Here is a 56492-nt window from a genome sequence, read left to right as displayed (position 1 = left end):
GGTGACGCTGCCCGCAATTCGAGGCGCAGATGCTCCGGCCAGCCAGGCAGTTGCGGTGTCGCATTGATGACCAGGCGCTCGCTCTGCAGGCTGGCCTGTTCGGGGAGATACAGACCCTTCAGTGCGTGCTTCAAGACGCTTTCGTCTTGCCGGGCAGTCTGACCGGCGCGCCGCAGACGCTGGCTGCCGTCTTCGAGGGTGATGGGTTCGAGGCTCTCCAGCAACGGGCTGCTGGCCAGGTGTGATAAGGCTTTGCCAGCCAGGTGCAAGCTGCCAATCAACGCCAGGTTCAGGCCCACCGACTTTAGGTGGGCCATGGCCTGTTCGCGGTCACCGACCTGCCAGTTTTCATAGCCCAGGTAGGCTTCGTCCAGGATCTGGTAGGCAATTACCGCGGTCATGAGCGTTCCCAGTGCGGGTACGAACATCCCGGCGATCATCAGCATGTCCAGGCCGGCACTGTCCCAGAGGGCCTTGCGCGCCCTGAGCGCCTGTTCGTCGGCCTGCTCGGTGGGCACGGCCAGTTGCCGGGCTTCCTGTTTCAGGCGCGCCAGGTGGTCGTCGTAAAGGAAGTCGTACAGGTTTGCCTTGATCGGAAGGGGATGCAAGCGCAGGTCGCCTCCGGCGTTCTGACGCAGCCGGTTGGCGAACTCGCCCAGTTGCTCACGTTGTACATAAGCCTTGAAATCTTGGCGAAACGGCTCTTGCTGCAAATCGATCCTCAACTGCCGATGCACGGCTTCGATATTGTCGAAGGCGCGCAGGCTGCCTGCCGGTCCCGGCAGGTAGAGCACGATGCCCGCAGTGGCGGTGTCGATCAGGGTCACCTCGTGCAGAGTGATGCCGAAGAGGCTCAGCTGGCTGCAGGGCAGCGCTTTACCATCGCCGAGCAAGGTCTGCAGCGCATCCCATCCTGCGCCACTGAGCTGGTTGCGCAGCCGAGCCAGATCGGCCGCCAGGCGCAGGCTTTCCTGGTGAACGCGCAGCGCAGCAGGGCGCACGCCAGACGCGGCGAAAGCGCTATCGAGGTGGTTCTGGTAAGCCTGGCCGACGTCCAGCTCCCGGCAGGTGCTGGCGAAAGCGTCTGGCGACAGTGCCAGGGCCTTGATCTGGATCTGCTCCGAGGGCAGGTCGATGTCGATTTCCGTTTCGCTGTCGCCCAGCGTCGTCCTGCCGGTGACCACGATCTTGCTGGCCTGCCAGTCACTGTCCAGGGCGAGGGCGCTGTCGCGGCTGAAGGTGACGGTGTCGCTGAAATTCTGCAGGGCAGCCTCGAGCAAGCTGTGGTGCTCGTGGTGAGTGACATAGGCCTGGAAGCTGTAGAGGTGCTTCACCCTGACCAGCGACGTGCTGCGCAACGGTGCGCTGAACGCGTGCTGCGTGCGCAGGCGATCGGCGAGCAAGGGCTCGGCGAATTCGTTGATGCTCTTCAGCCCGCGCAGGCGTTTTGCCAATGCACGCTGCGCTTGCATCAGGCGCGCCTGGCTGGCCTCGACTGCCTCGCGCAGGTGAGGCGCGGCATTGGCGAACCAGGCCGCCTCGGCGTCGGGCAGGCCTTGCGCCGGCAGGATAGCATCGCTCAGTCGCTGCCAGTGCTCGGCACTGGCGTCCCGCGCCCAGGCGGGTAGTTGGCGCTCCAGGAGCGCTTGGTGGGTCTCTGTCATCTGTGGCTCCTTGCAAAGCGCACATCAGAGCAGCCGTGACGGGGCTGTCGGTGGTACATGCTTGTATCGGCAAAACAAACCTCAATATTGACCGTGCAGCGCCGATAACTGCGTAATTGCCTGACATCGCTTGCCTATGATCACTCCCCAGCTCCCACAAGACCTCACGCCTGTCCCAGCCGGGACCTTGCGTCAATCGCTCAATCGCTTGCTACCGCTCGGTCTTGCCCTGGTGGGCATCGGTCTGTCGATCGCCCTGGGGCACCTGGATGCGCAGCGCGAGCGCAGTGAGCAGCTGGGCAACCTCGCGGCTCGCCTGGCGGGTGTACGGGGTGCGCTGGAGGCCCAGCTGGGCGCGGCGTTCGGCGAGGCCGAGGGCATTGCGCAGCTGATCAGCGCCGACGGCGGCATCAGTGAGGCGCACTTCCACGGCATGGCCCGCGCTGCCCTGCAGTCTGTGCCCTACATGCGCCATATCGCCCTGGCCCCGGGGGATGTCATCCGCGACGTCTACCCGATGGCGGGCAATGAGCGGCTGGTTGGGCTGGACTACCGCCAGTTGCCGGACCAGTTCTCGCTGGTGCGATCGGCCCGCGACCGGGCCCAGCCGGTGCTGGCCGGTCCCCTGCAGCTGTACCAGGGCGGCCGGGCGCTGATCTACCGGCGCCCGGTGTTCGTCACCGGCAAGCGCGGCGTGCGGTTCTATTGGGGCAATGTGTCGATCGTCGCCGATATCGACCGCCTGCTGCTCACTGCGGGGCTGCGCCCGGACACCGAGTTCGAGCTGGCCGTGCGTGGCGGCGACGGCAAGGGCGCCGAAGGCACGGTGATCTGGGGCGACCCACGGCTGTTCGATGCGCCGCAGGTGACGATGACCGTGGTGGTGCCGGGCGGCGCCTGGCAACTGGTGGCCGTGCCACGGGGCGGCTGGTCGGGGCTGGACCTGTACGGTTCGCCGCTGTTCCTGTTCGCCCTGAGCTGCACGGGGCTGTTCAGCCTGTTCGTCGCCCAGCTCAACCGCAAGCAGCGCCTGCTCGAGCAGCGCAACCGCGAGCTGCAGCGCTACCAGGCGCAGCTCGAGCGCCTGGCTCACTACGACACCATCACCGGGCTGCCCAACCGGATCCTGTTCCAGCAACAGCTGGGCGCGGCGATCCTGCAAGGGCATGGCCTGGCGGTGCTGATGCTCGACATCGACGGCTTCAAGCAGGTCAACGACAGCCTTGGGCATCCAATGGGCGACCTGTTGCTGCAACAGGCGACCGCGCGCTTTTTGCAGGAGCTGGACAGCCAGGACCGTCTGTGCCGCCTGGGCGGCGACGAGTTCGTGTTCATGCTGCAAGGCGCCCAGGGCCAGGTGAACCATCAGGTCCGCGCCTTGCTGCGCTGCCTGCAGCGGCCGTTCGATCTCAATGGCAACGCCGCCCTGGTCACCGGCAGCATCGGCCTGGCCTGGTGCCCGCAGCATGGCGAGGACGCCGACAGCCTGCTGCGCCATGCCGACACCGCCATGTACGCGGCCAAGGAAGCCGGACGCGATGCCTGGCGGCCCTACCACCCGGACATGACCGAGCGTCTGCAGCAGCGCCTGGAGCTTGAGCGCAACCTGCGTCGGGCCCTGGAGCACAACGAATTCGAGCTGTGGTACCAGCCCAAGGTCGACCTGTTCAGCGGACAGCTGGAGGGCGTCGAGGCCCTGCTGCGCTGGCGTGATCCCGAGCATGGCCTGGTCTCGCCGGGAGAGTTCATTCCCCTGGCCGAGCGCACCGGGCTGATCATCCCGCTCGGCGAGCGGGTGCTGGAGCTGGCCTGCGCACAGTTGGCCGAATGGCGTGCCAGCGACGGCCTGCCCGGGCCGCTGGCGATCAACGTCGCGGCCTTGCAGATCGAGCGCAGCGACTACGTCACCAGCCTGGCCTCGGCGCTGGAACGCCATGGACTGCCGGCCAACCTGCTGGAAGTGGAGATCACCGAGAGCCTGCTGATGGAAAGCCAGCAACAGGCCTGCGCGGTGCTGGCGCAGTTGCAGGCCATGGGCGTGGCCACGGCGGTGGACGATTTCGGCACCGGCTATTCGTCGCTGGCCTATCTGCGCGCGCTGCCGATCGATCACCTGAAGATCGACCGCGCCTTCATCAAGGACCTGCCCGGGGACGACGATGCGGTGGCCATCGCCAGGGCGATCATCGACCTGGGCCACGCCCTGGGTTTTCGCATCACCGCCGAAGGCATCGAAACACAGGAACAGTACGATTTCCTGCGTCATGCCGGTTGCGACCAGGGCCAGGGCTTCCTGCTCGGACGGCCGATGCCGGCCGAGGCGCTGCGCCACTGGCTGGCCGACAACCACGAACGGCGGCATCGGCCGCCGGGGCGCTAGCTCGCTTCTTCTGCGCCCAGGCTCGCATAGCCCACACGCGGTACCTGTCCCAGGCGCTGCTCGACCAGTGCCAGCAAAGATTCGCCGCTGGCCAGGTAGGCGTCGCCGAAGTCGTGCCCGCCCAGTGCGCTGGGGTGGGCCACCAGTTCCAGCACGCCATGCTCGGGAGCCAGGCCGGCCTTGAGGTCGGCGGGCGTGCAGACGAAGTCGGCTGTGCTGCCGGCGAGCTGGCGCAGACGCCAGTTGAGCAGGGTCTTGAACGCGCGCTTGGCCGGCCCGATGTTGTGCCCCAGGTTGCGCGCCAGGCGTACCGGCACGCCCTGGGCGCGAGCGAAGCGGGCGACGACGGTGCCCACCGGCCAGATGTTGTGCACGTGCTGGTGCGAATCCAGGTGGCTGGGCATCAAGCCGTGGTCCAGGCAGTGTTTCCATTGGGCCTCAAGCTCCGCTTCCACGGCGGCTCGTTCGCGGCGTGACAGGCGCAGGGTGCGTTGCTTCAAGCGCAGGTCGAACTCGCCGTGGGGTGTGCAGAAGCGTGGTTCGGCAAGGATTGCCTGGCTCAGCGGGCGACCGTAGGTGAGGTTGAAGTGCAGCCCGATGCGCCCCTTGAGCGCCGGCTGCTGGGCCAGCATGCAGGCGGTGGCGAAGGCCGGCATGTTGGCCATGGCCGTGGCCGAGCTGATCAGCCCGGCCTGGAAGGCGTGTAGGATGACCGCGTTGGTGTGGGCACTGAGGCCGAAATCATCAGCGTTGACTATGACCTGGGATGGCATCCGGGCGCTCCTGTGGCGGGGTGGGGGCGACAACATCGGCTTCGTTGCGCGGCAAACGCTTGCGCAGGCGCGGCTTGAGCCATTGCCAGCAGCGCAGTGCAAGGCCCAGCAGTACGCCATCGGGGCGCCAGCTGTAGCTGCTCAGGCGCCACTGTTCGAGCTGGCCGGTCATGCGTTCGTGCAGCTGGTGGCTGGAGTTGTCCAGGCTGACTCGCGAGGCGTCGATCCATTTCCAGTCCGCCTCCAGGCCCCAGTGGATCCACTCCTCCAGCAGCACGCGGCCGCTGCCCAGGTCTCGGTGCTCCGGGACGAAGGCAAGGTTGTAGTCGTAGACCCGGCCGCGCTCCACCAGGCCCAGGCGGTAGCTGATGCAGCGGCCGTCCAGCTCCAGCAGCACCAGGCACACCAGCCCTTCGCCGGCCAGCGCGGTGAAGGCCTGGTACATCCACTGGCGGCGCTGGGGACCGGAGAAGATGCCGACCTCGTCGTCGCCTTTCCAGCTCACGGCCTCGACGGCGCTGATGGCGTCGAGCAGCTCGCCCATGTTCGCGGCCGTGGCCATGACCCGGCGCACGCTGGCGCCGCAGGCGTTGATCCGCTTGCGTGCGCGGCGCAACTTGTAGCGCGGGTCGCCGCTGACCTCCTGGCGATCCTGTTCGTTGATGCGGTGCACCGGCACGCGGCAGGTCAGGCGCTGCTGCCAGGTGGAACTGGCGCCGGCCCACTGGCGCAACCAGCCTTCGTGCTCGGCGTTGTCCGGCACCTCGTTCAGTTGCAGCAAGGCATGGGGCAGGTGCTTGCGGATGGCCTGCAGGACCTGGTCGGCGTACAGCGCCGGCAGGTCGATGAGCAGGGCGATGCGGTCGCTCAGCGGATAGCCCAGGTGGCGTACCACCGGCGCGAACAGCGGGCCGAAAGGCTCCCGGGCGCGGATCAGTGGCAGGCACAGGCACAGGCGTTCGTCCTGGTAGCCGAGCAGTACGCCAAGCCGCTGGCCGGGCAGCAGGGCGGTCTCGGCGGCGCGCAGCCAGCCGAGGTGGTTGAACGGCGTGCTGCCGGGCAGGCGCTTGCGCAGCGCCTCGTAGTCGGCGGCGGGGAAGTCGTCGCTGCGCAGCGACGCACACCAACTGAGCTGCAGGGCCATGGGCTCAGCCCGCCGTGGCCGAGGAGGCCGGGGCCTGCGGTTTGCGCAGTGGCTCCAGGCGCGAGGTGGTGTAGCGGCTCTCGCGGTAGAACCTCCAGCGGCCGAACAGGCAGTACACGTTCATGATCCGTCCTTGTTCCTGATAGCCCATGCGCAGGTGCAGCTTGAGCGCCGGGATGTTGTGCTGCTCGCACACGTCCACCACCTTGGTGCAGCCCTGGGCGGCCATGGCTTTCCATAGCGCAAGCTGCAGGTCCACCGACAGCTCGGTGCCCCAGTACTTGCGGATCAGCTCGCCACCGAACTCGAAGAACTCTCCCGGTCCGACCGGGAACCAGCAGCCGTAGTAATGACGGTCGTGGTAGTGGCGGCTGCTGCCCCAGATGAAGGCCACGGCGTCGTTGTCGTCGTCGAGGAACATCAACCCGGTGTGGCCCTCGGCGGCCAGCTCGCGCATGGTCTCGACGCGGTCGCCGAAGTGACGGGCGAAGGCCTGCACGTTATGCACGGTGATGGTCTCGACGCGCAGGCTGGCGTAGGGCTTGAGCCGGTGCGGCGGCACCGGGCTGACCAGGTCGCGCTCCATCCACAGCAGTTCCCAATGATAGAAGACGTAGTGCCGCAAGGCGCTACCGAGGGTGTCACGCAGTCCCTTGCGCTTGATGCGGTCCTGGATCTTGGTGAATGCAGTCATGGTGCCTCCTGGGCATGGCTGATCGAGGTGCGTCTCATGACGCGCTCCAGGTCAGGGCGAATACGGTCTGCCCTGGCAGTTGAAAACGGACCTGGCCATCGGTGCAGCTGAAGCTGGCGCGGCGGCTCTGGTTGTCGGGGCCGAACAGTTCGAGCTGGCCGGCGGGGCAATCGCCCAGGGTCAGCGCCACCTGTTGCAGGCGCTCGGCCTTGTTCACCCCCAGCAGGCTACGCTGTTGCTGGCGGGCCATGGCCAGGGCATCGACCTCGAAGGCGTCGTTGTCCAGGGCCAGCACCTGGTCCAGCCAGTGGCGCTGGATGAACTGCTGGGCCAGGCCCACCGGCTTGAGCTCGTAGCGCTGGTCGCCGGTATCGCGCAGCATGCCCTTGGGCCATTCGGGTTCGTCGGCGACATGGAACCAGTTGAGCATGTCGAGCAGGCCGTCGCCGGCGGCGTTGATCACCACCGAGGTCCACCACAGGCCGGCGTAGTGGGTGTTCTGCTCGTAGGGGCTCAGGCTCGAGCCGCTGGACAGGTTGGTCTGGTCCAGCAGCAGCGCCTTGCGCGGCCGGCCCTGGCCGTCGAGGCCCACCAGGTCGGCGGCCTGGCGCACGCTGTCGCGGTAGCTGCGGGTGGCGAGCAGGTCGCGGACCATCCATTCGTGCCAGGCCAGGGCGTCGATCTGCGCGCCCTGTTCGGCGAGCAGGCGCCGTGCCCAGTCGATGCCGCGGCGCTGCTTGCCGTCGTCGGTGAAAGGGCCGCCGAGCAGGCGTGAGGAGGCCGGCATGGCGATGCGCACGCCGGCCTCGCGGGCGCCGGGGTATTCGCGCACGCGCCTGGCCATGGACTGGAAGAAGTCGCGGTAGCTGGCGTAGTCGCGGTAGTTGAGGTTGGGCTCGTCGGCGAAGGCCAGGTAGTGGGTGCCCTTGCCACCCAGGGCCTTGGTCGCCTCGAGCCAGGCGTCGAGCCCATCGCTGCTGGTGCGGTCACTGCGCAAGTCGGCGACTCGGGCACTGCCGGCCAGCAGGGTGATGTCCTGGAGAATGCTGAAACGTTCCTGGTAGAGCTTGCGCCAGGCGTTCTCGAAGTCGGGTTGACGTTGCAGCACGTCGACGAAACTGTAGAAACCGGCGGCCTGGGGACGCAGGGCGTCGAGGGCGGCAAAGCTTGAGGCCGGTGGCAGCACGTACGGCAGGGCTACCCCCAGACGTGGCGTGGGGCCGAGTAGCTTGGTGCCGACGGTCAGGCGGACCTGGCCCGCTTGCTGGGGCAGGTCGCCGAGGTCGTCGGCGCGTTGGGCGAACAGGTTGGCGCTGCCGTCGAGCCAGAACGCCGCCTTGCCGCTGCCCTGCAGGCCCAGGCGCCAGGTCTCGTCGCGGCCGCTGACGGGCAGCGCTAGCTGGTCGAAGCGCCAGTAGGCGCGGTAGGGCTTGAGTGGCAACTGCACGCGCCGGCCATCGCTGAGACGCTCGGCGAACAGCCCGTGGACGCCGCCGTGGTGCTTGCCGGCCAACACCGCCCGTTCGCCGGCCTTGACCCGGAAGTACAGCTCGACACCCGGCCCGACCTCGGCGCTGAAGTGCACCTTGGCCGGAGCGAACAGCGCACGGGTGCTGGGATCGTGTTGGATACGGTAGTCGCGGAAGCTGTAGCCGGGCACTTCCAGGCGATAAGTGCCGCCACCAGATGCCAGGGGCCAGCGCTGCTCGCCACGCACCTGCGCAGCTTCGATGCGCCGTTCGCCGGCCAGGCGGCCCTGGCCGTCCAGCAGGTACAGGCGCTCCGGGTTGGCCTCGGCCTGCCAGGCCGGTCGCCACTGGATGCGCACTTCGTCGGCACGGGCCGGCAGCAGGTACAGGCTGCCATCGCGGATCTCGCCCCATTGCACGGGCGCGGCGAGCGCCGTCTGCGCCAGCAGCGCGGTGCACAGCAGCAGGGCTTTCATGCCGCCCTCCGTTGCAGCATCTGGCGCAGCGGCGCCAGGTCAGCGGGCAGGATGATCAGGGTCTGGCCCAGCGGCACGCCGCTGAGGCGGCAATACAGCACCAGCATGGCCACGGTGACCGCCAGGTAGGCGATGGACGAGGCCGCCGCCGCGCCGACGATGCCCCAGGCCGGGATCAGGATCACGTTGAGCACCAGGTTCAGCGCGGCGCCCGCGCCCATCAGCAGCGACACTGTGCCGGGGCGGTTCTTGCCCAGCAGGTCCAGGCGCAGGATGCTGGCATAGCACAGGCCGAGCAGGCCCGGCAGCAAAGCCAGCAGCGCCGGATAGGCCGGCGCGTAGTCGGCGCCGAACAGGGTGACGATCAGCCACTGGCCGATCAGCGCCATGCTCAGGCAGGCGCCGAGCATCACCGTGGCGGTCAGGCGCAGGGCCAGGGGCGTCAGGCGCTCCATGCCGGCGTCCTGCTGCAGCAGGCGTTTCATCAGCGGCGTGGTCACCGCCTCGGGGACGATCAGCAGCAGTTCGGCGGCGGCGCTGGCCATGGCGTAGTGGCCCAGGGCGGTGCTGCCGAGCATGGCGCCGATGAACAGGTAGTCCGAGCGCAGGATCACCTGCTGGAACAATAGGTCGGGGTGGCTCTTGGCGCTGTAGCTCAGCAGCTCGCGCTGGCCGCCGCGGTCCCAGCGCAGGGCCAGCGGGTGCTGGCGGCGCAGCCACCACAGGCCCAGCACCAGCACCAGGGCGATGCCGCACAGCCAGCTGATCAGCGCGGCTTCCAGGGCCTCGTCGCGCCACATCCAGAACAGCCCGAGGAACAGCAGCAGCGGCGCCAGCGATTCGGTCAGGCGCAGGGCGTTGAACGCGCCGACACCGCCGCTGGCATTGTGCAGGGTCAACAGGCCGCTCTTGAGCACGGTCATCGGCACCGCCAGCAGCAAGAGCCAGGCCAGCAGGCCCAGTTGCACGGTAATTTCCAGGTCGGTGCCGAACTCGCGCACCAGGAACACGCAGACCAGGGTCAGCAGCCCTGCCAGCAGGCAGCCGTAGACCAGCACCTGGGTCAGCAGCAGGCCCATGTCGCGCTGCTTGGCCGCCTGGTAGCCGACCGCGCTGTTCAGACCGCCGCTGGTGGCGGCGCTGAGCAGGTCGGGCAGGGTGCTGAGCAGGGCGAACAGGCCGCGCTCACTGGGCCCGAGGATGCGCGCCAGCAGCACGTTGCGCAGCAGGCGCAGGGCGATCATCGCAAGCTTGGTGCCCATGCTCAGCGCCAGGTGGCGCAGGTAGCTGTTGCGGTTCATCAGCGTTCTCCGCGGCTGATGCGCCAGGCCAGCAACGAGGGCCGGCTGGCATTGCGCTGGCTGACACCGATGCGCGGCAGCGCCAGCGGGTCGTCGTGGCCCTGGCAGATGCCCGGGCGGGTGCTCAGGGCGTAGGGGTAGCGGTGCGCGGCGACACGGGCACGCACGCGCTCGTCGTGGTCGCCGTTGGGGTAGCAGTACACCGGCAATGGTTCGCGGCAGCCTTCGTTGAGTGCGGCGTGGCTGCGTTGCAGCTCTTCGTTGAGGCGGTGGTCGTCCAGGTACGGTAGCAGGGCATGGCTGGCGCCGTGGGGGCCGAAGCGCACCAGGCCGGAGTCCTCCAGGGCGCGCACCTGCTGCCAGTCCATGGCCTGGGGCAGCGACTCCGGCGGGCAGGCGTCGGTCAGCACATGCAGGGCTTGGGGGCTGAGGCTCTTGAGGGTCTGCAGGTAGCGCGCCAGCACCAGGCTGCGGGCCTTGCTGTGGTCGTGCATGAAGTAGGCCGCAGGCAATGGCCGGCCGAGCTTGCGCAGGCGCTCGATCAGTTGCCGACGGGCCTCCTCGCCATGGCTGCCCCATAGGGTTTCACCGACGCTTTCCCACCAGAAGCGCTGGCGGCTGCCGATGTAGTCGGTGGACAGGAAGATGCTTGCCGGCACCTGGTGGCGCTGCAGCAGCGGGAAGGCGTTGACGGCATTGTCGCGCCAGCCGTCGTCGAAGGTCAGGGCCACCTTGGGGCGGGTGTCGCCGCGGGGCTCCTCGTGGCTCTTGAGCAGGTCCATGAGGCTGACGCAGTCGAAATGCCGGGGCAGCCAGCGCAGCAGCCCTTCGAAGGCCCGGGGGCCGACGCACAGCTCGTTGCGATGGGGCAGGGCGGCGCTGGCATCATCGGCCAGCACCCGGTGCAGCATGAGGATCACCCCGGCGCCGCGCAGTTCGGCGCGCCCGCGCGGCGACTTGAAATAGAACCAGCCACTGGCCTGCTTGATTTGAGTCTTGATCGGCATGTCCGTCGCTCATCGATTCTGGTCGGGATTCCATTGGCTGTAGCTGTGCCCGCGCAGGAACTGCCACAGGCCCACGCTCATGCCAGCGAGGGTGACCAGCACGAAGGCGGCCAGACGGAACGGGCGCGGCAGCCGGCGGCGGGCGTCGAGCAGGCCGGCGATGGCGGCGGCGTAGCCGAGCAGCTGCACGGCCAGGGTCAGGCGGTAGAAACCGGGCTCGATGGCCAGCCACAGGTTGGCCAGCAGCAATGGCAGCAGCAGCACCGGGGCCAGGCGGCGGATCAGCTTGTGGCTGATCAGGGCGATGGCGTACAGGCCGTGGCGCGCCGGATTGAGCAGTTCGCGGCGGGCGGCCAGGCTCAGCAGGCCGCCGACGGTGACCCGTTGGCGGCGGCGGAACTGCTTGTCGGCCTCGTCCACGCCCTGGTCCAGCACCACCGCTTCGGGCACGTAGACGATGCGCAGCCCCGCAGCCGGGGCACAGGTGCTGATGAAGAAGTCGTCGTTGACCTGCTTGGGAATCGGTTGGTACAGCGCCCGGCGCAGGGCCAGCAGGGCGCCGTCGGCCGAGACCATGCAGCCGGTGCGGTTCTCCACCTTGCGCACCCAGGCTTCGTAGTGCCGGTACAGGCTGTCGCCGATGCTCAGGCCCTTGCCCGGGTCGGGGATGATCATGTGCCCGGCGGTGCCGCCGACCTGCGCGTCGGCGAACGGCGCCAGCAGCAAGCCAAGGGTGTCGGCTGACCACTGGTTGTCGGCGTCGGTGAACACCAAGAGGTCGCCCGTGCACACCTGCACGGCACTGTTCAACGCCCCGGCCTTGCCCAGGCGCGGCAGGTCCAGCACCTGCACCCGCGGGTCACCCAAGGCGCGGGCCAACGCCACGGTGCGGTCGCTGGAACCGTCGCTGGCCACCACCACCTGCAGCTCGGCAGCCGGGTAGTCCTGGCCGAGCACGCTGGCAAGCTTGGCTTCGATATGCCGCTCTTCGTTGTGCGCTGCGATCACTACGCTCACCCGCTGCGCCGGCAACGGCGAATGCGTGCGCCGGGCAAAGAACGGCGCGGCCAGGGTCAGCAGCAGGGGGTAGCCGACCCAGGCGTACAACGGCAGCAGCAGGCATGACCAGAAGATGAACTCAGCCACGGGCGGGCCTCCTTGCGGTGCGGTTGAACAGGCTGAGGATGAACGCCGCGCCGGCCAGGTGCAGGCGCAGCCAGTGCAGGCCCCAGAGTTGCAGGGTGAGCAGCGGGTCACGGTGCCGGCGGCTCTGACGCAGGCTCAGGAACAGCGCGGGCAGGGCGCTAACCAGCAGGAAGAACAGGGCCACATGGGGAAAACCGTCGAGCAGGGCCGACAGCGCCATGGCGTCCAGCACCCAGGCGCCCACCGAGAGCATCGGGAAGCGCAGCAGGCGCAGGCTGACGCCGTGGCTGCGTAGCAGTTGCAGGTGGCTGCCCTGGCGCCACATCTCCTTGCCCAGCCATTCACGCCAGTTGGCCTCATAGCCCCAGTGCAGCACCGCGGGCTGGCGCAGCACGCGCAGGCGGGCGCCGGACTCGTGCAGGCGCAGGGTGAAGTCCTTGTCCTCGCCGGTACGCAGGCGTTCGTCGAAACCGCCGACCTGCTCGAACCAGCTGCGGCGCATCAGCAGGTTGGGGGTGGGCAGCCAGGTGCAGTCCTGCACCGTCTGCCCGGTGCGCAGGGTGCGCCGTTGCCAGGCCTGGGCGAACCAGGGGGCGTGGCGCGGGGTGTCGCAGTCGAGGGCGAAGACATCACCTTCACCGCGGCGCTGCAGGTCCAGCAGCAGGTCCAGCCAGTGCTCGGGCACCTCGATGTCGGCGTCGAGGAAGGCCAGCCATTCGCCGTGGCTGGCGGCCACGCCGGCGTTGCGCAGGGCGCCGATGGCCACCCCGGGCAGGGTCAGCACCTGGGCGCCGTGCTCGCGGGCGATCCGTGGGCCGTCGTCGCTGGAGCCGTTGTCCGCCACGATCAGCTCGCAGGCCAGGCCCGCCGCGCTGGCCGAGCGCCGGGCGGCGTCCAGGGTGCGGCCGATATGACGGGCCTCGTTGAACATCGGGATGACGATGCTCACCCGGCTCATCGGGCCACCTCCACGGTTTGTTGTTCACGGGCCTGGCCCAGTAGCACGCTGGACAGCGCCAGCATCAGCCACAGGTACTTGTGGCTGGGGGCGCTGAGGAACATCAGGAACAGGCCGATGGCCAGCATGCTCATGGTCAGGTGGGTCATCAGGTCGGCGCGGTCCGCATCGCCGGCCGCGCGGAAGGCGGCGCGGGCCTGCCAGAAGTTGCGCAGGGCCAGGGCGATCATGCCGACGAACAGCAGGCCCGCCGGCAGGCCGACCTCGCTGAACAGTTCCAGGTAGGTGTTGTGGGCGCGGCGGTAGAGGTCGGTGGTCTTGCTGTTGACCGGGGCGAAGGCCTTGGAGAAGCCGGTGTCGGCATAGTGCAGCGGGAAGGTGCCGGGCCCGGTGCCGAGCAGCGGGCTGTGGCTGATCATTTCCTTGCCCACCACCAGGTAGGAGGCGCGTCGGCCCAGCGATTCGTCCTGGTGCGCGTTGACCCCGGACTTGAGCAGCATCAGCGACTGGATGCGCTCGGCGTAGCCCGCCGGCATCAGCGCTACGCCCAACGGCAGGACGATGGCCAGGCCGAGCATGGCGAAGCCCAGGTGGCGCGGGCGGATGCGCGTCAGTTGTTCGCGGTAGTTGTACAGCACGATGCCCAGGCTGATCAGCAGCACCACCAGCCCCGAGCGCGATTCGGTCTTGGTCATGCCCACCAGCAGCAACAGGCAGCAGCCGGCCCAGAACAGCTTGACCGGGATCTGCCGGGCCTTGATCGCCAGCCACAGCCCCAGCGGCATGGCGATGGTGATCAGCAGGGCGAAGGCGTTGGGGTCGAGCATGGCCGAGGCGCGACCCTGTTCCTGGTACTTGGTGGAGAAGATCGCGAACAGGCAGGTGACGCACACGCTGACGGTGATCAGCCGGGCCAGCATCGGCAGGTTGAGGTCGCGACCGACCAGCAGGGTGATGACGAATACCACCAGCCCCACCAGCAGTTCGCGCAGGTGCCCGCCCGACAGGGCCAGGTCGTCGCTGGCCCACAGGCTCAGCAGATAAAGGGCCATGAACGGCAGCAGCAGGCGCCACTGGTTGCTGCGCAGGCGCTCGCCGGGCAACTGGCGCACCGCCAGTTGCAGGCTGAGGATCAGCACCAGGCCGATGCCCACCAGCTTGGCACCGGACACCAGGCCATCCTTGAGCAGCCCCTCCAGCGGCACCAGGGTGGCGATCGCCAGCAGGCCCCAGGCCGGCTTGCGGTACAGCACCAGCACGCCGGCCAGGCCGATCACGCCGCCGGGGGCCAGGAACGGGTAGGGACTGGCCAGCAGACCCAGGCTCAGCAGGGCCACCAGGCCCACCAGCGACAGGGGAATGATCATGCGACAACCTCCTCGGCCGCGCCCCGGTACACCAGGGCCCAGCGTTGTGCCAGGGTCGGCAGGTGGTAGCGTTCGCGTTGCGTGCGGCGGGCGCCGGCGACCAGCTCGGCGGCCTGCGCGGGATCCAGGAGCAGGGCCTCGAGGTGTTCGCCCAGTTCGGCGCTGGCCAGCGGGGCGGCCAATAGACCGTTGCGCCCGTGTTCGATGACGTCGGGAATGCCGCCGACACCGAAAGCCACCACTGGCACGCCGTCCTGCATGGCCTCGAGCAGGATCATCGGCGTGCCTTCGGTGCGTGAGCTGATGACCAGGGCGTCCAGGCGCTTCATCCAACCGCGCATGTCGCGCTGGAAGCCCGGCAGGGTGATGCGATCAGTGAGACCGGCGGCGTCGATGCGTGCCTGCAACGTGTCGCGCTCGGGGCCTTCGCCGAGCATCACGGCGTGGACCTGTGGGTGGCGCTGGCACACCGGGATCAGGGTGTCGAGGAACAGGTCGGGACCTTTTTCGCTGGACAGGCGACCGACGTAGGCGGCGAGCCAGATTTTTCGGTCGTGATCGCAACCCCTGTGGGAGCGGCCTTGTGTTGCGATCGGGCGCGAAGCGGCCGCCGGGGCATGGCAATCTGGTGTGCCTGAGTCATTGGCGTGGGTGGCATTGGGGCCGCTTTGCGGCCCATCGCGACGCAAGGCCGCTCCCACATGTTCGTCATCGGTTGTACTGGCTTCGGGCAGCCCGTTGGGAATCACCCGCAATTTGGCCTCGGGCACGCCGGCATCGCGATGGATGCGGGCGATGCTCTCGGCCACGCATACCACGGTGTCCACCGTCGGCGTGCGGCACAGTTGCAGGCTCAGCCAGGTGTAGAAGCGCTGCTTGCGGCTGCGCGGGGTGAAGCCATGCTGGGTGCTGACCATCGGCAGGCGCCACAGGGTGGCGCCGATCCAGCCGAACAGCTGGCCCTTGAAATTGTGGCTGTTGACCAGCGGACGTTGGTCGCGCTGCGCGCCGAGCACCTTGAGCACCGCCCCCAGCCCCCGGCAGGTGTCGCATTCGACCCCGGCCTCGCGAAAGCGCGCCACCAGCTCCGCCGGGGCATCGAGGAACAGCACCCGATGCTGGCCGGGGGTCGCCTGGCAGTGGTCCAGGAGCATGCGCTCGGCGCCGTAGAACCCGCCACTGCCGAGCAGGTGCAGGATCGGCCGGCCGGCGTGCAGCGCGGCGTTCAATTGCGCACCCAGTGCCACAGGCGTGGCAGCGACCAGCTCTTGTGCGGGTTGGGCAGCGCCGGGGCCTGGTCGTTGATCACCAGCAGCACCGGCAGGCCCAGCTCGTGGCTGATCTGCGCCGGGTGCTTGAAGCGGTGGTCGAAGAACTCCCTGACGTAGACCACGGCGATCGCCAGCAGCAGGCCGGTGACCAGGCCGAACGGGATGATCAGGCCAGGTTTCGGGAAGCTTGCCGCAGTGGGTTCGTAGGGGGCGCTGAGGATCCGTGCGTTGGACTGGCTGCCGTCGAGCAGGCCCTGGCCACGGCTTTCCTCGTAACGCTGGGCGTAGGTGGAGAAGGCCTTGTGCAGGGCGTCGATCTCGGTGTCCAACTGGCGGGTCTTGCTCTGGGTCTCGCGCAGTTGGAGGATGCGCTTGCTGTAGTCGGCGATGCGCTGGGTCTTCTGCTCGATCACCTGCTGGGTCACCGCCAGGTCCTGCTGGCGCTCACGGATGCGGTTCTCGACGATCTTGAGGAACTGCGCGCGCAACTGGGCGATCTGCTGGCGGGCCATGACCATCTGGTCGGAACCCGGCTGGAACACCGTGGCGTCACCGTTGTAGCGGGCCAGCTGGGTAGTCAGCTGCTCGCCGAGCTGCTTGATCTCGCGGTCCTCGAAGGCGACGTTGTCGACCGTGGTGGTGAAGGTGTAGGGGAACGCGTAGTCGGCCATCCTCGCCTTGCTGGCCGCGGCCAGGCTGCTCTGCAGGTAGTCGAGCCACTTCTGGTTCTGTAGCTGGCGGTCACGCTGCAGGTTGAGCGCCTGCTCCTCGGTGTTGATGGCGTTCAGGCGGAAGGTAATCTCTTCCTTGGGGTCCGACGAGCCGATGGCGGTCAGCAGCCCCAGGCGCTGGCTTTCCAGGTCACCCAGGCGGGCCTGGTAGTGCAGTTTCTTCTGCTCGTAGAAGGCCTCGGGCAGCTCGTTGGACTGCAGGTCCTGGCGGTTGGCCAGGAAGTTCTCCAGCAGGCGGCTGACGAACAGCGTGCCCAGCTTCGGATCGTCGGCGCTGTAGGTGATGGAGATCACGTTGGAGCCGGGCAGGGTCTCGACCTTGAGATCCTTGACCGCCTGGTCGGTGAGGGTGTCGAGCTGGGTGTCGCGGTCATCGGCCACGGTGTTGCCGAACAACCGGTGCAGCGGGTCGAACACCGCGTGGCGCACCGGGTCGAGCACGGTACGGCGCAGCAGGCCGGGCTCGTCCGGGTAGTGGCCTTCCTTGCGCAGCTCGCCGATGGTCTGGCGGATCAGGGTCGGCGAGCGCAGGATGTTGCTCTCGGTCTCCATGTCGGCCAGCGACGGCGGGATGAACTGGTCGGCCTGCTGGCTGAGCGCCGAGGTGGTGTCGCTCTGCGAGAGCTTCTTGGACTGCACGATGACTTCGGCGGTGATGTCGAAGCTCTGCTTGAGCACCAGCGGTAAAATCACCGCGATCACCGCGAACACCAGGAACACCCGTTTCACCAGCTGGCGGTTGGCGAAGAAGATGCGGAAGAACTCATGCACATAGTTTTCTTTGGGCTGCGTAGTCATGGTCCGTCCCCCGGTCAGTCGTCGCTTTCTTTGTTGTCGACGCGGTAGCTGAAGCTGAAGCCGAAGCCCTGGAACAGCACCACGTCGGCCAGTTGCCGGGACAGCTCTGCGGCGCTGGCCAGCTTGGTCTTGGGCACGTAGAGCATGTCTTCGGGCTGCAGGTAGGCGAGTTTCTGGGTGCCGCCGGACAGCGCCTGGTCGACGTCGTAGTTGACCGCGTGCACGGTGTTGCCTTCACGGCGCATGATCACCACCGAACCGAGCTTGGCCTTGAGGGTCGGGCCGCGGGCCAGGGTCAGGGCCTCGAGCACCGACACCGGACGGCGGATCTGGAAGGCGCCGGGTTGGCCGACTTCGCCGAGCACGTAGATCTCGTTGGCGGCGGTGGACTTGAGCAGCACGTCCACGCTCATGCGCCCGGGCAGGGTGGCGTAGCGTTCGTTGAGGTAGTCGCGCAGCTGGTTGACGGTCATGCCCTGCAGCGGCACCGAGCCGATTTCCGGGAAGGTGGCGCGGCCATCGTTGCCTACGGTGATGTCGCGGCTCATGCCGGTGCCGGGGTGGTTGAGGGCGTTCTTCAGGTTGACCTCGTCGGTCATCGGACTGATCACCCGCACGGTGACCTGGTCACGGTTGGGCTTGAATACCCGCTTGTCCTGGTAGGCCTGGCGGATGGCGCTCTCGGCCTCGCCGGGGGTCATGCCCTCGACGCGCACCGCGGCGTTGGTGCTGGGCAGGGTGATGGTGCCGTCGGGCTGCACCAGCTGGTTGCCGTTCAGGCCGCTGGCGGCCATGAAGTTCAGGTCCAGTGTGTCGCCGGACTGGATGCGGTAGACCCCGGCCGAACGGTTGCTGACATGGAAGATCACCTCCAGCACGTCCTGCGGGCGCAGCACCTGCTCGCGGCGGGCGACCTCAGTGGCCTGGCTCTCGGCCGGTGGCGCGGTAAGGATCTGCACCGGCATCTGGCGGTCTTCCTGGCTGGCGCAGCCGGCCAGGGCCAGCACGCACAGGGCAATCGATGGGTATCTCATGGCGTTCATCCTGTGCGGCCTCTCAGAGATTTTCGTACAGCCACTTGGGCATGTAGTACTTGCGCTTGTTGAACACGCTGCCGATCAATCGCGCGCCGGCCTGGGTCAGGCGCTGGCTGGCAGCCTGGGCGACTTCCCAGCGGGTCTCCTCGGCGCAGACCACCAGGATCACGCCGTCGACCAGGGTGCCGATGACCAGGCTGTCGGCGCTGGCGTAGATGGCTTCGCCGTCGATCACCACGAAGCGGTACTGGTTGCTCAGCTGGTTCAGCAACACGCGCAACTGCTCGTGGTCGAGGCGGTCGCGGCCGCGTTTCCAGGTCCCCACCGGCAGCACGTCGAACGGCTGGTCGGACAGGCGCACGATGCAGTCCTGGGCCAGCGGCGGGGTGTCCTGGTTGAACAGCAGGTCGCTGTAGCCACGCAGCTTGCCCAGGCCCAGTTGCTGGCTGAGGCCGCCGGGGCTGAGGCTGGCGTCGATCAGCAGCACGTTGCCCGCGCTCATCAATGCCAGCTGGCTGGCGAAGGCCAGGGCGCTGGTACTGGTGCCGCTGCCTGTGTTGGCCGCGGTCAGCAGCAGGGTGCGCTGGTCGAGGTCGAGCACGGTGGAGGTCAGGTTGGTCTCGCTTGGGGTAGCGATGGTCAGACTTCTTGAGGATGAACCGTCCATCTCAGCTTGCTCCGTGGCCAGTGAAGACTTTGAACGGGGTCTTGAGCAGGATCTTCAGGTCCAGCATCAGGCTCTGTTCGTTGATGTAGCTCAGGTCCAGCTCTACGCGTTGGTCAAAGTCGATATTGCTGCGCCCGGAGATCTGCCAAAGGCCAGTCATGCCTGGGTAGATCGACAGCCGCGCCAGGTGGTTGTCGTGGTAGCGGTAGGCGTTGAATGAAGTGGGACGCGGGCCGACCAGGCGCATGTCGCCGGTGACCACGTTGATCAGGTTGGGCAGCTCGTCCAGGCTGCTGCGGCGCAGCCAGCCACCTATCGAGGTGATGCGCGGATCCTTGTCGATCTTGAAGTCGATGGATTCGGCGCCGTGCTTGTTCAGGTGGCGCAGCGATTCTTTCAGCGCCTCGGCGTTGGCCACCATGGTGCGGAACTTGTACATGCCGAAGGCGCGGCCCCGGTAGCCGGTGCGCTTCTGCACGAAGAACACCGGCCCTGGGCTGGACAGCTTGATCAGCAGCGCCAGCACCAGGAACACCGGCGACAGCAGCAACAGCAAGGTCAGCGCGGCCAGGCATGACAGCACGCGGTTGGTGCGCGACAGCGTCCAGGGGCGGCCTCCGGCGCGGCCGCTGATCCAGCCGCGGCCCTGCATGTGGATGGCGGCATCGATGCGCTGGCGGTGCGCCGGGTCCATGCGTTTGTCCTGGTACAGCGCCTGCAGTTGCGCGCTCTTGGGTTGTCCTGTCATACCGCCCTCCGTTGATCCGGCTGCTCGCCCGTGGGCGCCGCTTCGCTGGCGGCGGGCGAGTGGTAGCTCTTGAACCAGGCGACGAAGCGCCCGAGCCCTTCATCAAGGCCTATCTGTGGGGTGAAACCGGTGACCCTGGCCAGGGCGCTGGCGTCGGCGCAGGTGGCCAGCACATCGCCCGGCTGCAGCGGCAGCAGCTCGATCACCGCGTTGCGCTGCAGGTGCTTCTCCAGCAGGGCCAGGTAGTCGAGCAGCTCCACCGGGCGCTGTCCGCCGATGTTGTACAGGCGCCAGGGCGCGTGGCTGCTGGCCGGGTCCGGGTCGAACGCGTCCCACTGCGGGTCGGCGACCGGGGGCAGGGGGATCAGTCGCACCAGGCTTTCGACGATGTCGTCGATGTAGGTGAAGTCGCGCTGGTGACGGCCATGGTTGAACAGCTGGATCGGCCGGCCCTCGCTGATCGCCTTGGCGAACTGCATCGGCGACATGTCCGGACGGCCCCAGGGGCCGTACACGGTAAAGAAGCGCAGGCCGCTGCAGGGGATGCCATAAAGGTGGCTGTAGCTGTGGGCCATGGCCTCGTTGGCCTTCTTGGTGGCGGCATACAGCGACAACGGGTGGTCCACCGGGTCTTCGACCCGATAGGGCGTCTGCTGGTTGGCCCCATACACCGAGCTGGACGAGGCGTACAGCAAGTGCCTGACCGGATGGCGGCGGCAACCTTCGAGAATGTTGAGAAAGCCGGCCAGGTTGCTGTCCAGGTAGGCCTGCGGGTTCTGCAGCGAGTAGCGCACGCCGGCCTGGGCCGCCAGGTGCACGACCACCTCCGGGCGCTCGCTGGCGAACAGCCGGGCCATGCCGTCGCGATCGCCCAGGTCCAGGCAGTGCAGCGGGAAGTCGCCGACCGTCTGCCGTACCCAGTGCACGCGGGCGTGCTTGAGCGCCGGCTCATAGTAGTCGTTGAAATTGTCCAGCCCCACCACCTGGTGCCCTTCCAGCAGCAGCTGGCGGCAGGTGTGGGCGCCGATGAAACCGGCCGCGCCGGTCACCAGCACTTTCATGGCGCATCCGCCTGCGGAGCGATCTGGCGCAGGCCGATGCCGCTGTAGTGCAGGCCATGGGCGGCGACCTGCTCGGGGTTGTACAGGTTGCGGCCGTCGACGATCAGACGCTCGCGCAGCTTGCTGGCCAGCATCGAGAAGTCGACCACGCGGAAGTTCTTCCACTCGGTGCAGATCACCAGGGCATCGGCGTCCTGCAGGGTATCGTCGCGGGTGGCGCATAGTTGCAGGTCGTCCCGGTAGCCGTACAGGCGCCGGCATTCGTCCATCGCCTCGGGATCATAGGCACGCACCGTTGCGCCTTCGGCCCACAGGGCTTCCATCAGGTAGCGGCTGGGAGCCTCGCGCATGTCGTCGGTGTTGGGTTTGAAGGCCAGGCCCCACAGGGCGATGGATTTGCCGGCCAGACCCGCCAGGCGCTGCTTGAGCTTGGCGAAGAGGATGCGCCGCTGCTGGTTGTTGACCTCGTCGACACTTTGCAGCAGGCGCAGGGGCATGCCGCTGTGGGCGGCGGTGTGCAGCAGCGCCTTGATGTCCTTGGGGAAGCACGAGCCGCCGAAACCGCAGCCGGGGTAGATGAAGTGGTAGCCGATGCGCGGGTCCGAGCCGATGCCCCGGCGCACCGCCTCTATGTCGGCGCCCAGGTGCTCGCTGAGGTTGGCCAGCTCGTTCATGAAGCTGATGCGGGTGGCGAGCATGGCGTTGGCGGCGTACTTGGTCAGCTCGGCGCTGCGGTTGTCCATGAACATCAGTTTTTCGTGGTTGCGGCAGAACGGCGCGTACAGTTCTGCCAACTGGTCATGGGCGACTTCGTCGAGGGTGCCGACGATGATCCGGTCCGGGCGCATGCAGTCGGCCAGGGCGCTGCCTTCCTTCAGGAATTCCGGGTTGGACACCACGCGCACCTGCAGCTGGCTCTTGCCCAGACGCTGAAGTTCGTCGCGGGCCAGGGCCATGACCTGGTCGGCGGTGCCCACCGGCACGGTGGACTTGATGATCAGGGTATGGTCGGTTTCCATCAGCGCGGCGATTTGCCGGGTGACGTTGAGCACATGGCTGAGGTCGGCCGAGCCGTCCTCGTCGGGCGGCGTGCCGACGGCGATGAAGATCAGCTCGGCGTGGCTGACCGCATCGCTGGCCTGGGTGCTGAACAGCAGGCGACCTTCCTTGATGTTGTCCTCGAGCAGGTCCGAAAGGCCTGGCTCGCTGATCGGTGGCACGCCCTGACGTAACTGGTTGATCTTGTGGGTATCGACATCCACACACAGGACCCGGTGACCTACGTCCGCCAGGGCTGCTGCCTGTACCAGTCCGACATAACCGGTGCCAAAAACGCTCACGTCCATGCGCGGTGCCTCGAATGGATGAGTAAGGGAGATGAAACAGTGGTGTGAATTGGGTATAGCTCAGCCCGGTGGATTTGCGTCAAAGCAATGGCATGTTTCGTCGAATTTACAGACCCTGGCGAAACGGGCGATCTGCCACCAACCCGTTTCCAATCCGTGTGTTAGCGCGCATAGCTAGTGGCAATTGGCCGTTCGACGAACCGATGAACGGTTGGACGCACCGAAATAAGCGGGTTGCAGACGATAGGGAGAATCAACAACAACTTGCGGGAGGTGCCAGATTCCGGTGTCGGTATGTCGTCGGAATTTTGACTTTTTTGCGTTGTGGTTTGTTTCACAGCTGCTACGGTTTGAAGAGATTCCCATGACCGGAGTGGCCGAAACATGCGCCGATGGATCAAGCTTTTGCTGCTGCTCGTCTATCTGGCCAGCTTTCATGCCTATTACCGCGAGCGCATAGAAGCGCTGGGTATTGGCCTGCCATTGGTGCTGTACCTGGGCGTGTTCGCGGTATTGGCCGTGGCCCTGCTGCTGACCGCCTTCACCCGCCCCGGCTGGCTGCGCTGGTCGCTGGCGCTGGCGTTCACGGTCAGCGCGATCTTCCTCGACGCTTATAACCGCATCACCGACTCCTACCTGACCTATAGCGCATTCGTGTCCATGGTCTATGCCGGCGGTTTCGTCCAGGAGGCCCTGCAGCAATACCATTACGCCATTACCCTGGCCGCAGCGCGGGCGCTGCTGTTGCTGCTGGGTATTGGCCTGCATCCGGGGCCGACCCCGTGGTTACCCAGGCTGTTGCCACCCGTGGCGCCGGTGCTGGGACTGCTGGTGCTGATTGCCATCCTGTTCGTGCGCGCCGGCGAGGGCGCTCGCGGGCTGCCGGTGATGTACACGCCGCTGGCCTACCTGAGCCTGTTCGGCTACGAGACCTTGCACGACCATGTCGGGCCGCGCCAGCCGGTGACCCTGGCCCAGTCGGGGCCGGCGATGGCGCGGGATATCGTGCTGCTGATCGACGAGAGCATCTCGGGCAACTACCTGGACCTGAACACCCCCGCCGGGGTCACCAGCCACCTGGCCCAGGCCCAGCCTGGCGTGTCCATCGTCAACTTCGGCTATGCCGCGTCCATCGCCAACTGCAGTGCCGACACCAACGTCACCCTGCGCTATGGCGGCACCCGCGGTGATTACCTGCGCATCAACTCGACCCAGCCGTCGATCTGGCAGTACGCCAAACGCGCGGGCCTGGGAACGGTGTACATCGATGGCCAGCGTACTGGCGGCAACTTGCAGAACCTGATGACAGAGACCGAGAAACGCGATATCGACCAGTTCATCCAGTTCGACGACTCACCCGTGGTGCAGCGCGACATGGCGGCGCTTGAGCGCTTGGTGGTGCTGCTCAAGGATGGCAAGCCGCAGTTGATCGTGGTGAACAAGGTCGGCGCCCACTTCCCGGTGCACGACAAGTACCCCGATGAGTTCCTCAAGTACCAGCCGGCCTTGCCGCGAGGGCATTACGTCGATATCGCCGATACCGGTACCCGCGACGGTTTCGATGGTCGGCCCCAGGACTGGGTGCTGTACCGCAACGCCTACCAGAACACGGTGCTGTGGAATGTCGGCGAATTCTTTCGGCGGCTGTTTGCCGAGGGTGATCTCAGCCAGGCCGTTGTGCTCTATACCTCCGACCATGGCCAGGACCTGCATGAGCGTGGCAACCCCGGCCTGAACACCCACTGCGACAGCGATCCGGTGCCCGAAGAAGGCCTGGTGCCGCTGGTGGTGATCCAAGGTGAGGGCCTGCACACGCTGGACTGGCAGGCGCATCTGCAGGCCAACCGCAACGCCTCCAGTCATTACAACCTGTTCCCCACGCTGCTCAAGCTGATGGGCTATGACGGCACGGCCGTGAGCGCGCTCTACGGCCGTTCGCTGGACATGCCGACCGACGATCCGTTCACCTTCAACGTGCGCTTCAATGCGCGGCTGGGAGCCAAGCCGGATTTCCGCCACATCGACCTGGGGCAGGTGGTCACGCCCGCCAGTGTTCTGGCGGGGCAACCCATGCCGGTAGGCAAGGCGGACTAAGGTCAGAAATCGATGCTGGCAGACAGCTGCACCGTACGCGGCGCACCCAGCCCCAGGCTGGTGAGCAGCGGCATACCCCAGTAGGCCTTGTTGGTCACGTTCTCCACCGTGCCGCGCAAGGTCACCGGGTGGTCGGCCACCTGCAGCCGGTAGCGGGCGCCGACGTCATATATCGTGTAGCCAGGAATCGACTGGCTGTTGTCGTCGCTGATGTACTGCTTCGACACGGCGGTGGCGTTGGCGGTCAGGGTCAGGCCATCGAGTAGCGGGGTGTCCCATTCCACGCCCAGCTTGCCCTGCAGTTTCGGCTGGCCGGTGGCGGTCTTGCCTTCCTCGGCGGGGTTCTCGGTCTTGGTCACCTTGGGATCCAGGCGAGCCACGCCACCCATCAGGCGCACGTCGGTCAGCGGGGTGCCGAAGAAGCTCCATTCGAGTCCTCGGTTACGCTGTTCGCCACCGAAGGAGAACACCTTGGTCACCGGATCGGTGAAGCTGCTGGGGCGTTCGATCTGGTACAGGCTCAGGGTGTGGGCGAAGTCGCCGAGGTCGAGCTTGATGCCGACTTCCCTCTGCTTGGACTTGTAGGGGGCGAACACCTGGCCGGCGTTGGGCGCGGTAATCGGGGCGATGGCGCCCTTGCTCAGGCCTTCGATGTAGTTGGCGTACAGCGACACCTTGTCGGTGACCTTGACCAGCACTGCCGCCGCTGGCGTCGTGGCGCTTTCGTTGTAGCGCGTGGTGTGCGCACCGGTGCTGACGTTGAAGCTGTCGGTCAGCACCTGCTGGCGACGCACGCCCAAGGTGAGTTGCAGGCGCTCGTCGAGGAACGACAGGGTGTCGGCCAAGCCGTAGCTGCTCAGGCGCGACTCGGTGTGGGCGATGGCCGGGTAGCTCCTGGCGGCCTCCGGTCCCCAGACCGGGTGGTAGATGTTGTTGATCCACTCGGCCCCCGGCACGTTGCGCCGGCCATAGTCGCGCTGCTTGTCCGAGTAGTGCGTGGCGTTGAGCGACCATTGGTGACCGACGCCGAACGTGTCGAAATGGCCGCGCAGGCCGGCCTCGCCCGAGGTCTTCTTGAGGTCGATCTTCAACTGGCCCATGTTCGTCTCCATGTCTCCTGCGGTGTTGAACACCTCGGCGAGCATGGTGCCACTGTAGGCATAGTCGGTCTTGCTGGTGCCGGCCGTGGCATAGGCCATGAGGTTGTCGTTGAGGTCATATTCGCCGCGCACGATCACGCCCTTGTCGCGGGTCTGGACGAAGCCCCAGTCCGGGTTGAGCAAGGTCTCGGACTTAGGCGGCCTGGGCACGGGCACGCCCGCGGCCAGGCCGATGCCGCGGTTCTGGCCCCTGACCCGGTCCTCGCTTTCGTACAGGTCGGCGGACAGGCGCGCCCGCTCGCCGCGCCAGTCGAGGCCCAGGGCATTGAGCTCGGCCTTCATGCGCTGATGGTCGGTCGCGGTGTCGCCGTCGCGATAGACGCTGTTGAAGCGCACGCCGAACTGTTGCTGCTCGCCGAAGCGGCGGCCGACGTCGAGGTGCCCGCCGAACTGCGCGTCGGACATGTAGGTGGTGGTGATCCGCGTCAAAGGTTCGGCGCCCGCGCGCTTGGGCACCAGGTTGATGCTGCCAGCCACCGAGCCGCCCGGTGGCATGCCGTTGAGCAGGGCGGACGGTCCCTTGAGCACTTCGATGCGCTCGAACATCTCGGGCGAGATCCGATAGTAGGGCGCCATGCCGTACAGGCCGCCGATGCTCACATCGTTGATGTTGGAGTTGAAGCCGCGGATAGAGTAGTTCTCGCTGTAGGTACCCTTCAGGCCGTTGCTGAACACGGCGGGGTCGGTCGCGGCGATCACGTCGGTGACGGTCTGGGCCTGGGTGTCCTGGATGTACTGCTCGGTGTAGCTGATGGTGCTGAACGGCGTCTCCATGAAATCCTTGTTGCCCAGCAGGCCGACCCGGCCGCCCGAGGCCACCTGGCCGCCGGCGTAGGCGGGGGGCAATGTGCTCGGTGCGTCGAGGCTGCCCTCGACCCGGGTCTCGGTCAGCTCCAGGCTGCCGCCGGCCTGGCTTTGGCGGGATTTGTCCACGTCCTCGGCACGCTCCACGGTCTGCGCCGCGGTCACGCTCATGGACACACCGCCCAGGCCGAGCAGCAAGGCTATGTGTACGGCGGTGAAGGTGCGATTGAGGTCGAAGTGGGGCACAGCCGGCTGCTGCGCCGGGCTGACACGCTGTTGCGACATGCTGGAGTCCTTTCGATTCGCAAGTGAGTGAAGGCATTCACTAGGGTTTCCGTCACAGAATGGAAAAACCTCAATGCGAATAATTGTCGTTAGCGGTGTGCTAGCAGAATTGCCAGGTGTAAGGCGGTCTTGGTTTGTATAGATTCCAGGAACCTTCTGATTGGTCTCTGATCGGGCATAGCCAGTAAGAGGATTTGCGCAAAAGCATCGCGAACGGGGGCTCGTAGACCGAAGATGACAACCAAACTTGTTTTTTGCGACGCTCAACAATCAGTGTACGGCCTGGGGCGGGCAAGGGTATTTACCCCGTTTGGGGCCAGCAGGATGATTGATGGCCGGCTGTTGGCGTTCACTGGGCAGTTGTTGGAGCGCAAGACAGACTTTTATATGCTGGGCAACGGGAGGCGAGCCTACGATCCGGTCCTCATGCGATTTATCAGTCCTGATCGGCAGAGTCCTTTTGGCAAGGGGGGCATCAGTAGTTATGCCTATTGCCTGGGGGATCCGGTCAACCGCCTTGACCCCGGTGGTGAGGTCAGTTTCAAGAAAGTTGCCAAGACGGTTCTGCTGATCGCATCGACCGGCAGGAATGTCCTTACCCGAACGGGTGGGGCAAAAGCGATCAAGGATGCTGCCAAGTGGGGCATGATGGCCGGGGAGCTCTTGAAACAAGTCAACGTCGAGGCGGGGCGCGGACTGTCAGAGCTGAGCTTTAACGTTGGTCTGCTTGCTGGGGCCTATGATCTGGGCAAGTTTTATTACGCCCGCTGGGCGAAAGATGATGCTGTCTTTTCTCCATTTGCAGGGCCGCTGCTGCCTGAAACGCCGGAAATGTCCGAGCCGCCTGTAGTGAGGATGAATGGTGTGCGCAGCGAGCTGTTATTCGACTGAAAGCTTCAGCGGGTGTAGCGCGCGGAAACCTTTTGCCTCCTCCACCAGCCAGTCATGCACCGCCCGGGCCCCAGGCTGGCTCAGCCCGCCCGGTGGATACAGCAGCACATAGCGCTTGTGGTTGGCGATCGGCACCCCGAACGGCACGATCAGCGCGCCGCGTTCCAGTTCGTCGTTGAGCAGGGTGCGCCGGGCGATGGCCACGCCGACACCGGCAATGGCCGCTTCGATGGTGAGGTGGTTGCGGTTGAAGGTGTGCCCGCGGCGCACATCCAGCCCGCCAGCGCCGATGCCGTTGAGGTAGAACTCCCATTCGGCATACTCCGAGCTGCCGCGCCAGGCGGTGATGTCGTGCAGCAGCGGGTAGTGGGCGAGGTCCGCCGGCCCGTGCAGCGGCGGGCGGCCGCGCAGCAGGGCAGGTGAGCACACCGGGAAGATCTGCTCGTCCAGCAGAGGGGTGGAGAGCATGCCCGGGTAGCTGCCGTCGTTGAGGTCGATGGCCAGGTCGAAGTCTTCCGGGTGCAATGCCTGGTTGCTGTCCTCGGCCACCAGGCGCAGCTCGATATCCGGGTAGCGCTGCTGGAAGCGTGGCAAGCGCGGCGTCAGCCACTTGGCCAGGAATGACGGGATCGAGCGCAGGCGCAGGGTGCCGCGGATTTCGCCGGCATCCAGGCGCAGCAGCTCGGCCTCGATGCTGCCGTAGGCCTCGGCCACGGTCTGCGCCAGGCGCTGGCCTTCGGCGGACAGCTCGACGCCGCGGGCGCGGCGCAGGAACAGGCGAAAGCCCAGGCGCTCCTCGAGCTGGCGCATCTGCTGGCTGACCGCCCCGGGGGTGATGTGCAGCTCCTCGGCGCAACGGGTGAACGACAGGTGCCGCGCCGCGCAGGAGAACACGTGCAGCCAGACGAACACCTGGCCGTTGAGTGGGCCTTTCATCGTTTAGTCCTGCTAAAGGCTTATGTAGGAAGTTTCGTTGGTCAAGCTGGCCTGAGAGGGGCAGTATCGCGCAACTTGGCAATACCGCTCAAATTTTCCAGAGAGCCGTGGCACATCATAAATGGTTGTCACGGTCAGGCATTAGCATGGCTATCAGTGTTTTCGACCTTTTCAAGATTGGCATCGGCCCGTCCAGCTCCCACACCGTCGGCCCCATGCGCGCCGCGGCGACCTTCGCCCAGGCCCTGCGTGAACGCGGCCTGCTGGCCAAGGTGCGGCGAGTCGAGGTGCGCCTCTATGGCTCGCTGTCGGCCACCGGTATCGGTCACGCCACGGACCGCGCCTGCCTGCTGGGGCTGATGGGCCAGTGGCCGGACCGGATCGACCCGCACAGCATCGAGCCACGCATCGACCAGCTGATGCAGGAGCAGTGCCTGATGCTCGATGGCAGCCAGCCGGTCGAGTTCCAGTACGGTCGTGACATGCGCCTGCTCGACGAGAGCCTGGCCTACCACCCCAACGCGATGACCCTGGAGAGTTTCGACGGGCAGGGCAGCCAATTCAGCCAGACCTACTACTCCGTGGGCGGCGGCTTCATTGTCGAGCAAAGCGAGATCGACGCGCCGCAAGACAGCGTCAACCAGGTCGCCTTGCCCTACGAATTCTCCAGTGGCGCCGAGCTGCTGGCCCTGTGCAAGGCCCATAGCCTGAGTGTCAGCCAGCTGATGCTGGCCAATGAATGCGCCTGGCGCCCGGAAAGCGAGGTGCGCGAAGGTCTGTTGAGGATCTGGGCGGCCATGGGCGAATGCGTCGACAACGGCCTGCGCAACGAAGGCATCCTGCCGGGCGGGCTGAAGGTCAAGCGCCGGGCGGCGCGCCTGCACCGCAGCCTGCAGGAGGTCGGCAAGCCCAACGTGATCGGTTCGACCCTCAGCGCCATGGAGTGGGTCAATCTGTTCGCCCTGGCGGTCAACGAAGAGAACGCCGCCGGCGGGCGCATGGTCACCGCGCCCACCAACGGCGCGGCTGGGATCATTCCGGCGGTGTTGCACTACTACATGAAGTTCAACCCCGGCGCCTGCGACGACGATGTGGTGGCGTTCCTGCTGGCCGCCGCTGCGGTGGGCATCCTGTGCAAGAAGAACGCCTCGATCTCCGGCGCCGAGGTCGGCTGCCAGGGTGAGGTGGGCTCGGCCTGCTCGATGGCCGCCGCAGGCCTGGCCGAGGTACTCGGCGCCACGCCGCCGCAGCTGGAAAACGCTGCCGAGATCGCCCTGGAACACAACCTCGGGCTGACCTGCGACCCGGTCGGCGGCCTGGTGCAGATTCCCTGCATCGAGCGCAACGCGATCGCTGCGGTGAAGGCCATCAACGCCGTGCAGATGGCCCTGCGCGGTGACGGCGAGCACTTCATCTCCCTCGACCGGGTGATTCGCACCATGCGCGACACCGGCGCGGACATGCATGCCAATTACAAGGAAACCTCGCGCGGCGGCCTGGCTGTCGCGTTCGTCGAGTGCTGATGGCTTCGCACTGACTGCGCTGTAGGAGATCGTCCGGCCCTTCGGGCTACGCAGTCGTGCAGGGAGCTATCCCTCTGTGGGAGCGGCCTTGCGTCGCGAAAGGGGCGCGCAGCGGCCCCAGATTCCAAGCCACAATCACAATTGCTGGGGCTGCTGCGCAGCCCTTTCGCGACGCAAGGCCGCTCCCACAGGGCCTGGCTAAATCAATAAGTTACGGTTTGTTCCATGAGTGGCCGCTCCTACAGGGGGCGGCATCAACCTGCAACACCTGCTGTACCTGCGACAAAAACAACTACAAGGCGATACCCATGACTGATGTACAAAGCACCACGAGCGTTCGTGCGGATTCGGCTGCCCTGGCTGCGGCCAGCGGCTCGACCACCTGGAACCGTCACGACACCACCTGGGCCTTGGGCCTGTATGGCACGGCGATCGGCGCCGGCACTCTGTTCCTGCCGATCAACGCCGGGGTTGGCGGTTTCTGGCCGCTGCTGATCCTGGCGCTGCTGGCGTTCCCCATGACCTTCTTCGCCCACCGGGCGCTGACCCGCTTCGTGCTGTCCGGGCGCAAGGGCGGCAACGAAGACATCACCGAGGTGGTGGAAGAGCACTTCGGCGTGGGCGCCGGCAAGCTCATCACCTTGCTGTACTTCTTTGCGATCTTCCCGATCCTGCTGGTCTACAGCGTGGCATTGACCAACACCCTGACCAGCTTCTTCGAGCACCAACTGCACATCGGCGCGCCGCCACGGGCGCTGCTGGCCCTGCTGCTGATCTGTGGGCTGATGATCGTGGTGCGCTGCGGCCAACAGATCATCGTCAAGGCCATGAGCGTGCTGGTGTACCCCTTCGTCGCCTCGTTGCTGCTGCTGGCCCTGAGCTTGATTCCCAACTGGAACGGTGCGTTCTTCGCCCAGGCCAACGAAGGCTTCAGCGCCTCCAAGCTGCTGCTGACCCTGTGGCTGGCAATTCCGGTGATGGTGTTCTCCTTCAACCACTCGCCGATCATCTCAGCCTTCGCCGTCGACCAGAAGCACCGCTATGGCATTGAGGCCGACCGCAAGAGCGGCCGCACCTTGGCCACCGCCCATGTGATGATGGTGCTGACGGTGATGTTCTTCTGCTTCAGCTGCGTGCTGGCCCTGAGCCCGGCTGACCTGGCCGCGGCCAAGGCGCAGAACATCTCGATCCTGTCGTACCTGGCCAATCACTTCCAGACCCCGGTGATCGCCTTCGTCGCGCCGCTGATCGCGCTGGTTGCGATCACCAAGTCCTTCCTCGGCCACTATATCGGTGCCAGCGAAGGCTTCCAGGGCATGATCGTCAAGAGCCTGCGCGGGCGCGGCAAGACCTGGCCGGCCAAGCGCCTGGAGCGCGCCACGGCGCTGTTCATGCTGGTGACCTGCTGGGCGGTGGCGACCCTGAACCCGAGCATCCTCGGGCTCATCGAGAGCCTGGGTGGGCCGGTGATCGCCTGCCTGCTGTTCCTGATGCCGATGTACGCGGTGCAGAAGGTACCGGCGTTGCGCCAGTACTCGGGCAAGCTGTCGAATGTGTTCGTGGTAGTGATCGGGCTGATCACGCTTTCGGCGATCGCCTACAGCTTCATGGCCTGACCGATGATCGCGGGGCCAGCCCGCTCCCACGTGAAAGTGTGGGAGCGGGCTGGCCCCGCGATCCGTTCAGGTCAGACGCTTTCCAGGTGCCTGATGGCAGCCTTCAGGCGCTCCGCGGGTTGCGGTTGATCCTGGTGGGTGATGTCCGGCGCCTTGCGCACGCGGCCATGCTGGTCGACCCAGTGGCCGTTGATGAAGTAACGGTAGCTGGCGGTGCCGGCGTTCCAGCCCTGGTCGAGCAAGCCCTGGAGATGGAAGGTCTGGGCGATCTGGCTGAGCGGGCCGCTTGGGCTGCCATCCAGGTGCAGGACGATCGACGGGCTACCAGCTGGCGCGAACGGCAGCTCGCTGTAGCCGCCCCACACCTTGGCGTGGAAGACCTGCACCGGATGCGTGGTCTGGATGATGGAAGCCCTGCCGGTGACCTTCTTCTGCACGGTATTCACCAGCAGGTCGAGGGTCAGGATTGGTGCGCCGAGCAGCCCGTTGCTGACGTTCAGGCGGGTATGAAAAAGTCCGAAGGACATGCTGATTCTCCTTGTCTGCTCAGGCTTTCTTGGCGGCCTTGGCGGCCGGGCTCTTGGTCGAGGCGAGGGCCTGGTCCAGGGCTTTGCCCACGGCGCCGCTGGCCAGTTGCTTGAGTTGCGCGACGTCACCGGTGGCGATCACTGCCTCCAGGGTGGCGTTGTGCAGTTCGGTCGTCAGGTCGACGTTCGCCAGCGTCTGGATGCGCTTGAGCTCCAGCACGACGGGTACGTTGTCCACCTCGATCCAGCGCTGGCCGTTGTAGTAGCGGTAGCTGGCCGTGCCTTTCTGCCAGTCCTGGTCGAGCAGTGCGCGCAGTTCGAACTGCTCCGGCGAATTGGCGTGTGGCCCGCCATGGTTGCCACGCACCGTCAACAGGATCTTGCCTTCGCTTGGCGGTTGCACGGTGAGATAGCTGTAGGTGCCCCAGACATCCAGCGCCAGCTCCAGCGGTGGGTTGGTGGTCTGGGTGATCAGCGCGTGGCCGTTGACGCTGCGGTCTGGCGTGTAGACCAGCAGATCGAGCTGCAGGCGCGGCGCGCCCGGGGCATTGGTACCAATGAGGTAGGACACCGGGAACAGGCCTTCCGACGGTGCGGTCAGCGATACAGACATGATTGCCTCCGTTGCATTCAATGAATGAAATACCGTTACCAAGGCTTGCGCAGGCGGGCGGAGGAAAAAGAGGGGAGGGGCGAGTGAGCGGGCGGATGTACTGGCGTGCCCGGTGCGAGCGGCTGTTGGCAGCCGGCTTGTGCAGCCATCCCTGAAGTGCGGTGCCGCCTGCCTGGCAGCCCGCTTGAGTTAAGCAGGCAACCGTTGCCGTGATGGCCTTTTTGCAGTATGTCCGACGAGTGGTGTCACTTTGGGCTGCAGCCGGCTCTCGCCCCGTGAGAACCGGCTTGCCCCGCGATGAGATCTACAGGCCCTGACGACTCACTTCGATTTCTGTTGCAACGCCACGAAGCTGCGGCGCATGTCGCTGGCCCAGCCGTCGAGCACCGGCTTGACGTCGTTCAGGGTCAGTTGCGTGCTGTCGTTCTCCAGCTCCTTGCCGCTGCCCTTGCGCACCACCTGGGCCAGCACGTTCTGGTTGCCGCCATCGAGGAAAGCGGCCTCCACGGCGATGTCCACGGCCTGGTCGCGGCCACCGGCGGCGGTGTTGACTGCCGCAGCCACCAGGGCGATGGGAATCACTTCATAGGGCTTGAGGCCTTCGGTGCTGGTGGACACCGCAGTGATCGCCGGGCGCACCACGATGGTGTTCGGGCCGGGCTCCTTGACCAGGGTTAGCACGCTGCCCAGCTCGCGGCGCATCGCTTCGTTGAAGTAGCGGGTGATCTCCTGCAGGGTCTGCGCCGAGATCACGTTGGTCGGCTGTGGCTTGGGATAGAACTGGCTCGGCTCGATGAACACCTTGGTGTACTGGCTGGCCTTCACGTTCGGGTCGATCCAGCGCATCACCGGCGCGCCGGAGATGCTCTCGGCGGGCTTCAGGCGGCTGTAGTCCTTGAGAAAGCCGGAATAGTCCTTGGGATCGACTCGGTTGCTGGAGCAGGCAACCAGGGCCAGCAGGGCAGCGCACAGCAGGGTGGTGCGAGGCAGTCGCTTCATGATGACGAGGTCCATGAGGGAATTGGCCAGAACAACGCTAGCAGGTGGTTGGCCGAAGGCCAGTGGTCGGATGTCGACGGTTGCCGTTTCCTACCGTATTGCCGGAATACGCTGACTATCGACGGGGCTCTGACACTGTGAAGGTATGCCCTTCACGGGTATGTTTATTCTGGAGGTCCACTGTGACCAGCAAACTCATTGAATCACTGCGTGTCGACCTCTCGGACCTCGAGCAGGCAGGTGCCGTCGGCAAGGTCACGTTGCGCGACTTCGAGGCGATCTGCCCGGCCCCGGTGCGGGCATTCAGCGCCCAGGACATCCGCCACCTGCGCGAAGCGCTGAACTTCAGCCAACCGGTATTCGCCCTTCATCTGCACATCAGCGCATCGACGGTGCGCAAGTGGGAGCAGGGCGAAACACGCCCGGCCGGGCCTGCCTTGAAACTACTGAACATCATTGCCGACAAGGGGCTGCAGGCCATCCTCTGAAGCAGGATTGTCAGCCCAGCGCCTCGCGCAACCGGTACCACAGCATCCCCAGCGCCAGCAGCGGCGAGCGCAGCGTCTTGCCGCCGGGGAAGGTCAGGTGCGGCACCGCGCTGAACACGTCGAAACCTTGGCTGTGCTCGGTGGCGATGGCCTCGGCGAGTAGCTTCGCGGTCCAGTGGGTGACGTTCAGCCCATGCCCGGAATAACCCTGGGCATAGAACACGTTGGGGTGCTGGCCGAGGCGGCCGACCTGGGGGAAACGGTTGGCGGTGATGCCGATCATGCCACCCCACTGGTAGTCCAGGCGCACCTCGGCCAGTTGCGGGAACACCTTGAGTACCTTGGGCCGCATGTAGGCGCCGATGTCCTTGGGGTCGCGCCCGGAATAGTGGCAGGCGCCGCCGAACAGCAGGCGGCGGTCGGCGGTAAGGCGGTAGTAGTCCAGCCCCACCTTCTGGTCGCACAGCGCCATGTTCTGCGGGATCAGCGTACGCGCCAGGGCCTCGGGCAAGGGCTCGGTGGCCACCACGTAGCTGCCGGCCGGCAGGACCTTGCCGCACAAGCGCGGTTCCAGTTCGTCGAGGTGGGCGTTGCAGCCCAGAATCAGGCTTTGAGCGTGGACCTTGCCCCGGGCGGTGTGCAGGACCACCGTGCTGCCATGCTCGATGCGCAGCACCGGGCTCTGCTCGAAGATCCGCACACCCAGGCCATGGGCGGCGCGTGCCTCGCCCTGGACCAGGTCGAGCGGGTGCAGGTGGCCCGAGCCCATGTCCACCAGGCCGCCGGCGTACAGGTCGCTGGCGACGATCTCGTGCATGCGTTCGCGGTTGACCAGGCGGGTCTCGTGGCGATAACCCAGCTCGGCCAGCTCGCGCTGCTCATCTTCGAAAGCGGCGAACTGGGCGGGGGTGTTGGCCAGCTCGCAGAAGCCCCAGCGCAGGTCGCAGTCGATGCCGTACTGCGCGATGCGATTGGCCACCAGGGCCACCGAATCGATGCCGGCCTGCTTGAGGTAGCGCACGCCGTCCTGGCCGATGTGGCGGGCGAAACCGGAGACGTCATGGCCGATGCCGCGGATCAGCTGGCCGCCGTTGCGCCCGCTGGCGCCCCAGCCGATGCGGCGGGCTTCCAACAGGATCACCGAGAGGCCGCGCTCGGCCAGCTCCAGGGCGGCGTTGACTCCGGTCAGGCCGCCGCCGACCACGCAGACATCGGCCTGCAGGTCCTGGTCGAGCGCAGGGTAGGTGGCCGCCTGGCGCGCCGAGGCGGCGTAGTAGGAGGCGGTGTGTTCGTTCATCTGTGGCATGGGTGGGCTCGGCTCAGCGGTTGGACTTGATCTTGCTCCAGGAGCGGGTCATCTGCCGCAGGATCCCGGGGCTCTGCATGGTCGAGACATACAGGTTGTCCAGCACTTCCTGGGGCGGGTAGATCTCGGGGTTGTTCACCAGCGCCGGATCCATGTCGGCCTTGGCATCCGGGTTGGCGTTGGCGTAGCCGACCGTGGCGCTGACCTTGGCGATCACCTTGGGGTCGAGCAGGTAGTTGATGAAGGCCAGGGCCTGCTCGGGGTTCTTGGCGTCCTTGGGGATGGCTAGCAGGTCGAACCACAGGTTGCTGCCTTCCTTGGGAATGCTGTAGGCGACCTTGACGCCATTGCCGGCCTCCTCGGCGCGGTGGGCGGCCTGCAGCACGTCGCCGGAATAGCCGAAGGCGATGCAGACGTCGCCGTTGGCCAGGTCCGAGACGTACTTGGAGGAGTGGAAATAGGTGATGTAGGGGCGCAGCTCCAGCAGGCGTGCCTCGGCCTTGCGGTAGTCGTCGGCCTTCTCGCTGCGCGGGTTCATGCCCAGATAGTTGAGCATGGCCGGGAACAGTTCGTCCGGCGAGTCCATGAACGCCACGCCGCACTGCTTGAGCTTCTTCAGGTTCTCGGCTTCGAACAGCACGGCCCAGGAGTCGATCCTGTCGATGCCCAGCACCGCCTTGACCTTGTCGACGTTGTAGCCGATGCCGTTGGTGCCCCAGAGGTACGGCACGGCGTACTGGTTGCCCGGGTCGTTCTGCTCCAGCTGCTTGAGCAACTGCGGGTCCAGGTGTTGCCAGTTCGGCAGTTTGCTGCGGTCCAGCGGCAGGAACGCGCCGGCCTGGGCCTGGCGCGCAAGGAAATGGTTGGAGGGCACGACCACGTCGTAGCCGGTGCGCCCGGCCAGCAGCTTGCCCTCCAGGGTTTCGTTGGAATCGAACACGTCATAGACCACCTTGATCCCGCTGCTGGCCTGGAAGTCGGCCAGGGTGGTGTCACCGATGTAGTCGGTCCAGTTGTACACGCTTACCGTCGGCTGGGCCTGGACGGCGGCTGCGAACAGCAGGGCGAAGGTTGCGGGGATCAGGGCTTTGCGATGACGCATGGTCGACACCTCGTTGGTCTTGTTCTTCGAATTCGGTGGTGTAGGGGCTGCTTTGCAGCCCATCGCCGGCAAGCCGGCTCCAACAGGAAATGTGTTTCTGTTGTGGGAGCTGGCTTGCCAGCGAAAGGGGGGTACAACACCCCCAAGGCAGATCACACGCTCAGCAGCAGGAACTCCCGCTCCCACGAGCTGATCACCCGCTTGAAGTTCTCATGCTCGGCGCGCTTGACCGCGACATAGCCCTGGACGAACTGCTGCCCCAGGTATTGCTGCACCTTCTCGCAGTCTTCCATGTGCTGCAGGGCGTCCTCGATGGTGATCGGCAGGCGCAGGTTGCGTCGCTCGTAGGCGCGGCCCTGCACCGGGGCGCTGGGTTCGAGTTTCTCGACCATGCCGATATAGCCGCACAACAGGCTCGCGGCGATGGCCAGGTAGGGGTTGGCGTCGGCACCCGGCAGGCGGTTCTCCACCCGCATCGCTTCGGGGCTGGAGGTCGGCACGCGCAGGCCGGCGGTGCGGTTCTCCTCGCCCCATTCGACGTTTACCGGCGCCGAGGTGTCGGGCAGGAAGCGGCGGAACGAGTTGACGTTCGGCGCGAACATCGGCAGCAGCTTTGGGATGTACTTCTGCAGGCCGCCGATATGGTGCAGGAACAGTTCGCTCATGCTGCCGTCGTCATTGGCGAAGATCGGCTTGCCGGTGGCGATGTCGACCACGCTCTGGTGCAGGTGCATGGCGCTACCCGGTTCGTCGGTGATCGGCTTGGCCATGAAGGTGGCGGTGACGTTGTGCTTGAGCGCCGCCTCGCGCATCGTGCGTTTGAACACGGTGATCTGGTCGGCCAGGTCCAGGGCGTCGCCGTGACGGAAGTTGATCTCCATCTGCGCCGGGCCGTCCTCGTGGATCAGCGTGTCCAGGTCCAGGCCCTGGATCTCGCACCAGTCGTAGACGTCCTCGAACAACGGGTCGAATTCGTTGGCGGCGTCGATGGAGAACGACTGGCGGCCACTCTCGGCGCGGCCCGAGCGGCCCAGCGGCACTTGCAAGGGCAGGTCCGGGTCTTCGCAGCGCTGGGTCAGGTAGAACTCCATCTCCGGCGCGACGATTGGCTGCCAGCCCTTGTCGGCATAGAGCTTGAGCACCTTCTTCAGCACGTTGCGCGGCGACAGTTCGATGGGGTTGCCCTGCTTGTCGAAGGTGTCGTGGATGACGATCGCGGTCGGTTCGATGGCCCAGGGGATCTGGTACACCGCCGTGGGGTCGGGGCGGCAGACCATGTCGATGTCGGCGGCGTCGAGCAGGCTGTAGTAGATGTCGTCATCGACGTAGTCGCCGGTGACGGTCTGCAGCAGCACGCTCTCGGGCAGGCGCATGCCGCGTTCGTGAAGGAACTTGGCGGTCGGGGCGATCTTGCCGCGGGCGATGCCGGTCAGGTCGCTGATCACGCATTCGACCTCGGTGATCCGGTGTTCTTTCAGCCAGGTGGACAGCTGATCGAAGGGGGCGTTCATACAAACCTCTTGGTTGGGTAGTTGTGGTGGGACGCAAGGCGTTCATCGCCGCAGGGCACTTCCCACAGGTGACGCTGAGGACTATCTTGGTCGGTGCCCCCCGGGGTGATCTATCCACTTTCTTCAGCTATCAATGCACCAAAAGAGTGCAACTAGGACAGCGCGTGACAACGCCAACCGCCTTGCAGGTCCAGGACATCCGCACCACCGACGTGACTGAACAGACCCGCGCCACCCCGGGCTGGCAGCAGCAGTACCGGCAGATGTCCCCCGGGCATTTCAACGGCCAGCTGCGCTGGCTGGGGCTCGACGGCGTCGAGGTGTACGAGGAGCGCCTGAACACCCGGGTCGAGCAGTTCTTCCGCGCCCCCAGCGGCGCCCTGGCGTTCTGCTTCGACCGCAGCGAGAACAGCCTCTACCTGCTCAACGAAGACAGCCGCAACATCTGGATCACCCCGGAGAACTACCAGGAAGTGGCGGTGGTGTTCGAGCAGCCGTTCCTGGCCAGCCACGGCCTTGACCTTGAGCGCCTGCGTGGCCTGTTCATGGTGCCGCTGACCTGTCAGCAGAACGCCCTGTTCGGCAACTGGCTGAGCGCCACGCTGACTCGTCTGGGCCAGGCCGATTGCCCGCTGGAGGGCAGGGCGCTGGCCGAGCAGTTGCTGGAGGACTGCCTGTTTATCCTCGACAACGCCGGGCAGCGTCTGCAGGGCGAAGCGCTCGGCCGGCGGGACGAGGAGCGGGCGATCATGCGCCGGGTCAGCGAATGGGCCGCCGACAGCCCCGACGAAACCCTCAACCTGGTGGAGCTGGCCAAAGTCGCCGGGGTTTCCGTGCGTCAGTTGCAGCAGGCCTTCAAGGGGTTCACCAACCTGCCGCCGGCGCACTGGTTGCGCTTGCGGCGGCTGAACGGCGCGCGGCGCGACTTGCTGGCAGGCGACGCAACGGTGGCCGAGGTGGCCATGCGTTGGTCGTTCTGGCATTTGGGGCGGTTTTCCGAAAGTTACCGCCAGCTGTTCCGCGAACTGCCAAGCGAGACGCTCAGACGTGGTCGGGGAAACTGATTACGAAAGGTCTGTTTGGGCGGTTTCCGGCAGGGCCGCTCCTACACAGGGATCGCGCATGGTTTGAGCGAGAGGATCAGTTGCGATCCAGCCACACCGTCTGGGCGTTGGTGAACTCGCGCACGCCGAAGTGCGACAGCTCACGGCCGAACCCGCTCTTCTTCACGCCGCCGAACGCCACGCGGGGGTCGGAGGCGCAGTAACCGTTGATGAACACACCACCGGTGTCCAAAGCCGCGGTCATGCGCTCAGCCAAGGCATAGTCAGCGGTGTAGATCGTTGCGGCCAGGCCGAATTCACTGTCGTTGGCCAGCTCCACCGCGTGGTCTGCATCGCGGGCGCTGATGATCGCCGCCACCGGGCCGAACAGCTCCTGCTTGAAGGCGGTCATGTCCGGGGTGACGTTGGCGAATACCGTCGGCGCGTAGAAGTTGCCCACGCCTTCGATCTTGTTGCCGCCCAGCAGCAGGGTGGCGCCTTCGGCCAGGGTCGCCTGGACCTGGCCGTCGAGCTCATCGCGCAGGTCGTAGCGGGCCATCGGGCCGATGTAGGTGGCGTCGTCCAGCGGGTTGCCAATGGTCAGCGCGCGGGTGGCCGCGACGAATTTCTCGGTGAACGCCTCGACGATGCTTTGCTCGACGATCAGGCGCTTGGCGGCGGCGCAGACCTGCCCGGTGTTCTGGTAGCGACCGACCACGGCGGCCTTGACCGCGGCATCGAGGTCGGCGTCGGCCAGCACGATGAATGGGTCGGAACCGCCCAGTTCGAGCACGCACTTCTTCAGCGCGGCGCCGGCCTGCGCACCGATGGCCATGCCGGCGCGCACGCTGCCGGTAAGGGTGATGGCGGCGATGCGCGGGTCGTTGATGGCGCGGGTGACGCCTTCTGGGGTGGCATTGAGCACCTCGAACACGCCTTCAGGCAGCCCGGCACGCTTGAACAGGTCGGCCAGCAGGTAGGCGCTGCCCATCACGTTGGGCGCGTGCTTGAGCACATAGGTGTTGCCCGCCAGCAGCGCCGGAACGGCGCCGCGCAGCACTTGCCAGACCGGGAAGTTCCACGGCATCACGGCGAGAATCGGGCCCAGCGGGCGGTATTCGATGCGGGCCTTGTCGACCTGGGTCGGCTCCGGCGCCAGCATGGCCGGGCCGTGTTCGGCGTACCACTGGCACAAGCCAACACACTTGCTGACTTCGCCGCGAGCCTGGCTGATCGGCTTGCCGATCTCGCGGGCGATCATCTGGGCGAAGGCTTCGGCATTGGCCAGCAGGGCCTGCCCGAGTGCGACCAGATACTCGCTGCGCTGACCCAGCGACACTTTGCGCCACTGGTTGTAGCCCGCCTTGGCGCGTTGCAGCGCCGCGTCCAGTGCGGCGTCGGTGTCGAAGGCGTAGTGGCCGATTCGTTCGCCGCTGTAGGGGTCGACGGAAATGGCGTGGGTCAGGCTGCTGATCTCGCTCATGGCAGGACTCTCATTGTTTTGATCGGGTGAGTCCAGACTAGAGGTGGCGCGCTTTAATGAAAACTGAATAATAATGAGCGAAACATTCACGTTTGGAGAATGATTGTGGACCTGGTGCAACTCGAGATGTTCAAGGCCGTGGCCGAGCACGGCAGCATCAGCGCCGCCGCCCAGCAGATCCATCGGGTGCCGTCGAACCTGACCACCCGCATCAAGCAGCTGGAGGAGGACCTGGGCGTCGAGCTGTTCATCCGCGAGAAAAGCCGCTTGCGGCTGTCGCCGGCCGGCTGGAACTTCCTTGAGTACACCCGGCGCATCCTCGACCTGGTGCACGAAGCGCGCTTGACCGTGGCGGGCGAGGATCCCCAGGGCACCTTCGCCCTGGGTTCGCTGGAAAGCACCGCGGCGGTGCGCATCCCGGCCTTGCTGGCGGCGTACAACCAGCGCTACCCCAAGGTCGACCTGGACCTGTCCACCGGCCCGTCAGGGACCATGCTCGAAGGGGTGCTGTCCGGGCGTCTGGTGGCGGCCTTCGTCGATGGTCCGGTGCTGCACCCGACGCTCGAGGGCATGCCGGTGTTCGAAGAGGAGATGATGGTCATCGCACCGCTCAACCACTCGCCGGTCACGCGTGCCCGCGATGTGAACGGTTCGAGCATCTACGCGTTTCGTGCCAACTGCTCATACCGCCACCATTTCGAGAGCTGGTTCGTGCATGACCAGGCGGTGCCGGGCAAGATCCACGAGATGGAGTCGTACCACGGCATGCTGGCTTGCGTCAGTGCCGGCGCGGGCCTGGCGATGATGCCGCGCAGCATGCTCGACAACATGCCGGGGTGCAGCACGGTCAGCGCCTGGCCGATGGCCGAGGACTTCCGCTACCTGAAGACCTGGCTGGTGTGGCGGCGAGGCACGGTGTCACGCAGCCTGAGCATGTTCATCAAGTTGTTGGAGGAGCGTCGTGAGCTGCCAACGCCCTGAAAGGTGACACCATGCGGACTAACGGTGTGCCGATAGGCGAACCCCAGCCCCGGAGAATCCTCCAATCTGTGTAGACCATCCCCATGCGGGAGGATTGCACCATGCATACCCATCATTACGGCCTGTGCGCGGCGCTGTTGCTGGTGCTGGCCATGCCCTGGACCCTGGCGGCGGCGGCCGACCTGAACGCGCCCGTCGATTCGCAGGGCGTGCAACTGCAACCCCAGGAACAGAACGGCATTCGCTACCTGCAGGGCGGTATTGGCCAGGACGAGGCCAATGCCCTGCGCCGGACGCCCGGCTATGACCTGCACATCACCCTGTCGACCGGAGCGGACGGCAAGTTCCAGAGCGGCGCCGCGCTGGACATCCAGTCGGCCCAGGGACGATCAGTGCTGACGCTGCAGGACGTCGGGCCGCTGATCTTCGTGCAGTTGCCACCGGGGCATTACCGGGTGATCGGCAATGCCGATGGCCGGACCGTGCAACAGCAGGTGACGGTGGACGGCAAGGCGCCGGCGCGGGTTGACCTCAACTGGCGCTGAGGGCCAGTCCGTTCAAAGTCCTTTGGGCGCGAGGCGATTGACCGAGTGAGGGCCACCAAGTGTCCGCCGTTAGCCTTTCAGCGCCTGTGAGATCGAGCGCAGGTGCCTTTTCGTCGAACACGAAGAGGCGCAATGCGGCTGAACCCTTGAATGGAACGCAGTGTCCTTAGCCAATAGTGGCAAATCACTTTTCACTTTCAGAGCATTCGGACAATAATCGAAGAGGTATTACCGCTTGTAACCCGGTTGGATGTGCCGGGTCGCTGGTGCAGAACGAGGGGCGCAGCCCCCACTTGCCCGCAGGCACGCGCCAAGTCGCGGGCCTGCCCGTGAAGACCATCAGGAGAAGTCATTTGATGAAGATCCGTCTCGCCACTACGTTGGCTGCCGCCGTGCTGGCATTCGCTGGCGCCAACCTGGCCCAGGCCGCCCAGATATCCGGTGCCGTGGGCGCCACCGGCCAGGGTGACATGACCTACCGTATCGGGGTGTCGTTCGACTGGGACAAGAAATGGCTGGAAAGCAGCACCGGCCACCTGACCGGTTACTGGGACGCGGCGTACACCTACTGGGAAGGCGGCGAGGCCAGCGGCGCCCATTCGCTGTCGTTCAGCCCGGTGTTCGTCTACGAGTTCAGTGGCTTCACCTACACCCCGTTCATCGAGGCCGGCATCGGCCTGGCGGCATTCTCCAAGACCGATGTGGGCGACCAGCGCATGGGCTCGGCGGTGAACTTCGAAGACCGGATCGGCTTCGGCCTGAAGCTGCCGGCGGAGCAGAAGATCGGCATTCGCGCCATGCATTATTCCAACGCAGGGCTGAAGCAGCCTAACGACGGGATCGAGTCGTACTCGGTGTTCTACAGCAAAGGTTTTTGAGTCGAGGCTCCCATCATTCGGTGGATTTCGACAGCACCAAGGCTACGGCTGGGCAGCCAGCCGCAGACTTGTTTAGGCTCTGTACGAAATGTATCTGCACTCGCCCATACTGCGTTGAAGCGGGGCTCGGAATGCTCATGTACTCCAGTACACTCCGCTTCCTCCCCCCGTTTCGCCTTGTCTGGCCTTCGCGCAGACACATTTCGTACAGACCCTAAGCCTAACAGCTAAGACTCGGTGAGTCGGCTTGCTAAGGAAGAGCCCCGACTGATCTGATCAGATCTGATCTGAACTGTTTCACTCTCCACGGTGAAGACAGCGATTCGGCTGTTGCTCAAGTTGGGCTGACTGACTTGCGGGGCTTCGACATCCACAATCGCGCTAAGCTCATCCCTCGCCTGGGTCGCCTGGGTCGCCCGGTTACGGGCGTCCATGGCATGGTTGGCGCTCCAGTTGTTCGTCCATCCATCCACCAATGCGGTAGCGCCGTTAAGGGCCATCAAGGCAGGCTGCTCTCCAGGCATCAGGAGATTGGCAATCGAGGCGCCAGCATTGGTGAGATCGGCCAATGGGGATACCACCGCTTTGGTTACCTCGTAGACCGTGAAGCGCTCAGGAAGTCGGGACGCAGGGATGCCCTGTTTCCTTGCCTGATCCACCATTCGATTGGTTGTGATCACATCCCAGGCGACCCCCACATTCTTGTCGAACCGGCCGAGCTGGGACATGGCGGCACCAGGCACCAGGTTGGCCCACTGCACCCCGCCTGTCGGATCTCGATAGTTCACCGGATCCCCCTGGCAATAGGCATAGGTATTGAGCCCTCCGGCCCCGAAGGGACTCAACCGGTCGGGAGAAAGGAAGCGCCTTAGCCCTGGATCGTAGCTGCGGTGACCATTGCCCAGATGGTAGACACCCGTCATTGGGTCGCGCAGTTGGCCGCAAAAGGCCAAGCGCGGTCCCGATACTGTCGTCGGTACGCCATAGGGCGAATAGGCCCTGGAGTCCCCCACGCTTCCTAGTACGGATTGCTGCCAGTCAGTGATCGACAGATTGAGGGTCGCCAAGGAAGTTGCTCCGCTGAACAGTTGATGTTCACCCTAGCATCGGCCTGAACCTCGGGTAACTGGCAAAATTGCCAGGTGACGGGCCGGGCGGGCACAGGAGCAGCGGGCTGCGTCACCCGCTTGCGCCTGCCTACACTGGTGTTTCAACGCACCGCCTTGATCGCCAGTACGTTGCACAGCGGGTGCTCCAGCACATGCGCCGTGGTGCCGCCGAGAAACGCCTGCAAGGCATCGTGCCGGTGGTTGCCCATGACGATCACATCCACCCGGTGGGCGGCGATGTACTGGGTGATCGCCTTGACCGCCGGCCCTTCGAGGAAGTGGCGGCGTTCCAGGTCGATCTGGTAGTGGTCGCCCAGGCGGTTGAACGCCGTGCGCTGGGCTGTTCGCACGCTGGTGTCGAAACCGGGCATGGTCACGGTGCCGGCGCCAAAGTCGGCGATATGGGTCCTGGCCGCATCACACACGTGCAACAGGTGCAGCTCGGCGTTGCACTGCAGGGCCAGGGCGTGGGCGCTGCGGATCACCTGGTCGTCCAGGTGCTCGCCGCTGCCATGGCTGTTGAGGTCGACCGCCGCGGCGATCTGCCGGGGCAGGGGCAGGCGGATGTCGCTGACCAGGTGCACCGCCACCGGGCTGTCCTTGAGCAGTTGCCAGTCCAGCGGCGTGACCAGCAGGCGCTTGAGGATCGGTTCGTGCTGCACGTCCTTGACCAGCAGGTCGCAGCCCAGGCGTTCTATCTGCTCCAGCACGCTGCCCAGCGGATCGCGGGTCAGCAGCAGTTCGGTAGAGACATCCAGGCCGGCATTGCGCAACTGCTCGGCCTCGTCGGCCAGCCATTGGCGGTTGTCCTCGAGCAGGCGTTCGCGCTCGCGGCCGTCGCTCATCAGGCCAAAGGTGTCGACATCGTCGACGAAGACATTGAGGTCCAGCAGGGCCCCGCTGGACTCGGCCAGCGCCGCAGCGCGCTGCAGGGCAGGCGTATGGCGCATCTGCGGGCCGAGCATGACCAACAATCGCTTGAACTGGCTCATCTCACACCTCCACGTGTGGCAGCCCCCTGTTCAGTCTAGACCCGCCGCCGGTGAAGTCTTGTGGAGCGACGGCGGGTCGTCTTTCAATGCGGCGCGCGCGGGATGGTCTTGAGCAGGTCTTCCGGGCTGATATGCCCGACCACCTGGGCCACCGCGCTGCCCGGGGTCGGCAGGTCGATGATATGGCTCTTCATCTTGCCGATCACGTGCATTTCGCAGGGCTTGCAGTCGAACTTCAGGGTCAGCACTTCGTCGCCCTGGATCAGCTGCATGGGCGCCACCTTGGTGCGCACGCCGGTCACGCCCTTGGCCTGCTTGGGGCACAGGTTGAAGGAGAAGCGCAGGCAGTGCTTGGTGATCATCACCGGCACTTCGCCGTGCTCCTCATGGGCCTCGTAGGCGGCGTCGATCAGCTGCACGCCGTGGCGGTGGTAGAAGTCGCGTGCCTTCTGGTTGTAGACGTTGGCCAGGAACGACAGGTGCGACTCGGGGTACACCGGCGGTGGCGTGGTTTCGGCCTTGCGCCCGCCACGCGGGTGCGCCTTGACCCGTGCTGCGGTCAGCGCCTCGATGGCTTCGCGGCGCAGGGCCTTGAGCTGCGAGTTGGGGATGAAGTACGCCTGCGGTGCATCGAGCTCGATGGCCGTGGCGTGGTACATCGTGGTCCCCAGCTGACCAAGCAGGTCGTGCAGTTGGTCCAGGGCTTGCTGTGGCTTGTTGGCGGCACCGAACGGCCCGTCGAGGGCCACTTGCACACTGACACCCTCTTCACTGCTGAGGGTGAGCATCAGGCGCTGTTCACGCAGTACCGCATGCCACTCGACACCAACCCGGCGCTCGGCGGAGGTGCGCTGCAGCGCCTGCTGCCAGTTGTGGTCGAGGTTGCGCGACAGCGGGTGGTTGGGGCGCAGCTTGTACAGCCCGTCGGGCATCTCGTTGGGCTCGACGCGGTAGCGGTAGCGCTTCTGGCCGTCCTCCTCGGACTCGCTCTTGAGTTCGGCGATGTTGGCGCGGAAACCCACGACCTCACGCTTGACCAGCACATTGAGGCCGTCGCCGTTGGTCAGCGGTACATCGGTGGCCACCAGCAGGTCGCGTTTGCCGACTTTCTCCACCACGCCCACCGGCAGGCCGGTGAAGGTTGGCGAGTCGAAGGCGCCGATGTCGATCTTGCGATCACTGACGAAGTAGTCGGTGCTGCCGCGGTGGAAGGTCTTGTCCGGATCCGGCACGAAGAAGTGCTCGGTACGCCCGCTGGAGGCGCGGACCAGTTCAGGACGGTCCTCGAGGATTGCGTCGAGTTCCTTGCGGTAGTGGGCGGTGATGTTCTTCACGTAGCCCACATCCTTGTAGCGGCCTTCGATCTTGAACGAGCGCACGCCGGCATCGACCAGGTCGCGCAGGTTGGCGGTCTGGTTGTTGTCCTTCATCGACAGCAGGTGCTTCTCGAAGGCCACCACGCGGCCCTGGTCGTCCTTGAGGGTGTACGGCAGGCGGCAGGCCTGGGAGCAGTCGCCGCGGTTGGCACTGCGCCCGGTCTGGGCGTGAGAGATATTGCACTGGCCGGAGAAGGCCACGCACAACGCGCCATGGATGAAGAACTCGATGGCCGCGTCGGTCTCGGCGGCGATGCTGCGGATCTGCTGCAGGTTCAGCTCGCGGGCCAGCACCAGCTGGGAGAAGCCGGCCTGGTCGAGGAACTTGGCCCGCTCCAGGGTGCGGATGTCGGTCTGGGTGCTGGCGTGCAGCTCGATCGGCGGGATATCCAGCTCCATCACCCCCAGGTCCTGCACGATCAGCGCATCGACACCGGCGTCGTACAGCTGGTGGATCAGCTTGCGCGCAGGCTCCAGTTCGTTGTCGTGAAGGATGGTGTTGATGGTGGTGAAGACGCGGGCATGATAGCGCCGGGCGAACTCCACCAGCTCGGCAATATCACTGACTTCGTTGCAGGCGTTGTGGCGCGCGCCGAAGCTCGGGCCGCCGATGTAGATGGCATCGGCGCCGTGCAGGATCGCCTCGCGGGCGATGCTCACGTCACGGGCAGGGCTGAGCAGTTCCAGGTGGTGCTTTGGAAGGGACATGTCGTTATAGGTTCGGGCTGTCACGGTAAGGCGGGCATTGTAGCGGTGAATCGGGGCGGGGGCATCCATAACCGATGAACTTGTCGGCAACGGCGGTCAGGGGCGTGTCAACTCGGCAGAACGGGTGGTGCCTGGCATTTTTGTCAGTTATGCCTGCCAGGCAACGGTGATAGCGTAGGGGCCGTTACTTCTCGGCAAAAGGTAATGCCATGACATCCACCTGCTTGTTGGCCATGCTCGACCTGCAGCGATCAGTACTGGGGGGCTCCAGCCCGGTCAGGGCCTATACGCCATATGGAGGACAATCCGACAAGCGGGGAGCTGAGTTGGCTTTTTGCGGCCAGGCTCGTGATCAGTTGACGGGTCATTATCATTTGGGGAATGGGCATCGGACCTACAATCCGTTCGTGATGCGGTTCAATTCAGCAGATCGCTTGAGTCCATTTGGAGTGGGAGGGATCAATGCCTACGCGTACTGCAATGGGGATCCGATAAATTTCCATGACCCAAATGGTACGAACGGGATTCAATCGTATCTGGCCGCGGCGAATGTATTTATTGCTGCGTCTGGTGCGGCCAAGGTTAACGAACAGGTAAACAATTTAATTAAAATAAAAATGATTGAGAACAGGCAGAAAAGATTGATTGGCATGGGGCACTCTGATCTTGCAGGAGAACCGATATCCAATGCCGTAAAAAAAGCTCACAAAGTAAGCCTTGGTCTCAACTCATTGAAAGCGGGAGCGGGAGCTGCAGCGGGAGCTATAGTAAGCAATACAGCGGATGTTCCTGAACCGTCCATGGGTACAGCCGTGCTTGCAACGGCTGGTGCGCTTGGCTCACACGTGCTCGCTAGCGTATTTGACGCGCTGAGACCGAAAGTAAAGTCTAGTTACCAAGATACGTTGACTGAGTTGGACGGGCACCTTGCAGCCTTGTCTCAGGCTACGCCAGAGAGTAACCAACTACTCTCTGTAGTCGTGCATTCATTATTTGACGTTGTGAACGCTGCTTCCAAGGCACGTAGCGCGGATACTGTGGATGGCGTAAGCAATAAAGCGAGAAGACACAGCGCTGCTTTTTAATCCATAGCCAATCAATTCCCAAAGGGCCCCATGATGGCGGCCCTTTGCATTTCGTTCAGCCCTTGGCAGCCATCGCCGTCACTTCCACGCGCATCCCCTCGAACGCCAGCGAAGCCACGCCCACCGCCGCGCGCACCGGCCAGGGTTTTTTGAAGTACCGTTGGTACACCTCGTTGAACACCGCCCGGTCGGCCATGTCGGTCAGGTAGATGGTCAGGTGCAGTACCCGGTCCATCGAGCTACCGGCCCGTTCCAGGGCAACCTTGAGCGCCTGCAGGGTGCATTCGCACTGGGTGGTGATGTCGCCCAGTTCGAGGCTGCCGTCGGCCTGCACGGGAATCTGGGTGCTGACCAGGATGCCGTTGTACTCGGCAACGTCCGAGGAGATCGAGTCGGCGTCCGGGTCGGGGGTATAGATGATGTCGCTGTTAGCCATGGGATTTCGCCTTGCAACGGAAGGAAACCGCCAAGCCTACGCGAGCGGGTCGGGCAGGTCGAGGTGGGCGGCCGGTCGCGGGGATTTGAAATGCGCGGCGCGGGCCGTCAGAATCGCGTCCCGACCCGGCCACAGGCGCCGGGCCCAGGTTGTCAGAAGAGGCTTGCGTTGAACGAACACACATTGTCCATGCGTCTGGAGCGTGTGGCCGCCCATGTGCCAGCTGGGGCGCGGCTGGCCGATATTGGCTCGGACCATGGCTACCTGCCGGTGGCGCTGGTGCGCCGTGGTGCGATTGTCGCGGCGGTGGCCGGCGAGGTGGCGCTCACGCCCTGCGAGGCTGCGCGGCGCACCGTGCGCGAGAACGGTCTGGAGGATCGCATCACCGTGCGTCATGCCAGTGGCCTTGCGGCCATCGAGCCGAGCGATGGCGTCACCGCGATCAGTATCTGCGGCATGGGCGGCGAGACCATCCGCGATATTCTCGAGGCCGGCAAGCAGTACCTGGGCGGGCATGAGCGACTGGTCCTGCAACCCAACGGCGGCGAGCCCGCGCTGCGCAGGTGGCTGATGGACAATGCCTATCGGATCGTCGGTGAGGAAGTGCTGCGGGAAAACCGCTTCGACTACGAGATCATCGTCGCCGAACGTGCCGAGGCGGTCGCCTACACGGCCGAGCAGCTGTACTTCGGCCCGCTGCTGATGAAGGCACGCAGCCCGGCCTTCCTGTTCAAGTGGCAGCGCATGCTGCGCCAGAAGCAGCAGAGCCTGGACAACTTCGCCCGGGCACGCCAGCCGGTGCCCGAAGACAAGGTCCAGGACATCACCCGCCAGGCCGGTTGGATCAGCGAACTGCTGGCCTAAGCCCACTCATTTGGGATTGACCACGTTGGCGGGCACCTTCAGCACCAGCACGCCACCAAGCACGATGGCCACGGCCAGCACCTGCAGGGCCAGGCCCGGGTTGGCGGTGCTGTCGCGCATCCAGCCGATCAGGTAGGGCGCGGCGAACGAGGCGATGCTGCCGAACGAGCTGATCATGGCGATGCCGGCGGCCTGGGTACCGTCCGCCAGGAATGCCGGCGGCAGCTGCCAGAACATCGGCAGGGCAGCGCTGGCGCCCATGCCGGCGATCACCAGCCCGGTCATCACCAGCAGGGCATTGCCCGGTGCCGAGCCGGCCAGGGCGATACCGGTGGCGGCCATCAGCAGCGGCATGCACAGGTGCCAGCGGCGTTCGCGCCGGCGGTCGGAGGAGCGCCCGCAACCGAGCATGAACAGGCATCCGGCCAGGTAGGGGATGGCGCTGAGCAGGCCGACCTGGCCATCGCTGCCGATGCCGGCGCCATGGATCAGACTGGGCATCCAGAAAGCCAGGGTGTTGACCGCCAGCATCACCGCGCAGTACACCGCCACCAGCAGCCAGACCTGCGCGTTGCCGAGCAGGCCGGCCAGCGAGCTGATGGGTTTGTGCCGCTCCTCACCGGCCATTTCCTCGCGCAACGCATGCTTTTGCCCGGCATCGAGCCAGGCGACCTGCTCGAAGCTTTCTGGCAGGCACTTGAGCACCACCAGCCCGAGCAGCACCACCGGCAGGCCCTCGATCAGGAACATCCATTGCCAGCCGCGCAGGCCGCCCTGGTCGTGGAAGGCCTGGAGGATGCCGCCGGACAACGGCCCGCCGACCACGCCAGCCAAAGGCACGGCAATGGCGAACAGCGCGGTGACCTGGGCGCGGCGGCGGGCCGGATACCAGCGGTTGAGCACCACGAGGATGCCGGGGAAGAAGCCCGCTTCGGCCACCCCCAAAAGAAACCGCAGGGCATAGAAGCCGGCGGCGTCCTGCACCCACATCATGCCGGTGGACAACAGGCCCCAGACCACCATCAGGGTGGCGATCCAGCGCCGTGGCCCGACCCGGTCCAGGGCCAGGTTGCTGGGCACGCCGAACAGCGCGTAGGCGATGAAGAACAGACCGGCGCCCAGGCCGTAGACCGTGTCGGAAAAGCCCAGGTCGACGCTCATCTGCATCTTGGCGAAGCCGATGTTGATGCGATCCAGATGGGCGAACAGGTAGCACACCAGCAGCAGCGGCATCAGCCGCCAGGTGATGCGGGCATGGGTGGCGTCGCAGGCGCGCACGGGCGTGGCCGTGGAGGTATCGATCGTATTCATGGTCCGGGACGTTCTTGTTGTTGTCCCGGCAGATCATGCGGCGGTGTCGCGGGCGGGCAAATGCACTTTCAGCAAGATGACTGGTATTTTCCCCAGGGCTTACAGCTGCGAGCAGTTGCCCATCTGGCGGTAGTCGACTTCGCGGGTCTGGCCCTGGTGGTCGACATAGACCATGTGCGCGGTGCCCACCTGGCAGTCGGCGTCGTTGCTGGCCGGGGTGATCGAGATGACCTTGGCGATGTCCAGCGGCATGCCGTATTCGTAGGTGCTTGCGGTGGTGTCGGCCAGTGCGCCAAACGAGGCGAGGGTGGCGCTCAGGGCGAGCAGGGCGATCGAACGTTTCATGGCAGGCTCCTCATTCATTACGGATGGCTAATGATCCATTCATTTGTGTTTCACAATAAATGGGCTATCCCGTGATAGATTGCTGCCTTTCATGTATGAATGAGGCTGCCAGCCCATGGACATGCTGCATGCGATGCGAACCTTCGCCCGGGTAGTGGAGTGCGGCAGCTTCGCCGCGGCGGCCCAGGCCCTGGACATCTCTGCGGCGCAGGTGTCGCGGATCGTCGCGGAGCTGGAAAACCAGCTGCAGACTCGCTTGCTGCACCGCACCACCCGGCGTCTGCGCATGAGCGAGGCGGGCGAGCGCTTTCTCGAGCGCACCCGGCAGATCATGCTGCTCACCGAAGAGGCGGTGGACGAGGCCCGTGGCGCCCACCTCACACCCCGTGGCCGGCTGCGGCTGCACTGCACCCATGGCCTGGGGTTGTTGATGATGCCGCTGGTGGCGCGCTACAACGCCACCTGCCCGGAAGTGGTGATGGAGCTGACCCTGTCGCAACGCAATCCCGACCCGCTGGCGGAGGGGCACGATGTGGTGATCGCCATCGGCCAGGGCCTGCCGGACTCGCAACTGATCGCCATCCCGCTGGGCAGCATCCACAGCATCCTCTGCGCCTCCCCCGAGTACCTGGCCCGCCACGGCGTGCCCGAGCGGCCTGAGGACCTGCATGAGCACATCTGCCTGCGCACGGTCGACCCGTTGTTCGAAGAAGACTGGTCGTTCGAGGGCCATCCCGACGATTGCGTGATCGTGCCCCAGGACACCTTCCTCACCAATGTCGCCGATGCCATGCTCAAGGCCACCGAGCTGGGCATGGGCGTGGGGTTGCTGCCGTATTACTCGGCCAGCCAGGCCATGGAGGAAGGGCGCCTGTGTCGGCTGCTGGCGCCGCACCGGCTGCGCCAGCGGGAGATCTACGCGATCTACCCGTCGCGCCATTACCTGGACGCCAAGGTGCGCACCTGGCTGGACTTTCTCAAGGAGCAGCTGCCGTTGCTGTTCGCCGAGCACCAGCGCGTTGTGGATGAGCCTCGATATTGGCGCTGACAGACCTAGCGGGGCAAGCCCGCTCCCACAGGGACCTGTACAGGTTTGGTGGGAGCGGGCTTGCCCCGCGATGAGGCCGGTACAGCCAGGTCAACGGCTGTCCTGATCCTCGGCACTGCCGCCCGACGCCCCGGCCCCGGAACCTGTGGCTTCACCCGTGCTGTTGGAGCCTCCGGCAGCGCCGTCGGCAGCATCTGAATCGGTACCGGTGTCACTGCTATCGTTGTCCTTGCTGCCACCGGGGCTGTTGATACTGCCGTCTTCACCGGCGGTCTTGCCCTGGTCTGTGGCGTGTCCGTTGTGGCTGTTGCCATCGTTCATGTCGGTCGCGGCAAGGCTGAGGGTGGCGCCGCCACCGAGCAGCAGCGCCAGCATCAAGGCGAGGGGACGTGAATTGACCATGATGAATCTCCTGTCGGATGAGCTGTCATGGTTGGGCTGCCACGGTGGCGTCAAGGTGCCCGTCAAGCGACGGGCGGTCCTTGGAGTGGGCCGTCAGTGCGTGTCGGGGCGCGGCGCCTGTTGGCCGTTCGTGGCATCCATCGTTTCCAGCGTCGGGTGCTCCTGGGCCGCGTGCATCAGGTCCTCGGTCACCCGCAGTTCCGCGCCGGTCGGCGAGAAGGTCGCGGTCGGCGCGAACGGCGCCGGGTGCTCCGGGGCCGGGCGCTTGCCGCGGCGCCAGAGGAAGAAACCGACCATGGCCAGGTTGATTGCCGCGAAGGCCCAGAACAGGCCGACCTCGCCGTAGGCGGTCATCATCGGCGAAATGGCCAGCGGCGCCATGGCCGAGCCCAGCGAGTTGATCAGCAGCAGCCCCTGGATCATCGGCACCAGCGCGTCGGCCGGGGCCCGGTCGGCGGCGCTGCTGACGGCCACCGGGTACAGCGCGAACACACCGCCGCCGAGCAGGAACAGCAGTGCTGGCAGCAGCACGGTGTCGGCCGGCAGCAGCACGATCAGCACCGATAGCACAGTGCACAGGGCGGCCAGGGCGATCAGCACGTCCTGGCGGTCCTTGCGGTCCGACCAGCGCCCGACCGGGTACTGCAGCAGCATGGCGCCCAGGATCACCCAGGCCATCATGTCACCGACCTTGCCCACATCCAGGCCGATGCGCTGCAGGTACAGCGGCAGCAGGGCGTAGATCCCGGCAATGGCGACCCCCGAGCCGAAGCAACCGACCAGCCCGGTCGGTGCCACGCCCAGCAATTGTCGCGGCTTGAGCGGCTCGACCTGTTCCAGCAGCGGCGATACCCGGGGCAGGATCACGATCGGCAGCACCGACAGTGTGGCGAGCATGCCGGCGACCATGAATGGCGCGGTCTCGCCCCAGCCGGTGACCTCGCCCAGGCCGGCCTGGGCGATTACTCCGGCGCCGTAGAAGGCGATCATGTACAGCGCCAGCAGGCGTCCGCGGATCTTGGCGTCGCCGGCCAGCAGCAGCCAGCTCTCGATCACCAGGAACACCCCGACCGCGGCCCAGCCGTTGATCAGGCGCAGGGCGAACCACCAGGTGGTGTCGTAGAACAGGCCCTGCAGCAGGATGGTCGCGCCGATCAGCGCGGCGAAGCTGCTGTAGGCGCGGATGTGGCCGATGCGCAGGATCAGGCGGTCGTTGAAGATCGCCCCCAGGGTCAGGCCGATGAAGTAGGCCGAGGACACTACGCCGATGGTGGTCGCCGATTCGCCGGCGGCGCCCAGGCGCAGGGTGGTCAGGGAAGACAGCACGCCATTGCCCAGGGCAATGATGAACAGACCGAGCAAAGGTGCCAGCGCCATCGCCAGCAAACGCACAGACATAGTTACCTCAAGGTTGAAAAGAGCTCAGATGCGCCTTTTCGGCTGCACGGGCCGGGTCGGGGCGGCGTGCAGTGCGGCCTGGGCGGGCTGCGACCTCGGCAAGATTCAACCGCGGGCCTGATGGAAGCGGGCCGGGCGGGGGCGGTTGAGCCTGTGGCACATACGCGATGTGATGAGGCACGGACGCTGTCTTTGCGGGCGGTTGCCACCGGCTGGGGCGACGGGCGAAAAGGAGGCGGGATTTTAAGGCCTGTGCAGGATTTGCCAAGGGGGAAAAGCCTGCGACGCGAGGCCGCAGGGGCATCAGTCCCGCCTCTGCGCCGCCAACAGCAGGGATTGCGGCACCTGGCTCTGCGGATGCTGCGGTTCCTGCAACTCCAGCAGGCCGAACCCGGCCAGCTCCAGTGCCTTCAGCCAACTGCCCAGGGTGCGGAAGTACCAGGGCATGGGGTGCCAGTCACCGGCGAAACCGGCAAACGACTCCTCGCGCCAGCCGTCCTGGTAGAGGCCGGCGGCCGCCGTCCAGGGGTGCAGGGTCTGGATCAGCAGCGTGCCGCCGGGCAGCAGCAAGGCCCGCATGGCGCAGAGCAGGGGGATGATGTCCTGTTGCAGGAGGGCGAAGTTGGCGCACACCAGGTCATAGCCCTGGCCGATGTCCACCGCCCCTTCGGCCAGCTGCCGGTAGCTGGCCAGGTGTACCTGCGACGAGCCCGCCGAGTGCGCGGCGGCGACCAGCGTCCCATCGCCATCCACGCCGACCGCGTCGATGCCCCTCGCCGCCAGGGCCCGCAGCAACCAGCCCTCGCCGCAGCCCAGGTCGAGCACCCGCGCAGGCTGGCGACCGAGTACGGCGAGCAGTATCGCCTGGTCGGTGACCTCGCGGCGGGAGGTGATGGCGCCGGAGCGTACGGCTTCGATCCAGGCCTGGGCGTTGTGCTGCCAGCTGTCCAGCAGGGGATCGGTAGTGGGCATGGTCGGGGCCGATAAAGGTGGGTGGCTCCAGCATAGGCCAGTCTTGTGTCCGGGGCCCTTTGCTCTGCACACTGGCGCACCTGCGAAGGAGCATGGCATGGCACTTGCGAAAGCGGATTTCACCACGCGCCTGCTGGTCGAGGCCGGTATCGGCCCTGGCATGCGTGTGCTCGATGTCGGGTGTGGCAGCGGAGATGTGAGCTGGCTGCTGGCCCGGTTGGTGGATGGGGATGGTGCGGTGGTCGGAGTTGATCAGGCGGCTGATGCCCTGGAGCTTGCACGTCAGCGTGAGGCGTCCAAGGGAGCAGCGATACCTGAGTTCGTCCAGGCTGACCTGCAGGCACTGCCCGAGTCCCTGGGGTGGTTCGATGCCATCGTCGGGCGCCGGGTACTGATGTACCAGGCGGAGCCGGTCAAGGTTTTGCGTCTGCTGGCCCGGCATCTGTTGCCCGGCGGGCTGATGGTCTTCCAGGAACACGACAGCAGCCTTACTCCGGCAAGCCTGGAACCCTTTGCGTTACACCGCAGGGCCCAGCAGTGGTTGCAACGCATGCTGGCCCATGAAGGGGCTGACCTGCATATCGGTTTCAACCTGCATCGGCTTTGCAGCGAGGCGGGGTTGGCGGTAGAGGACCTGCGGGCCGAGTGCCTGGTGCAGACGCCCGACAGTGCCTACCCCTTGGCCGATATCGTTCGCGCTTGCCTGCCGCGGATCATCGGCCATGGCGTGGCTACGGCCAGGCAGGTAGGGATCGATACGCTGCACGCGCGGCTGGAGGCCGAGCGGCTTCAGTCGCGGGGCATCTACATAGGCGACATGGCCTTTGGCATCTGTGCGCGCAAGCGCTGAACTATGTGTTTATTTGATCAAGGAGGTATCGGATGGCGCAGTACACCGCGCAAGTGACCTGGAACCGTGACGGGCAGGATTTTCTCGGTAACCGCTACAGCAGGCGGCATTTGTGGCGTTTTGATGGTGGGGTGGAGGTGCCGGGTTCATCCTCGCCCCATGTGGTGCCGTTGCCGATGTCGGATGCCTCGGCGGTGGATCCGGAGGAGGCGTTTGTCGCGGCGTTGTCGAGTTGCCATATGCTGTGGTTCCTGTCGCTGGCGGCCAAGCAGCGGTTTTGTGTCGAGCGGTATGTTGATGATGCCTTGGGGGTGATGGGAGTCGACGAGGCAGGGCGCATGGCGATGACCGTGGTGACCTTGCGGCCGGTGGTCGAGTTTTTCGGGGAGCGGAGGCCTGGGGTTGAGGAACTGGAGCGGTTGCATCATCTGGCGCATGAGGCGTGTTTTATTGCCAATTCGGTGAAGACTGAGGTTCGGTGTGAGCCGGTGGTGTCTGGGTGATATATTGATTGTTGATTGTTGATTGTTGATTGTTGATTGTTGATTGTTTTGAGAGTTGTATGCGCATTCATTTGTGATGTCGACGCTTATTCACCTTTCCGCCCTTACGGCGGGTTACTTTGGTCGTGGTGTAGAGACCGGATACATGGTGGACACGTGTACGGAGACATGGTTGACACTTCCTGGCAGCCCCCTTTGCCAGGATTTTCGCCATGCCTTGGAACGTGAGAAACGCCATGAGCCTGAAAGAAGAGTTCGTATCCCTGGCGC

50 protein-coding genes (1 of these 50 running past the window's edge) are annotated in these 56492 nt (G+C 65.6%); 15 read left to right on the top strand and 35 right to left on the bottom strand.

Translation table 11 applies throughout. The annotated features are described in order from the left end of the window. Window positions 1–1664, bottom strand: the 5' portion of a protein-coding gene (locus DMX06_RS15010) for a dermonecrotic toxin domain-containing protein (protein WP_110738201.1). It extends 1462 nt beyond the left edge of the window; only the first 1664 of its 3126 coding nucleotides appear in the window; the start codon lies at window positions 1662–1664; the stop codon falls past the left edge of the window. A 136-nt stretch (window positions 1665–1800) separates the two neighbouring features. Here DMX06_RS15010 and DMX06_RS15005 point away from each other — a divergent pair, with 136 nt between their 5' ends. After that, a complete protein-coding gene (locus tag DMX06_RS15005; RefSeq protein WP_375538099.1) occupies window positions 1801–4044 on the top strand; it encodes a putative bifunctional diguanylate cyclase/phosphodiesterase in 2244 nt (747 codons plus the stop codon). On the opposite strand, the gene DMX06_RS15000 is transcribed toward DMX06_RS15005, so the two are convergent. The 16 genes from DMX06_RS15000 to DMX06_RS14920 are packed head-to-tail and all read right to left on the bottom strand — an operon-like array spanning window position 4041 to window position 22038. Further along, a complete protein-coding gene (locus DMX06_RS15000) occupies window positions 4041–4817 on the bottom strand; it encodes a ChbG/HpnK family deacetylase (protein ID WP_110738274.1) in 777 nt (258 codons plus the stop codon). The genes DMX06_RS15005 and DMX06_RS15000 overlap by 4 nt on opposite strands. Beyond that, complete coding sequence (locus DMX06_RS14995; RefSeq protein WP_110738200.1) at window positions 4789–5961, bottom strand: GNAT family N-acetyltransferase; 1173 nt, start codon at window positions 5959–5961, stop codon at window positions 4789–4791. The genes DMX06_RS15000 and DMX06_RS14995 overlap by 29 nt, the downstream gene beginning before the upstream one ends. A 4-nt stretch (window positions 5962–5965) precedes the next feature. Next, window positions 5966–6655: a GNAT family N-acetyltransferase gene (locus tag DMX06_RS14990; protein WP_110738199.1), complete on the bottom strand. Its 690-nt coding sequence runs from the start codon at window positions 6653–6655 to the stop codon at window positions 5966–5968. A gap of 34 nt (window positions 6656–6689) precedes the next feature. Then, a complete protein-coding gene (locus tag DMX06_RS14985; protein ID WP_110738198.1) occupies window positions 6690–8600 on the bottom strand; it encodes a hypothetical protein in 1911 nt (636 codons plus the stop codon). Continuing rightward, window positions 8597–9901: an oligosaccharide flippase family protein gene (locus DMX06_RS14980; RefSeq protein WP_110738197.1), complete on the bottom strand. Its 1305-nt coding sequence runs from the start codon at window positions 9899–9901 to the stop codon at window positions 8597–8599. The genes DMX06_RS14985 and DMX06_RS14980 overlap by 4 nt, the downstream gene beginning before the upstream one ends. Beyond that, the gene (locus DMX06_RS14975; RefSeq protein ID WP_110738196.1) at window positions 9901–10908 is read right to left on the bottom strand and encodes a polysaccharide deacetylase family protein; all 1008 of its coding nucleotides are present in this window, start codon (window positions 10906–10908) and stop codon (window positions 9901–9903) included. The genes DMX06_RS14980 and DMX06_RS14975 overlap by 1 nt, the downstream gene beginning before the upstream one ends. 9 nt (window positions 10909–10917) lie before the next feature. Continuing rightward, a complete protein-coding gene (locus DMX06_RS14970) occupies window positions 10918–12054 on the bottom strand; it encodes a glycosyltransferase family 2 protein (RefSeq protein WP_110738195.1) in 1137 nt (378 codons plus the stop codon). Beyond that, window positions 12047–13012 carry a glycosyltransferase gene (locus DMX06_RS14965; protein WP_110738194.1) on the bottom strand — a complete coding sequence of 322 codons (966 nt, stop codon included), beginning with the start codon at window positions 13010–13012 and terminating at the stop codon, window positions 12047–12049. The genes DMX06_RS14970 and DMX06_RS14965 overlap by 8 nt, the downstream gene beginning before the upstream one ends. Beyond that, entirely contained in the window at window positions 13009–14379 is a 1371-nt protein-coding gene (locus tag DMX06_RS14960) for an O-antigen ligase family protein (RefSeq protein ID WP_110738193.1), read from the bottom strand. Before DMX06_RS14960 ends, DMX06_RS14965 begins: the two co-directional genes overlap by 4 nt. After that, entirely contained in the window at window positions 14376–15608 is a 1233-nt protein-coding gene (locus DMX06_RS26580) for a glycosyltransferase family 4 protein (protein WP_258378865.1), read from the bottom strand. Before DMX06_RS26580 ends, DMX06_RS14960 begins: the two co-directional genes overlap by 4 nt. Further along, a complete protein-coding gene (locus tag DMX06_RS14945; RefSeq protein ID WP_110738192.1) occupies window positions 15605–17179 on the bottom strand; it encodes a GumC family protein in 1575 nt (524 codons plus the stop codon). Before DMX06_RS14945 ends, DMX06_RS26580 begins: the two co-directional genes overlap by 4 nt. Window positions 17180–17193: 14 nt before the next feature. Continuing rightward, window positions 17194–18213 carry a polysaccharide biosynthesis/export family protein gene (locus DMX06_RS14940; RefSeq protein WP_110738191.1) on the bottom strand — a complete coding sequence of 340 codons (1020 nt, stop codon included), beginning with the start codon at window positions 18211–18213 and terminating at the stop codon, window positions 17194–17196. Window positions 18214–18235: 22 nt separating this feature from the next. Then, complete coding sequence (locus tag DMX06_RS14935; protein WP_110738190.1) at window positions 18236–18883, bottom strand: CpsD/CapB family tyrosine-protein kinase; 648 nt, start codon at window positions 18881–18883, stop codon at window positions 18236–18238. A gap of 1 nt (window position 18884) precedes the next feature. Continuing rightward, the gene (locus tag DMX06_RS14930) at window positions 18885–19631 is read right to left on the bottom strand and encodes a sugar transferase (RefSeq protein ID WP_110738189.1); all 747 of its coding nucleotides are present in this window, start codon (window positions 19629–19631) and stop codon (window positions 18885–18887) included. Then, window positions 19628–20692 (bottom strand): NAD-dependent epimerase, encoded by a 1065-nt coding sequence (locus DMX06_RS14925; RefSeq protein WP_110738188.1) that lies wholly within the window; start codon window positions 20690–20692, stop codon window positions 19628–19630. Before DMX06_RS14925 ends, DMX06_RS14930 begins: the two co-directional genes overlap by 4 nt. Beyond that, entirely contained in the window at window positions 20689–22038 is a 1350-nt protein-coding gene (locus DMX06_RS14920; protein WP_110738187.1) for a UDP-glucose dehydrogenase family protein, read from the bottom strand. The genes DMX06_RS14925 and DMX06_RS14920 overlap by 4 nt, the downstream gene beginning before the upstream one ends. Window positions 22039–22422: 384 nt before the next feature. Here DMX06_RS14920 and DMX06_RS14915 point away from each other — a divergent pair, with 384 nt between their 5' ends. Continuing rightward, on the top strand, window positions 22423–24132 hold the full coding sequence (locus tag DMX06_RS14915; protein ID WP_110738186.1) for a sulfatase-like hydrolase/transferase: 1710 nt from the start codon (window positions 22423–22425) through the stop codon (window positions 24130–24132). 2 nt (window positions 24133–24134) lie between these two features. Here the strand turns inward: DMX06_RS14915 and DMX06_RS14910 are convergent, their stop codons facing one another. Beyond that, window positions 24135–26381 carry a TonB-dependent receptor gene (locus tag DMX06_RS14910; RefSeq protein WP_258378864.1) on the bottom strand — a complete coding sequence of 749 codons (2247 nt, stop codon included), beginning with the start codon at window positions 26379–26381 and terminating at the stop codon, window positions 24135–24137. Between the two features lie 234 nt (window positions 26382–26615). Here DMX06_RS14910 and DMX06_RS14905 point away from each other — a divergent pair, with 234 nt between their 5' ends. After that, entirely contained in the window at window positions 26616–27272 is a 657-nt protein-coding gene (locus tag DMX06_RS14905; RefSeq protein ID WP_110738185.1) for an RHS repeat-associated core domain-containing protein, read from the top strand. Here DMX06_RS14905 and DMX06_RS14900 read toward each other — a convergent pair. Next, window positions 27261–28208: a LysR substrate-binding domain-containing protein gene (locus tag DMX06_RS14900; RefSeq protein WP_110738184.1), complete on the bottom strand. Its 948-nt coding sequence runs from the start codon at window positions 28206–28208 to the stop codon at window positions 27261–27263. The genes DMX06_RS14905 and DMX06_RS14900 overlap by 12 nt on opposite strands. Before the next feature lie 146 nt (window positions 28209–28354). Here DMX06_RS14900 and DMX06_RS14895 point away from each other — a divergent pair, with 146 nt between their 5' ends. Both DMX06_RS14895 and DMX06_RS14890 read left to right on the top strand, forming a co-directional pair. After that, on the top strand, window positions 28355–29731 hold the full coding sequence (locus DMX06_RS14895; protein ID WP_110738183.1) for an L-serine ammonia-lyase: 1377 nt from the start codon (window positions 28355–28357) through the stop codon (window positions 29729–29731). Between the two features lie 308 nt (window positions 29732–30039). Further along, window positions 30040–31347: a serine/threonine transporter gene (locus tag DMX06_RS14890; protein ID WP_110738182.1), complete on the top strand. Its 1308-nt coding sequence runs from the start codon at window positions 30040–30042 to the stop codon at window positions 31345–31347. A 71-nt stretch (window positions 31348–31418) separates the two neighbouring features. Here DMX06_RS14890 and DMX06_RS14885 read toward each other — a convergent pair whose 3' ends face one another. The 3 genes from DMX06_RS14885 to DMX06_RS14875 all read right to left on the bottom strand — a co-directional run bounded on the left by DMX06_RS14885 (window position 31419) and on the right by DMX06_RS14875 (window position 33486). Continuing rightward, a complete protein-coding gene (locus DMX06_RS14885; RefSeq protein WP_052752615.1) occupies window positions 31419–31874 on the bottom strand; it encodes a DUF1842 domain-containing protein in 456 nt (151 codons plus the stop codon). A 19-nt stretch (window positions 31875–31893) separates the two neighbouring features. Further along, window positions 31894–32487, bottom strand: a complete 594-nt coding sequence (locus DMX06_RS14880) for a DUF1842 domain-containing protein (protein WP_110738181.1) — start codon at window positions 32485–32487, stop codon at window positions 31894–31896. A 321-nt stretch (window positions 32488–32808) separates the two neighbouring features. After that, window positions 32809–33486 carry a DUF3313 domain-containing protein gene (locus DMX06_RS14875; RefSeq protein ID WP_110738272.1) on the bottom strand — a complete coding sequence of 226 codons (678 nt, stop codon included), beginning with the start codon at window positions 33484–33486 and terminating at the stop codon, window positions 32809–32811. Window positions 33487–33668: 182 nt separating this feature from the next. Here DMX06_RS14875 and DMX06_RS14870 point away from each other — a divergent pair, with 182 nt between their 5' ends. Then, window positions 33669–33974 carry a helix-turn-helix domain-containing protein gene (locus DMX06_RS14870; RefSeq protein WP_110738180.1) on the top strand — a complete coding sequence of 102 codons (306 nt, stop codon included), beginning with the start codon at window positions 33669–33671 and terminating at the stop codon, window positions 33972–33974. 10 nt (window positions 33975–33984) lie between these two features. Here the strand turns inward: DMX06_RS14870 and DMX06_RS14865 are convergent, their stop codons facing one another. The 3 genes from DMX06_RS14865 to DMX06_RS14855 all read right to left on the bottom strand — a co-directional run bounded on the left by DMX06_RS14865 (window position 33985) and on the right by DMX06_RS14855 (window position 37893). Continuing rightward, window positions 33985–35280 carry an NAD(P)/FAD-dependent oxidoreductase gene (locus DMX06_RS14865; RefSeq protein WP_110738179.1) on the bottom strand — a complete coding sequence of 432 codons (1296 nt, stop codon included), beginning with the start codon at window positions 35278–35280 and terminating at the stop codon, window positions 33985–33987. Window positions 35281–35293: 13 nt separating this feature from the next. Continuing rightward, window positions 35294–36382 carry a polyamine ABC transporter substrate-binding protein gene (locus DMX06_RS14860; protein ID WP_110738178.1) on the bottom strand — a complete coding sequence of 363 codons (1089 nt, stop codon included), beginning with the start codon at window positions 36380–36382 and terminating at the stop codon, window positions 35294–35296. A 152-nt stretch (window positions 36383–36534) separates the two neighbouring features. Further along, complete coding sequence (locus tag DMX06_RS14855) at window positions 36535–37893, bottom strand: glutamine synthetase family protein (RefSeq protein ID WP_028689491.1); 1359 nt, start codon at window positions 37891–37893, stop codon at window positions 36535–36537. 164 nt (window positions 37894–38057) lie between these two features. Here DMX06_RS14855 and DMX06_RS14850 point away from each other — a divergent pair, with 164 nt between their 5' ends. Further along, a complete protein-coding gene (locus tag DMX06_RS14850; RefSeq protein WP_110738177.1) occupies window positions 38058–38957 on the top strand; it encodes a helix-turn-helix domain-containing protein in 900 nt (299 codons plus the stop codon). Window positions 38958–39033: 76 nt separating this feature from the next. Here the strand turns inward: DMX06_RS14850 and DMX06_RS14845 are convergent, their stop codons facing one another. Then, window positions 39034–40419 (bottom strand): aldehyde dehydrogenase family protein, encoded by a 1386-nt coding sequence (locus DMX06_RS14845; protein WP_110738176.1) that lies wholly within the window; start codon window positions 40417–40419, stop codon window positions 39034–39036. 105 nt (window positions 40420–40524) lie between these two features. Here DMX06_RS14845 and ptrR point away from each other — a divergent pair, with 105 nt between their 5' ends. From ptrR to DMX06_RS14830, 3 genes are all read left to right on the top strand, one after another. Continuing rightward, a complete protein-coding gene (gene ptrR / locus DMX06_RS14840; protein ID WP_110738271.1) occupies window positions 40525–41400 on the top strand; it encodes a putrescine utilization regulator PtrR in 876 nt (291 codons plus the stop codon). Between the two features lie 101 nt (window positions 41401–41501). Next, window positions 41502–41945, top strand: a complete 444-nt coding sequence (locus DMX06_RS14835) for a carboxypeptidase regulatory-like domain-containing protein (protein WP_110738175.1) — start codon at window positions 41502–41504, stop codon at window positions 41943–41945. Window positions 41946–42301: 356 nt separating this feature from the next. Next, window positions 42302–42823 (top strand): acyloxyacyl hydrolase, encoded by a 522-nt coding sequence (locus DMX06_RS14830; protein WP_110738174.1) that lies wholly within the window; start codon window positions 42302–42304, stop codon window positions 42821–42823. A 227-nt stretch (window positions 42824–43050) separates the two neighbouring features. On the opposite strand, the gene DMX06_RS14820 is transcribed toward DMX06_RS14830, so the two are convergent. From DMX06_RS14820 to DMX06_RS14810, 3 genes are all read right to left on the bottom strand, one after another. Then, complete coding sequence (locus DMX06_RS14820; RefSeq protein WP_110738172.1) at window positions 43051–43890, bottom strand: RHS repeat-associated core domain-containing protein; 840 nt, start codon at window positions 43888–43890, stop codon at window positions 43051–43053. Window positions 43891–44033: 143 nt separating this feature from the next. Beyond that, the gene (locus DMX06_RS14815) at window positions 44034–44924 is read right to left on the bottom strand and encodes a universal stress protein (RefSeq protein ID WP_110738171.1); all 891 of its coding nucleotides are present in this window, start codon (window positions 44922–44924) and stop codon (window positions 44034–44036) included. A gap of 83 nt (window positions 44925–45007) precedes the next feature. Then, on the bottom strand, window positions 45008–47008 hold the full coding sequence (locus tag DMX06_RS14810) for a peptidase U32 family protein (protein ID WP_110738270.1): 2001 nt from the start codon (window positions 47006–47008) through the stop codon (window positions 45008–45010). A 209-nt stretch (window positions 47009–47217) separates the two neighbouring features. Between DMX06_RS14810 and DMX06_RS14805 the strand changes: the two genes are divergently transcribed. After that, complete coding sequence (locus DMX06_RS14805; RefSeq protein WP_110738170.1) at window positions 47218–48093, top strand: RHS repeat-associated core domain-containing protein; 876 nt, start codon at window positions 47218–47220, stop codon at window positions 48091–48093. 55 nt (window positions 48094–48148) lie between these two features. Here DMX06_RS14805 and DMX06_RS14800 read toward each other — a convergent pair whose 3' ends face one another. Next, window positions 48149–48529, bottom strand: a complete 381-nt coding sequence (locus DMX06_RS14800; RefSeq protein WP_110738169.1) for a RidA family protein — start codon at window positions 48527–48529, stop codon at window positions 48149–48151. 168 nt (window positions 48530–48697) lie between these two features. Between DMX06_RS14800 and DMX06_RS14795 the strand changes: the two genes are divergently transcribed. Further along, window positions 48698–49393 (top strand): tRNA (adenine(22)-N(1))-methyltransferase, encoded by a 696-nt coding sequence (locus tag DMX06_RS14795; RefSeq protein WP_309147758.1) that lies wholly within the window; start codon window positions 48698–48700, stop codon window positions 49391–49393. Window positions 49394–49399: 6 nt separating this feature from the next. Here the strand turns inward: DMX06_RS14795 and DMX06_RS14790 are convergent, their stop codons facing one another. Next, entirely contained in the window at window positions 49400–50704 is a 1305-nt protein-coding gene (locus tag DMX06_RS14790) for an MFS transporter (protein WP_110738167.1), read from the bottom strand. 99 nt (window positions 50705–50803) lie between these two features. Next, the gene (locus tag DMX06_RS14785) at window positions 50804–51049 is read right to left on the bottom strand and encodes a DUF2790 domain-containing protein (RefSeq protein ID WP_110738166.1); all 246 of its coding nucleotides are present in this window, start codon (window positions 51047–51049) and stop codon (window positions 50804–50806) included. 115 nt (window positions 51050–51164) lie between these two features. Between DMX06_RS14785 and DMX06_RS14780 the strand changes: the two genes are divergently transcribed. Next, window positions 51165–52097: a LysR family transcriptional regulator gene (locus DMX06_RS14780; protein ID WP_110738165.1), complete on the top strand. Its 933-nt coding sequence runs from the start codon at window positions 51165–51167 to the stop codon at window positions 52095–52097. Window positions 52098–52187: 90 nt separating this feature from the next. Here DMX06_RS14780 and DMX06_RS14775 read toward each other — a convergent pair whose 3' ends face one another. From DMX06_RS14775 to DMX06_RS14765, 3 genes are all read right to left on the bottom strand, one after another. After that, on the bottom strand, window positions 52188–52499 hold the full coding sequence (locus DMX06_RS14775; protein WP_110738164.1) for a hypothetical protein: 312 nt from the start codon (window positions 52497–52499) through the stop codon (window positions 52188–52190). 93 nt (window positions 52500–52592) lie between these two features. Further along, a complete protein-coding gene (locus DMX06_RS14770; RefSeq protein ID WP_110738163.1) occupies window positions 52593–53897 on the bottom strand; it encodes an MFS transporter in 1305 nt (434 codons plus the stop codon). Between the two features lie 303 nt (window positions 53898–54200). After that, on the bottom strand, window positions 54201–54869 hold the full coding sequence (locus tag DMX06_RS14765; RefSeq protein WP_110738162.1) for a class I SAM-dependent methyltransferase: 669 nt from the start codon (window positions 54867–54869) through the stop codon (window positions 54201–54203). Between the two features lie 97 nt (window positions 54870–54966). Here DMX06_RS14765 and DMX06_RS14760 point away from each other — a divergent pair, with 97 nt between their 5' ends. Further along, window positions 54967–55719: a methyltransferase domain-containing protein gene (locus DMX06_RS14760; RefSeq protein ID WP_110738161.1), complete on the top strand. Its 753-nt coding sequence runs from the start codon at window positions 54967–54969 to the stop codon at window positions 55717–55719. A 32-nt stretch (window positions 55720–55751) separates the two neighbouring features. Next, window positions 55752–56222 (top strand): OsmC family protein, encoded by a 471-nt coding sequence (locus DMX06_RS14755; RefSeq protein ID WP_110738160.1) that lies wholly within the window; start codon window positions 55752–55754, stop codon window positions 56220–56222. The last annotated feature ends 270 nt before the right edge of the window (window positions 56223–56492 follow it).

Origin of the sequence: Pseudomonas mosselii (assembly GCF_003205295.1) — a bacterium.
In the GTDB taxonomy this organism is placed as follows: Bacteria; Pseudomonadota; Gammaproteobacteria; order Pseudomonadales; family Pseudomonadaceae; genus Aquipseudomonas; species Aquipseudomonas mosselii_B.
Note: the sequence above shows the minus strand (reverse complement) of the source record. Positions and strands in the feature narration are given on the sequence as shown.

Excerpts from the sequence above, each read along its gene's own strand:
- DMX06_RS15005 (WP_375538099.1), top strand. The coding sequence starts at position 1,801 with ATGATCACTCCCCAGCTCCCACAAGACCTCACGCCTGTCCCAGCCGGG.
- DMX06_RS15000 (WP_110738274.1), bottom strand. The coding sequence starts at position 4,817 with ATGCCATCCCAGGTCATAGTCAACGCTGATGATTTCGGCCTCAGTGCC.
- DMX06_RS14995 (WP_110738200.1), bottom strand. The coding sequence starts at position 5,961 with ATGGCCCTGCAGCTCAGTTGGTGTGCGTCGCTGCGCAGCGACGACTTC.
- DMX06_RS14990 (WP_110738199.1), bottom strand. The coding sequence starts at position 6,655 with ATGACTGCATTCACCAAGATCCAGGACCGCATCAAGCGCAAGGGACTG.
- DMX06_RS14985 (WP_110738198.1), bottom strand. The coding sequence starts at position 8,600 with ATGAAAGCCCTGCTGCTGTGCACCGCGCTGCTGGCGCAGACGGCGCTC.
- DMX06_RS14980 (WP_110738197.1), bottom strand. The coding sequence starts at position 9,901 with ATGAACCGCAACAGCTACCTGCGCCACCTGGCGCTGAGCATGGGCACC.
- DMX06_RS14975 (WP_110738196.1), bottom strand. The coding sequence starts at position 10,908 with ATGCCGATCAAGACTCAAATCAAGCAGGCCAGTGGCTGGTTCTATTTC.
- DMX06_RS14965 (WP_110738194.1), bottom strand. The coding sequence starts at position 13,012 with ATGAGCCGGGTGAGCATCGTCATCCCGATGTTCAACGAGGCCCGTCAT.
- DMX06_RS14960 (WP_110738193.1), bottom strand. The coding sequence starts at position 14,379 with ATGATCATTCCCCTGTCGCTGGTGGGCCTGGTGGCCCTGCTGAGCCTG.
- DMX06_RS14945 (WP_110738192.1), bottom strand. The coding sequence starts at position 17,179 with ATGACTACGCAGCCCAAAGAAAACTATGTGCATGAGTTCTTCCGCATC.
- DMX06_RS14940 (WP_110738191.1), bottom strand. The coding sequence starts at position 18,213 with ATGAGATACCCATCGATTGCCCTGTGCGTGCTGGCCCTGGCCGGCTGC.
- DMX06_RS14935 (WP_110738190.1), bottom strand. The coding sequence starts at position 18,883 with ATGGACGGTTCATCCTCAAGAAGTCTGACCATCGCTACCCCAAGCGAG.
- DMX06_RS14930 (WP_110738189.1), bottom strand. The coding sequence starts at position 19,631 with ATGACAGGACAACCCAAGAGCGCGCAACTGCAGGCGCTGTACCAGGAC.
- DMX06_RS14925 (WP_110738188.1), bottom strand. The coding sequence starts at position 20,692 with ATGAAAGTGCTGGTGACCGGCGCGGCCGGTTTCATCGGCGCCCACACC.
- DMX06_RS14920 (WP_110738187.1), bottom strand. The coding sequence starts at position 22,038 with ATGGACGTGAGCGTTTTTGGCACCGGTTATGTCGGACTGGTACAGGCA.
- DMX06_RS14915 (WP_110738186.1), top strand. The coding sequence starts at position 22,423 with ATGCGCCGATGGATCAAGCTTTTGCTGCTGCTCGTCTATCTGGCCAGC.
- DMX06_RS14910 (WP_258378864.1), bottom strand. The coding sequence starts at position 26,381 with ATGTCGCAACAGCGTGTCAGCCCGGCGCAGCAGCCGGCTGTGCCCCAC.
- DMX06_RS14905 (WP_110738185.1), top strand. The coding sequence starts at position 26,616 with ATGACAACCAAACTTGTTTTTTGCGACGCTCAACAATCAGTGTACGGC.
- DMX06_RS14900 (WP_110738184.1), bottom strand. The coding sequence starts at position 28,208 with ATGAAAGGCCCACTCAACGGCCAGGTGTTCGTCTGGCTGCACGTGTTC.
- DMX06_RS14895 (WP_110738183.1), top strand. The coding sequence starts at position 28,355 with ATGGCTATCAGTGTTTTCGACCTTTTCAAGATTGGCATCGGCCCGTCC.
- DMX06_RS14890 (WP_110738182.1), top strand. The coding sequence starts at position 30,040 with ATGACTGATGTACAAAGCACCACGAGCGTTCGTGCGGATTCGGCTGCC.
- DMX06_RS14885 (WP_052752615.1), bottom strand. The coding sequence starts at position 31,874 with ATGTCCTTCGGACTTTTTCATACCCGCCTGAACGTCAGCAACGGGCTG.
- DMX06_RS14880 (WP_110738181.1), bottom strand. The coding sequence starts at position 32,487 with ATGTCTGTATCGCTGACCGCACCGTCGGAAGGCCTGTTCCCGGTGTCC.
- DMX06_RS14875 (WP_110738272.1), bottom strand. The coding sequence starts at position 33,486 with ATGAAGCGACTGCCTCGCACCACCCTGCTGTGCGCTGCCCTGCTGGCC.
- DMX06_RS14865 (WP_110738179.1), bottom strand. The coding sequence starts at position 35,280 with ATGCCACAGATGAACGAACACACCGCCTCCTACTACGCCGCCTCGGCG.
- DMX06_RS14860 (WP_110738178.1), bottom strand. The coding sequence starts at position 36,382 with ATGCGTCATCGCAAAGCCCTGATCCCCGCAACCTTCGCCCTGCTGTTC.
- DMX06_RS14855 (WP_028689491.1), bottom strand. The coding sequence starts at position 37,893 with ATGAACGCCCCCTTCGATCAGCTGTCCACCTGGCTGAAAGAACACCGG.
- DMX06_RS14845 (WP_110738176.1), bottom strand. The coding sequence starts at position 40,419 with ATGAGCGAGATCAGCAGCCTGACCCACGCCATTTCCGTCGACCCCTAC.
- DMX06_RS14835 (WP_110738175.1), top strand. The coding sequence starts at position 41,502 with ATGCATACCCATCATTACGGCCTGTGCGCGGCGCTGTTGCTGGTGCTG.
- DMX06_RS14830 (WP_110738174.1), top strand. The coding sequence starts at position 42,302 with ATGAAGATCCGTCTCGCCACTACGTTGGCTGCCGCCGTGCTGGCATTC.
- DMX06_RS14815 (WP_110738171.1), bottom strand. The coding sequence starts at position 44,924 with ATGAGCCAGTTCAAGCGATTGTTGGTCATGCTCGGCCCGCAGATGCGC.
- DMX06_RS14810 (WP_110738270.1), bottom strand. The coding sequence starts at position 47,008 with ATGTCCCTTCCAAAGCACCACCTGGAACTGCTCAGCCCTGCCCGTGAC.
- DMX06_RS14805 (WP_110738170.1), top strand. The coding sequence starts at position 47,218 with ATGACATCCACCTGCTTGTTGGCCATGCTCGACCTGCAGCGATCAGTA.
- DMX06_RS14800 (WP_110738169.1), bottom strand. The coding sequence starts at position 48,529 with ATGGCTAACAGCGACATCATCTATACCCCCGACCCGGACGCCGACTCG.
- DMX06_RS14790 (WP_110738167.1), bottom strand. The coding sequence starts at position 50,704 with ATGAATACGATCGATACCTCCACGGCCACGCCCGTGCGCGCCTGCGAC.
- DMX06_RS14785 (WP_110738166.1), bottom strand. The coding sequence starts at position 51,049 with ATGAAACGTTCGATCGCCCTGCTCGCCCTGAGCGCCACCCTCGCCTCG.
- DMX06_RS14780 (WP_110738165.1), top strand. The coding sequence starts at position 51,165 with ATGGACATGCTGCATGCGATGCGAACCTTCGCCCGGGTAGTGGAGTGC.
- DMX06_RS14775 (WP_110738164.1), bottom strand. The coding sequence starts at position 52,499 with ATGGTCAATTCACGTCCCCTCGCCTTGATGCTGGCGCTGCTGCTCGGT.
- DMX06_RS14770 (WP_110738163.1), bottom strand. The coding sequence starts at position 53,897 with ATGTCTGTGCGTTTGCTGGCGATGGCGCTGGCACCTTTGCTCGGTCTG.
- DMX06_RS14765 (WP_110738162.1), bottom strand. The coding sequence starts at position 54,869 with ATGCCCACTACCGATCCCCTGCTGGACAGCTGGCAGCACAACGCCCAG.
- DMX06_RS14760 (WP_110738161.1), top strand. The coding sequence starts at position 54,967 with ATGGCACTTGCGAAAGCGGATTTCACCACGCGCCTGCTGGTCGAGGCC.
- DMX06_RS14755 (WP_110738160.1), top strand. The coding sequence starts at position 55,752 with ATGGCGCAGTACACCGCGCAAGTGACCTGGAACCGTGACGGGCAGGAT.